Genomic DNA, 54,463 nt, shown 5'->3' on the forward strand with positions numbered 1-54,463 from the left:
GCGCGGGCCGCTATCCGATCGCCGCGCCCGTGCTACCGGATCACTACAACCGCGCTACCCGAAGCCCCGGCTAAACAGCTTTCGACTCGAGAAATGTCCACGAGCTGCAGCGTCATCGTTGCGCGAAGATGTCCACTTCCCCCTAGGGCGAGCGCCCGCAAGCGGATCCGCTTGCGGGTGCAGAGATTCCCATTGATGCTGAAGACGACGACACACAGCATCTGGGATCAACGACAGGCAGGCAGCCGATGACCAGCACGGAACCTCTACTGGCCACCGCTGAACCGCGATCGACGAGAACGGTGGCGGCGGTAACCGTGCTTTACGTCATCGTCACCATGACATCACTGGTGGTGGCCTCCCTGACTTCGTTCACCGATATCCGTCTCCTCGGGACGGTGCTCGCACTTCTCGGTCAGCTTGTCTTCCTCGTTCCATACCTGCGCCGACACCTCCAGGCTGTCGCCGTCTGGATCACGTCCGGTCTGTGCATGGCCGCGAGCGGACTGTTCTTCGCCTACCTCGGTTCGTACTTCCTTGCGGGGCTCGTCTCGCAGCAGATCACGAGCGACACAGAGAACCTGTGGGCGATCGCGGCGTTCATCGCGACATGCTCCGCCCTCCTCGCGCTGAGCGTGGGAACGATCGTGGTCGGCCTGGCGGCGTCCACCTCCGCGCGCTGGACGACTTTGGCTGTCATGGGCATCGTGGTGACCGCTATCGTGGCCGTTTCCGAACCCGTCGCGTACTTGCTCGCGCCCTAAGCCGAAATTCCGCACGCGCCCAGGGGGACGACCGTAGAAGGATGGGTCCACAGAATTGTCGACGATGGTCTCGCTGAGGGCACCTCAGTAGCGGATCTCCGCACGATGTCGGGCGCCCACTGATCAGAGCGTCCTACCTGAGATGACGCGGGCTTGGAGATTTACAAGGGTCCGCTCGCCACGGCCAGCCGATCTCGCTCGAGCGGGATCGTGGGGGTCCCCGCGACAACTATGCATGCCCGTTCCCACGGCCTCTGCTCCGATAAGAACAGCAGTTCCTCATCCATCCATTCGTGCCAGAAAGCGACGGTCTCTTCGGCGCTTCCATTCACGCCCTGAGCAATGTCTCGGGCAATACCTCGTGTTTCCGCTGCAGCGAAGTCGGACTGTACCCAGACGGTGGCATCAACGAGGTCGCTCAATTCGCGCTGGCTGGCCCCAACGCCCTCGATGATCACGAGATCCAAACCAGCGCGAACCTCGATGGCCCCGTCCCTCCCATGCTTAGCCCAGGCGGGCGGTGAGAACATCACGCTCTCACCGCGGCGCAACGGACTCAGGATGTGATCGCCGAGGAGATGGCCCCACGTGAAGAAGGGTTCATTCCAAGCGATGTCATCGGTATGGACGATGGCTGAGCGATCCACCTGTCGAGCCAACCGTTCGGCGAGAGTTGTCTTCCCGGATGCACCGCGACCGTCTACCGCCACGATTAAGGGCTTGCGGGGCGAAACGCTGCCCGCATTGAACAGCACCCGGACGAGGTCCTCTTCTCGAATCGCCCGCCAAGGGCCGGCAGCCGGCTCGCCGGGCGGCAAGGTCATCGGAGCAACGAGGCCGGGCATTCCGCGATCGTACCGAGACACGATGCGGGGGTCGCCCCGCAGCCACCGGGGTCGCCGCCATTCCGTTGCCCCTCCAAGACCGCCGCGTCGAAATTGACAGGAGCATTGACCCATGACCGTGGTTGCTTTGACTGATCAGAGTTTCGTAAGCGTGGTTGCGACGACCGAACTCGTCGTCGTCGACTTCTGGGCGAGCTGGTGCTCTCCCTGCCGTGCCTTCGGTGCGATCTACGAGAGGTCATCCGTCGAACAGTCACACGTCCTGCACGCACGCGTCGACATCACCAGCGAGCTCCAGGCTGCGCACGTCGCACGCGTGGCCGCCGTCCCGGCCCTACTGGGGTACCGAGACGGCGCACGAGTCTTCAGCCATACCGGCACGCTTTCTGAACCAGCGCTTGCTCGCATCGTCCAGGCACTCAACGAGAGTCGTCGCTCGGGTGCCGGCGTCGAGGCCGTGTCGGACGCCACCGAGATGGAAGTCGATCCTCTGGAGCAAGAGCACACTCATCCGGTGATACCCCCCCGGTGGTGAATGACCGTCACAACGATCGGGTCCGACAGCAGCACGTAGTCAGCCGTACGCGGGTGGCGACGTTGACGACGCCGGGAACCTTCGCGGCGCCCGAAAGCCGACCGCTACCGAGGCTCGCCTCGCGAGCCCGACAAGCCTGATCTTGGACGGAAAATCCGGCGATCGCGTGTAGCGACGTGTCGACTCGCATCTCCGCCCCGCTGCTGACGGTTATCGCTACGCCGCCAACAGGTAGCCGCGACCTTGCGCAGTCCCGCGCGACCGAGGACTATGTAACAGGACCACGAAGTCCAATAAGGTTGTTCACGAGAGGACCAGAGATGGCGACGATAGAGGTAACAGACGAGAACTTTCAGGAGGTCACGGGCCGCGATGGGATCGTGATCCTCGACTTCTGGGCGACCTGGTGTGGTGCGTGCCGAGCGTTTGCCCCGGTGTATGAGGCCGCCTCCGAAGAGCACCCGGACATTGTGTTCGGCAAGGTCGATACAGAGGCTGCGGCTCAGCTGTCGTCGGAGATCGGCATCCGTGCATTGCCTACCGTGGCGGTCTACCGCGACTCGATCAGGGTGTTCATCCAGGCTGGCGCACTGCCGAAGCCGGCGTTGGAGGACCTCATCGCTCAGGTGCGAGGGCTGGACATGGAGCAGGTCCGTGCCGAGCTCGACAACCACCAGCACGAGCCGGGTCACGTTCACGCCTAGCCGCCGCGGCGCGAAGCGAATTGGTGACGGGCGGTCCTCCTCGCCCGTCGCCGAGGGGCAGTGGCACACGAAGGCGCAACTATCTCGACGGGAGCCTCAACGTTGGACGTAGATGGGCACGCAAGCCTGTGCGGCATGCCCCCGATCAGTTGGCGCGATGTCTGACATACGTTCGCCAGTCCGTATTGGCGACGACGCGGCCGTTCTGGATCTCGTCCCGCTGGCCTCCGATATGCCCACGGTCGAGGACCTGCGGATGGTGCTGGCCGCATATCGGATCAGAGGAATGCTCGGTTTCCGCTCAAGGAGAGCAGAAGTGGCGCGCATACGCCGGGAGGTCACTGGCGCGGTGCACGCTGTGCAGCCGCGGACGGTGGTGATGGTGTTCGAGGGTGCTGACGGCGCCTCACGGCGACGTGTGGACCGCATCGCACGGCACGTCACCCGCGACATCAGAGTGGCAGCGACCAACGCGGTCGGGTCCGACACCACGGTGATCGGGCTCGTTGTCATGACGGGACAAGAGCGAGATCTCGCCGCGACTTGCGTGCGGCATGTCGCCGTGGAACCGCCCGAGCGCGGCGACGGTCTCGTCTTTCACGCCGCCGACCTCCGGCGCGCGAACATCTACGAGCTCATCGAGGAGGCCGTTGTTTGATGGAGACCGCGTCTAGCACGAAGACGAGGGCCGAGGCTCCGTACGCTGGGAGAAGCCGATCATGAAGCATGGCGACGTCGTCCTCGCCGAAGACATTGCTTACGCGGTGACAAGAGGACCTCTCCGATACGCAGACGGGGCGACACAGACGTTCGACCCCGCCGGCGGCACTGTGTATGTCGAGTATGGGCGGTCCACTCGCGGCGAATGGTACCTCGACGCGACGGGGCGTTTCTGCTCCTTCTGGCCTCCGAGCTACCGGGCCTGCTATGACGTTCGATGGATCGTTGAAGACCATCTTGTTGCTGGGCTCAGCTTCCGGAATGGGTCCTACACCGCCGAAGGGCGATACGAGACGCCCATGCTCGACGAGCTTGTGATGAACGAGCTGCAGGTCTGGGCCGACGACGGCGGAGCTCACTAACTGCTTCCCTATCGACCGGGAGGGTGTGTTCACCCTGGTGAGCACACCCTCCTCCTTTGATCAGATCGCCGCATGCGCCGCGCGAGGCGGAAGCACCCAACCTGCACGAGGGAAGTGACACGTGTAGCCGTTCGGATACCGCTCCAGGTAGTCCTGGTGCTCAGGCTCTGCCTCCCAGAACGGGCCTGCCGGCTCGATTGTGGTCGCGACGCTGCCCGGCCACAGGCCGGAGGCGTCCACGTCTGCGATGGTGTCGCGGGCGATCTTCTCCTGCTCCGGGGTGACGGGGAAGATCGCTGAGCGGTAGCTGGAGCCGATGTCGTTGCCCTGGCGGTTGACGGTGGTCGGGTCGTGGATCTGGAAGAAGAATGCCAGGAGATCACGGTAGGTGGTCTTGGCGGGGTCGAAGACTACCTCCAGCGCCTCTGCGTGACCGGGATGACGATGGTAGGTGGCGTGGCTGTTGCGACCGCCGGTGTAGCCGACTCGTGTCTGCAGCACGCCTGGCTGGCGGCGGACCAGGTCCTCCATGCCCCAGAAGCAGCCGCCGGCGAGAACCGCCGTCTCGGTGCCGGGTGTGCGGGTGATCTGGCCGGCGTCGTGGATGCCACTGGTCATGATGCGTTCTCCTCTGTGGTGTCGGTGGTGTCGAACAGGGAGCGGTACTCGCCGTATCCCTGTGCCTCGAGCTCCGCTGCGGGGATGAAACGGAGTGCGGCCGAGTTCATGCAGTAGCGCAATCCCCCGGCATCGGCAGGTCCGTCGTCGAAGACGTGCCCGAGATGGCTGTCGGCTCCTGTGGATCGGACCTCTGTGCGCTCCATCCAGAGCTTCCGGTCGGTCTTGGTGTGGACGGCGTCCGACTGGATCGGTCGGGTGAAGCTCGGCCACCCGGTGCCGCTCTCGTACTTGTCGGTGGATGAGAACAGGGGCTGGCCCGAGACCACGTCGACGTAGATGCCGGGCTCGTGGTTGCTCCAGTACTCGTTGCAGAACGACGGCTCGGTGCCGTCCTCCTGGGTCACGCGGTACTGGATCGGGGTGAGACGGCTGAGCGCCTCGGACGTCTTGGGGTAGTTACTGCTGGGCACGATTCCTCCGTTTCTGCCGCCGCTGGCTTGCGGCGTCACTGGAGATAACGTCAGAAGTGGACCTTTTGGTCCCGCTTTCCTGAGAGAATGCTGTCCTTTTCGCGGCGTTGCGGGGCGTCCGTTCTCGACTCTAGGAGAGCTTCCCTTCAGCATCTCGCGCTCGCACGGGGTGCTCGCTGAGGATGGAGATCCTGTTGAAGATGTTGATGGTAGTGGCCACCCATTCGGCGCTGACGAAAGCTTCCTGACCGAGGGCGCTTCGGGCGGCGAGGAGGTCGGCCTTGCTGTCTTCGCTCAGCGGGAGCGTGGTCGCTGTCTCGGCGACTGCGAGCAGCGCTGCCTCCCGGTCACTGAAGAGCGTGGACTCTCGCCATGCTGGGAGCAGGTCGAGCTTCTGCTGCGGCACACCCAGCTTCCGGGCTTGCCGGGAGTGGAGGTCTAGGCAGAAGACACATCCATTGAGCTGCGAGACGCGGATCTTGATGATCTCGCCTTCGGCGAGTGACAGCCCGTGCTGAGCGGCTTCTCTAGAAATCGCGCTAGCGAAGGTTGTCGCTGCTTTCCATGCATCGGGGAGGGCTTTGTCCATGTACGGGAGCGAGTGTTCTTCGAGGTGGGTCATGGCTGCCTCTCTTGCGGCTCAGTGCCGTCGTCCGTGCCTGCGTGAGTGCGCGTTGCCAGGGAAGGTGGGGTCGACGACATCCGCGTACTCGGGATGGGAGTGGACGAATGCGGTGGCGAATGGGCACGTCAGGGTCACGGTCCGGCCCTCGGTGCGAAGCTTGTCGAGGACGCCGCCGAGGAGCTTGCCGGCAAGCCCTTTTCCGCGGAACTCAGGAAACACGGATGTCGCGAGCAGAGTCACCCGGTTGCCGGTCTCGGCGTACACAAGTCCCGCAACGGTGCGGTCCTCGACGCGGAGTTCATAGACCGATGCGCTCTCGTCGTTCGTGATGTTCGTGACTTCGGCGAGCGAGTCGGCGGTCCGGGACGAGTCCAGTTCTCCGAGCACCTGATCGGTACCTCTCAGCGTGACCATGCCGTCCTGGCTGCTGTCCATGTGTGTCCTGTTTCCGGCGCGATCGTCCGAGGTTCGCTGAGATCCGCCGTCGCTATGCCGGCGCGTCCGCCTCGGTTCGGCTCGGCAGCACCCAATCGGGGCGTTCGAAGTGACATGTGTAGCCGTTGGGGTATGTAATCAGGTAATCCTGATGCTCGGGCTCGGCTTCCCAGAAAGAGCCCGCGGGCTCGATGGTGGTGACAGGCTTCCCCGGCCACAGACCGGATGCGTCGACGTCGGCGATCGTCTCGCGGGCGATCTGCTCCTGTTGCATGGAGGTGGGGAAGATCGCGGAGCGGTAGCTCGTGCCGTAGTCGTTGCCCTGGCTGTTGAGGGTCGTGGGGTCGTGGACCTGGAAGAAATAGGCGAGGATGTCGCGGTACGTCGTCTGGGTCGGGTCAAAGACGATCTCGATCGCCTCGGCATGCCCGGGGTGGTTACGGTAAGTCGGGTGATCGTTCTCGCCTCCCGTGTAGCCGACACGGGTGTCAACCACGCCCGGCTGGCGACGGAACAGATCCTCCATGCCCCAAAAGCAGCCGCCCGCGAGGACGGCGGTCTCGGTGTCGGGGTTGCGGGTGATCTTTCCGGTGTCATCGATGCCGGCGGTCATGCGACGACTCCTGTCGAGCCGGCATCCGCGTCGAACAGCGAGCGGTACTGCCCGTATCCCTCTTCCTCGAGGGATGAGGCCGGGACGAAGCGAAGGGCGGCGGAGTTCATGCAATACCGGAGCCCCCCAGCATCCTGCGGTCCGTCGGGGAAGACGTGGCCGAGGTGGCTGTCCGCACCGGTCGAACGCACCTCGATGCGAGGCGTGACCAGCTGATGATCGGTCCTGGTGTCCAGGGCGTCGTCATCGATCGGCCTGGTAAAGCTCGGCCAACCGGTGCCGCTGTCGTACTTGTCGGTCGAGGAGAACAGCGGCTGCCCGGAGACGATGTCGACGTAGATGCCGGGCTCGTCGTTCGCCCAATACTCGTTGTCATAAGCAGGTTCGGTGCCCTCTTCCTGCGTGACGTAACGCTGGTCCTCGGTGAGGCTGCGTAGCGCCTCCTCGGTCTTCACGTAATCCTTCGCGCTCATGGTCTCCTCCTGGGTGAGATGGTCCGCTCTTCAAGATTACTGATACGGAATGACACCACACCACGGGACTTGACCCTTTGTCGACATGCCAAGAGATGTCACGGCCCCCAGTAACTGGCTCCGCCGCTCGCAGGCGGGTGGATCAGCGCGACGCCGCACTGGCGCACCCTGGAGTAGCGGCACGCCGCGCTTTACGGACTGTCTGAGTTCGCGTTTGACCCGCCCGGTTTGGATTCGCAGTTCGCTGCGTCTTACGGGACAGGGACGGTCTCAGACGGGGGTCCTCCGACGCGACGGGGAGCAGCATAGGCGCCCGGAGTCAGCGCTGAAATGTCCATATGGACATCGCGTGGACAAGTCTCCTGCGAAATGGACAACTCCAAAAAAAACCTACAACACTACCCGAAGTCTCCCGGGGCCATGTCGGTGAAGCGCGAGAAATGGCCCTGGAAGGCGACGGTGATCGTGTCGGTGGGGCCGTTGCGGTGCTTGGCGACGATCAGGTCGGCCTCGCCGGCGCGTGGGCTGTCCTTCTCGTAGGCGGCTTCGCGGTGCAGGAGCACAACCATGTCGGCATCCTGCTCGATCGATCCCGACTCACGCAGGTCGGACAGCGCCGGCTTCTTGTCGGCGCGCTGCTCGGGTCCACGGTTCAGCTGCGACAGCGCGATCACGGGCACCTGCAGCTCTTTCGCCAGCAGCTTCAGCGCACGCGAGAACTCCGACACCTCCTGCTGGCGGCTCTCGACCCGCTTGCCCGACGTCATCAGCTGCAGGTAGTCGATCACGACCATCTTCAGCCCGACCCGCTGCTTGAGCCGTCGGCACTTCGCTCGGATCTCGACCAGCGTCATGTTGGGGCTGTCGTCGATGTACAGCGGCGCGTCATTGATCCGGCCGCGCGTCGCCGCGATCGTCGTCCAGTCCCGCGAGTCGAGCGTGCCCTTGCGCATGCTCTGCAGCGGCACGGCGCCCTCGGCGCTCATCAGACGCATCGCGATCTCGCTCTTGCCCATCTCGAGCGAGAAGAAGATCGTCGGCATGTCCGCCTTGATCGCCGCGGCCCGCGCGAAATCGAGAGCCAGGGTCGACTTGCCCATCGCCGGCCGCGCCGCGATGATGATCATCTGCCCGGGGTGCAGGCCGTTGGTCAGCTGGTCCAGCCCGGAGAACCCGGTCGGGATGCCCGTCATCTGCCCGTCGCGACCGCGCGCCGCCTCGATCTCGTCGACCGCGGCATCCACCGCCACCTGCAACGGCACGTAGTCCTCGGCGCGCTCCGCGCCGGTCACCGAGTAGATCTCGGCCTGGGCGTTGTTCACCAGGTCGAGCGCCTCGCCCTGGCCGTTGTAGCCCATCTGCACGATGCGCGTCCCGGCCTCCACCAGCCGGCGCAGCAGCGCTCGCTCGTTGACGATCGACGCGTAATAGCCGGCGTTCGCTGCCGTCGGAACGATCGAGGTCAGCGTGTGCAGGTAGTCGGCGCCGCCGGCGCGCTGAAGCTCGCCGGTCTTGATGAGCTCGTCGGTCACGGCGACGACGTCGGTCGGCTCGCCGTGCGAGTACAGCGAGAGGATCGCCTCGAAGATCAGCTCGTGCTTCGGCACGTAGAAGTCGGTGCCGCGCAGCGTCTCGATGACATCGGCGACCGCGTCCTTCGACAGCAACATGCCGCCCAGGGCGCTCTGCTCGGCCAGCAGGTCGTGCGGCGGGGTGCGCTCGGCCCCCCGCTCCTCGCGGGGTCCGCCCAGACGTTCGTCGGAGATATCCGCGATCGACATGCAGCGCCCCTCTTCCCCGGCCCGGGTGCCTCGTTCTCCGGACCACACGCCACGCTAGAGACGGGTTCCGACACCCGCAAACCGGCCTGTGGATAACTCTGTGGACGGGATGCGTGAAACGCCGAGACGCCTGTGTACAGAGGCTGTGGAAACACGCCCGAGATTTGACGGATGCTGACTATTTATGACCTCTTGATCTGCGGTTTTCTCTCCCACATGCTGTGGACGGTGAATGTGGTTGAAGTGCTGCTTGAAGGTTGAACCGGCGGTGGGGGAACTGGGGACAACCATGGGGATGAATGTCGCCTTGTCAAGTCGGAATCGCACGCGCTGCGCGACGGGGGTGGTAGACAACCGCGCACTGCGGGGGTAGCGTGCGAAATCCAGGCACTCCAGAGCCGGTGGCTTCATCGGCATCCGACGATCCGTCGCGGGAGGTGAAGGTGGACGTCGCAGCTCGATCGCACAGCCGCCGTTGGCCGATGCTCGCTGTCACGGGCCTCGGCGTCGCCTTCGCCTGGTTCGACGCGACCAGCGCAGGCGCCGCCACGACGGCGCCTGTGAGCCCATCGGACGCGACGGCGGACGCCGCGACGACAGACGGCGCCGACGGCATCCTGGGCGGCACCCAGCTGGCCCTGCCGCTGACGGCACCGGTCACCGCAGGCGGAAACGCCGTCGCGATCGTCGGCGACGCCGCCACAACCGGGCCCACCACGGGCCCGGTCAGCCCGACCGACCGGACGGACCCCACCGGACCGACCGACCCCACCGATCCGGGGACGCCGGGAACGCCGGGAACCAGCGTTACTCCTGCGGGGTCGGGCGGCGGCAGCATCGTCGGCACCGCGGCATCCGTCGGCAACGTCACGGCCCTCGCCGAGACGGGCGGCGCGCTCAGCACCGTGCCACTGTGGGCCGGGCTCTTCGTCCTCGCGGCGGGGGTGATGCTCATCGCCCGCAGCACCACTCGTGCCCTGGCCCGCGGCCGCACCACCTGACCGCAGAAGCTCCACGGAAAAGCACGAACTCCGCACCGGGAAAAAGGTTTCCCGGTGCGGAGTTCGTGTGATCTTGCGGAGTTCGCGTCCGCCGACCGCCGCGCGATTACTTCGCGGCAACCACCTGAAGGGTGATCACGGCGGTGAGGTCGTCGCGCAGGCGCACGGTCGCCTCGTGCTCACCGACGGCCTTGATGGGCGCGGTGATGTGGATCTTGCGCTTGTCGAGCTCGCCGAGGCCCGCCGCCTTGACGGCGTCGGCCACGTCGGCGGTCTTGACCGAACCGAACAGGCGGCCTTCCTTGCCGGCCTTGACCGACAGCTTGACCTTGTTCGACTCGAGAGCGTCCTTGAGCGCGACGGCCTCTTCGTGGTCGTGGATCGCGCGCGACTCGCGGGCGGCGCGGATCGACGCCACCTGCTTCTCGCCACCGCGGGTCCAGGCCACAGCGAAGCCCTGGGGGATGAGGTAGTTGCGGGCGTACCCGTTCTTGACCTCGATGACGTCACCGGCGCTTCCGAGCCCGGCAACCTCGTTCGTGAGAATCAGCTTTGCCATGAGGTGCTCCTTAGCGGCCAGCGCCGGCGTAGGGCAGGAGCGCCATTTCGCGGGCGTTCTTGATCGCCTTGGCGATCAGACGCTGCTCCTGCACCGAGACACCGGTGATACGGCGGGCGCGGATCTTGCCGCGCTCCGAGATGAACTTGCGAAGCGTCGCGACGTCCTTGTAGTCGATGACGCCGACGCGGATCGCCTTCGCGGGAGCGGCGTTCTTCGCGCCCTTCCGCGGCTTGCGGCGATCGCCGGTAGCCTTTCCAGCCATTGTTTTTCCTTACGAGTGTTGTGAAATCAGAACGGCGTGTCGTCGCCGTAGGAACCGGGAGCGCTCCACGCGTCCGGTGCGGCCGAGCCGGGGGTCGCCCACGGCTCCTCCTGCTGCACCTGCGGGCGTGCCTGCTGTCCGCCGCCGAAGCCGCCGCCGGACCCGCCGGACGATGCCGCGCGCGTGACCTGAGCCGTCGCGTAGCGCAGCGAGGGGCCGATCTCGTCGACCTCCAGCTCGATCGCGGTGCGGTTGTTGCCCTCGCGGTCCTGGTAGGAACGCTGCTTCAGACGGCCGGTCGCGATGACCCGCATGCCCTTGGTGAGGGACCCCGCCACGTGCTCGGCGAACTCGCGCCACACCGACGCGCGGAGGAACAGCGCTTCGCCGTCCTTCCACTCGTTGGCCTGACGGTCGAAGTTGCGCGGCGTCGACGCGATCGTGAAGTTCGCGACGGGCAGGCCGTTCTGCGTGTAGCGCAGCTCGGGGTCTGCCGTGAGGTTGCCCACGACGGTGATGACGGTCTCGCCGGCCATCGTCCGTTACGCCTTCGCTGCCTTGCGGGCGGCCTTGGCCTCGGCGCGCTCCTTCTCGGCGGCGACCTGGGCGATCGCCTCCTCGGCGCGCAGGACCTTGGTGCGCATGATCTGCTCGTTCAGCTTCAGCTGACGGTCGAGCTCCTGCGTGGCCTCGCTCGTGGCGGTGAAGTTGACGACGGCGTAGATGCCCTCGTTCTTCTTCTGGATCTCGTACGCCAGGCGACGCTTGCCCCAGATGTCGACGTTCTCGATCGTGCCACCGTCACCGGTGATCACCTTGAGGAACCCGTCGAGCTTGGGGGCGACCTGACGCTCGTCGATCTCGGGGTCGAGGATGACCATGAGCTCGTACTGGTGTGAGTGCGTCACTAACCCACCTCCTTCGGACTAGAACGGATGCCGGGCGGTTCCCGGCACCAGGAGGGTTGATGCACGTGTCCGCATCGCACCCGGGTGGGCGCAGACGGACAACCTCCACAGTCTAGCCGATGGCTCGGCTGCGGCCGAATCCCGTACCGTGGCAGAAGACTGAGGAGGCCAGATGAGCAAGCCCCCGGCATCCGTTCCCTTCGACGCCCGCCCGCTCACCGAGCCCGCCGACCGGGCCACGGTGCGCGCGTACGTGCGCCAGTTGCGCGCGAGCGGGCGCGCCCCTGCGCGCAGTGTCGTCGGGATCGTCCTGGCGGCGGTCATCGGCGCGGTCTTCCTCGTGATGTTCGGCCCGGTGTTCTCCGGGATCGTAGGGAGCTTCCTCGCGCTGGCCACCTCGGGCGGGATGCCGGGCGGCGGCCTGTTCGCGATCGCCCCGATCGTCATGCTGGTCGTGATCGTCGGGGCGGTCGTCGCCATCATCGTGGGTGTGGTCGGCGCGGGAAGCGGGGAGCGGTGGTGGCGGCTGGACCGGTTCGCCCAGGCGAACGCCATGACGTGGTACCCGGTCGTCTCCGACCCACCCCTGCCCGGCATGATCTTCGGCCTCGGACACGGGCGCGTGGCCGCCGACGTCGTCCGCGGGGAGCGGCCGCGGTTCGTCGAGTTCGGCAACTACACCTACAAGACGGGGTCGGGGAAGAACGAGAGCACCCACCGCTGGGGCTACGTGGCCGTCAAGCTGTCCACGCCGTTGCCGAACATCGTGCTGGATGCCGTCGGCAACAACTCCTTCCTGGGGTCGAACCTGCCGGCATCCCTCGACAAGAGCCAGCGGCTGAGCCTCGAGGGCGACTTCGACCGCTACTTCACCCTCTTCTGCCCACAGGGGTATGAGGCCGACGCGCTGTATCTGTTCACGCCCGACATCATGGCGCGCTTCGTCGACCACGCCGCGGCGCTGGATGCCGAGATCGTCGACGACTGGCTTTTCCTCTACACCCCGCGCGAGGCGTCGACCCTCGATGCGGCGACGTGGGCGTGGCTGTTCTCGGTGGTCGCGGCCTGCTCGACAAGTTCGCGCAATGGGAGCGGTGGCGCGACGAGCGCCTGGCCGCCCCCGCCTCAGCGCCGGCGGCCATGGCGGCGCCGACGCCGGGAGCACCCGCCCCAGCCGGCGCGACCGCGCTGCCGTTCGCGGCACCCGCCGCGCTCCTGCGCCCACCGCCGGGCGTCGCGCCGCAGGGGCGACGGCTCAAGCGCGGCGTCCCGTGGGGCTTCATCGTGATCGTCGGGGTGATCGTGGTCGTCATGCTGCTCGGCCAGGTCGGCGTGTTCGGCGGGCTGCTGGGCGGGCTCTTCAGCGGCGTGACTCCCTGACCCCAGCATCCGGGCGAACAAAAGCTGCGCGGCCGAGAGGTCGGATGCCGCGACGTCGGCGATCGACTCCATCAGCGGCAGGATGAGCAGCGTCATCGCGATCGCCACGACCGCATCGGCGAAGGCCTTGACGCGCTCACCCGCATACGTGGGGACATCGTCACGCGGCGCGGGCGGCGGGGTCGTCATGCTCAGATGATATGACTCGACTTCCACGCCGCGCGGCGCTCCGCCTGCAGGGCGGGATCGGGCACCGGCAGCGAGGCGATGAGCTTGCGGGTATAGGCGTTCTGCGGGTCGCCCAGCACCTTCGCGGTCGGGCCGGTCTCGGCGATCCGGCCGCCCTGCAGCACGACGACGGTGTGCGCCAGCATGTCGACGACGGCGAGGTCGTGCGTGATGAACAGCGTCGCGAACCCGAACCGCTCCTGCAGCTGCCCGAACAGCTCGAGCACGCGGGCCTGCACCGAGACGTCCAGGGCGCTCGTCGGCTCGTCGGCGATCAGCAGCTTGGGGTCCAGCGCCAGCCCGCGCGCGAGCGAGGCCCGCTGCCGCTGACCCCCGGACAGCTCGTGCGGGAAGCGGTCGCCGAACGCGGCCGGCAGCTGCACCGCCTCGAGCAGCTCGTCGACCTTGGGCCGGGCGTCGGCGGCGTTGCGGGCGCCGCCGTGGACGATGAGCGGCTCGGCGACGTTCTGCGCGATCGTCAGCAGCGGGTTGAAGCTCGTCGCGGGGTCCTGGAAGACGAACCCCAGATCCTTGCGCCGCGGGCGGAATCGGCGCTCGGTGATCCCGAGCATCTCCGCGCCCAGCACCTGCAGCGACCCGCCGCTGACCGGCGTGAGCCCCGCGATCGCGCGACCGATCGTCGTCTTGCCCGATCCGCTCTCGCCGACGAGGCCCACCACCTCGCCGGGGGAGATCGTGAAGCTCACCGCGTCGACGGCGCGGAAGGTCGGCCGCCCGAGGCGTCCCGGATACTCGATGACGAGCTCGTCGGCGACGACGAGGGGCGCCGCGGATGCCGCGGACTCCGGCAGTCGGCGATCGACGATCTCCAGCCGCGGGACCGCGGCGAGCAGGCGCTGGGTGTACTCGTGGCGGGGGGCGGCGAAGAGCTCTTCCGCCGGTGCCGTCTCGACGACCTCGCCGTTCAGCATGACCGCCACGCGATCGGCGAGATCGGCCACGACGCCCATGTTGTGCGTGATGAGGACGATCGCGGTGCCGTCCTCGTCGCGCAGGCGCCGCAGCAGGTCGAGGATCTCCGCCTGCACGGTCACGTCGAGCGCGGTCGTCGGCTCGTCGGCGATGATGACGGTCGGGTTCAGCGCGAGCGCCATCGCGATGACGATGCGCTGCTTCTGGCCGCCGGAGAACTGGTGCGGGTAGTCGTCGACGCGGCGTTCCGGGTCGGGGATGCCGACGCGGCGCAGCATGTCCACGGCGCGCGCCTTCGCCTCCGCCTTCGAGTACTTCCCGTGGGCGCGCAGACCCTCGATGAGCTGCCAGCCGACGGTGAACACCGGGTTCAGCGCTGTCGAGGGCTCCTGGAAGATCATGGCGGCCTTCTCGCCGCGCACGCGCCGCAGCGCATCGCGGTCGAGGCCGACGACGTCGATGCCGTCGAGCACGACGGCTCCCTGCGTGAGCGCCGTCTCGGGCAGCAGCCCCAGGATCGTGCGCGCCGTGACCGTCTTGCCGCTGCCGGACTCGCCGACGATGGCGAGCACCTCGCCCGGGCGGACGTCGAGCGAGACGCCGCGCACGGCGTGAACGTCGCCCCCGTCGGTCGCGAACGTGACGTCGAGGTGCCGGATGTCGACAGCCAGGCGGTCGGTGGATGCCGTCGTCATCACTGCACCTCTCCCATGAACTCCTGCGCGGTCGGCTGGCGGGCCGCGACCGCATCGGCCGGCGTCTGCGCCTTCGCCCGGCGACGGGCGCGCAGGCGCGGATCGGCGAGGTCGTTCAGGCTCTCGCCGATGAGGGTGATGCCGAGGATCGTCAGGACGATCGCGATGCCGGGCGGGATGGAGGTCCACCAGATCCCGGCGGCGACGTCGCTGAGCGCCTTGTTGAGGTCGTACCCCCACTCGGCCGCCGCGGTCGGCTCGATGCCGAACCCGAGGAAGCCGAGGGCGGCGAGCGTCGCGATCGCCTCCGAGGCGTTGAGCGTGACGATCAGCGGCAGCGTGCGCGTGGAGTTGCGCAGCACGTGGCGGAACATGATGCGCGGTGTGGAGGCCCCGATCACCTTCGCCGATTCGACGAACGCCTCGGACTTCACCCGGATCACTTCGGCGCGGACCACCCGGAAGTACTGCGGGATGAACACGACGGTGATGGATGCCGCGGCCGCGATGATCCCGGACCGCAGGTCCGACTGACCGCGCGAGATCGCGATCGCCACGACGATCGCGAGCAGCAGCGTCGGGAAGGCGTAGATCGCGTCGGCGATGACGACGAGCACGCGGTCGACCCACCCGCCGAGGTAGCCCGACACGAGCCCCAGCAGGATGCCGATGAACACCGACAGCACGATCGCGACGATGACGACGTACAGCGCGGTCTGGGCACCCCAGATGACGCGGGACAGCACGTCGTACCCGCCGACCGTGGTTCCCAGAAGGTGAGCGGAGCTCGGCGGCTGCTGCGCACCGAAGTTGCCGTCGGGTCCGGAGAGCTGACTGTAGCTGTAGGGCGCGATCCACGGCGCGAGCAGCGCGCACAGCAGGAAGATCGCAGTGAGCACGAGGCCGGCCACCAGCATCCCCCGCTGCAGGCCGACGCTCTGGCGCAGCTGGTGGACGACGGGAAGGCGGTCGAGGACGCGACGCTTCGCCATGTCAGTACCTCACTCGCGGGTCGATGAACGCCGCGAGGATGTCGACGACGAAGTTGGTGAGCGCGACGATGATCGCGATCATCGCGACGATGCCCTGGACCGCGACGAAGTCGCGCGCGGACAGGTAGGCGGCCAGCTGGAAGCCGAGGCCCTTCCACTCGAAGGTCGTCTCGGTCAGCACCGCGCCACCGAGCATGAGCGCGATCTGCAGGCCGATGACGGTGATGATCGGGATGAGCGCCGGGCGGTAGGCGTGGGTGCGGACCAGGCGCCCCTCGCCGACGCCGCGGGAGCGGGCGGCGTCGATGTAGGGCATGTTGTAGGTGCCGATGACGTTCGTCCGCACGAGACGCAGGAAGATGCCGGCCGTCAGCAGGCCGAGCGTGAGCGCCGGGAGCACGGCGTGCAGCAGCACGTCCTGCACGTAGGCGGGGTTTCCCGTCGCGATCGCGTCGATGAGGTAGATGCCGGTGCCGCCGTCACGCCCGATGGCGAGCTCCGTGCGCACGTTCGCGCGCCCCGAGATGGGCAGCCAGCCGAGCCAGACCCCGAAGACGAGCTTGGCGACCATACCGGCGAAGAACACCGGGGTGGCGTAGAAGAGGATCGCGCTCACGCGCAGCAGAGCGTCGGGCCAGCGATCGCGCAGCGCCGCCGCGACCAGTCCCAGCGGGATGCCGACGATGAAGGCGACCACGAGCGCGTAGACCACGAGCTCGAGCGTCGCGGTGCCGTAGGTGGCGATCACCTGCACGACCGGCTGGTTATCGGTGAGGGTCGTGCCGAAGTTGAGGGTGAACACCTGGCCGAGGTACTCGATGTACTGGATCCAGATGGGCCGATCGTAGCCGGCCTCGTGGATGCGCTCGGCGAGCTGGTCGGCCGGGAGCCGGCCGCCGAGGGCCGCCGTGATCGGATCGCCGGTGAGGCGGATCAGGAAGAACACGAGCGTCACGAGGATCAGCACGGTGGGGAAGATCAGGAGGAACCGGATCAGGATGTAGCGGCCCAGCGTGGAGCCACCGCCTCGGGTTCGCGGCACCTGCAGCGCTGCGGGCGGGTCTGCGACGTCGGTCGTCATGGATGTCTACCTTAAACGGCGCTCAACGACCGGCGGGGGAGGTTCCCCCAGCCGGTCGTTGAGCGAGCGAAGCGAGTCGAAACGTGAAGACGAAACGCCGTGAGCCGCGATTACTTGGTGATGGGTGCGAAGCGCAGCTTGAACGACGCGTCGAGGGTGACGCCGGAGACGTCAGCGCCGGTCACCGCGACCTGGGCACCCTGCAGCAGCGGAACCGTCGACAGGTCGTGCGCGACGAGGTCCTGGATCTTCTCGATGTCCGCCGTGCGCGTGGCAGCATCCGGCTCCACCGCCTGCTTCAGGATCAGGTCGTTCACCTCGGGGTTGTCGTAGTGGTTGCCGAGGAAGTTGTCCTTCAGGAAGAACGGCGTCAGGTAGTTGTCGGCGTCGGAGTAGTCCGGGAACCAGCCGAGCTGGTAGGCCGGGTACACGTCGGCGGTGCGGTCCTTGGCGTACTGCACCCACTCGGTCGACTGCAGGTTGACCGTGAACAGGCCGTCCTTCTCGAGCTGCTGCTTGACCAGCGCGTACTCGTCACCGGAGGAGGGACCGTAGTGGTCGGGGCTGTACTGCAGGTTCAGCTCGACGGGAACGGTGACACCGGCGGCCTCGAGGGTCGCCTTGGCCTTGGCCGCGTCGGGGCCGCCGTCACCGTCGCCGTACAGGTCCTTCAGCGCCTCGGTCGCTCCCGTGAAGCCCTCGGGAACGTAGGAGTACAGCGGGGTGTAGGTGCCCTTGTAGACCTGCGTCGAGATGGTCTCGCGGTCGACGAGGTCGGCCACGGCCTGACGGACGGCGAGCGCCTTGGCGGCGTCGGCGTCGGCGGTGGTCGCGCCGTACGGCTGGGTGTTGAAGTTGAAGACGATGTAGCGGATCTCGCCGCCGGGGCCGTCGACGACCTTCACCTTGTCGTTGCCGCTGAGGTCGTCCACATCGGTGGCCGAGAGGCTGCGGTACGCCACGTCGACGTCGCCCTCCTGCACGGCGAGCTTCAGGTTCGACGATTCGGCGAAGTAGCTGAGGATGACACCGGAGTTGACCGGGGCGTCCAGCAGACCCTTGTAGTTCTTGTTGGGCGTGAACTCGACGGTCTTGTTGAAGTCCCACGAGGTGATCGAGTACGGGCCGCCGAACGCATCGGCATCCACGATCTCCTGGTCGGGCGTGACGGCGTCGGCCGAGAAGACCTCTTCGTCGACGATGGCGCCGGGGAAGGAGGTCAGGATGAAGGGGAAGACCTGGTCGTTGGCCGTCTTGAGCTTGAAGACGACGGTGGTGTCGTCGGGGGTCTCCACGCTGTCGAGGTTGTAGAGCAGGCTCGACGCGCCGTTCGGGTCGGCGATCTTGATGGTGCGGTCGAACGAGAACTTCACGTCCGAGCTGGTGAGGTCGTGGCCGTTGGACCACTTCAGGCCCTCGGGAAGGGTCACCGTGTACTCCGTCGGCGAGGTGAACTCGGCCGACTCGGCGAGGTCGGGGACGACCTCGGTGGAGTTGTAGTCGGTGTTGACCAGGTACGGGAAGACCTGGGTCTGGACCGCGAGCGAGCCGTTGTCGTACGAGCCGGCCGGGTCGAGGGTGGTGACCTTGTCGGTGGTGCCGACGACGATGGGGTCGCCCGACGCGGCGCCGTCGGTGGAGCCGCCGGTCGATCCGCCGGCGCAGCCGGCCAGGAGAAGGGCCGACGCGCCGAACGCGGCGACCGCGAGGCCGACGCGGCCCCGGGGAGTGGAATGCAGTGCCATGGAGTTACCTCTGCTGTGTGAATGCCGGCCCCGTCGGGAAGGCGGGGCCCGGTTAGCCATCTTTCACCCGGCTTCAGCGGATTGACACCTGATCCCGGTTTTTGTAACGAGAACGAAACCGGGGAGGCCCCGGTCAGATCCCCGGGCGCAGGCCGAACGCCTCCAGTTCGGCGTCATCGAGCATCCGCGACCGGATGATGAAGCGGTTGCCGGTCGGGGATTCCACACTGAACCCCGCGCCGCGCCCCGGCACGACGTCGATGGTGAGGTGGGTGTACTTCCAGTACTCGAACTGGGCCTCCGAGATCCACACGTGGATGGGGTCGTCCAGGCCCACCTCGAGTTCGCCGAGGTGCACGTCCGACGGGCCGGTGAGGAACATTCCGACGGGGAAGCACATCGGGGCGCTCCCGTCGCAGCATCCGCCGGACTGATGGAACATGAGCTTTCCGTGCTGCGCCGTCAACTGGCGCAGCAGGGCCGCCGCGGCATCCGTCACGGCGACCCTGCTGGTGGGGGAGGTCATCTCAGTCCTTCGACAAGCTCAGGAACCGTCTTCGACACGCTCAGAAGAAGCCCATCGCGCCTTCGGCGTAGGACACGAGCAGGTTCTTCGTCTGCTGGTAGTGGTCGAGCATCTTCAGGTGGTTCTCGCGACCGATTCCCGACTGCTTGTACCCGCCGAACGCGGCGTGCGCCGGGTACTGGTGGTAGGTGTTCGTCCACACGCGACCCGCCTCGATGCTGCGCCCGGCCCGGTACATCGTGTCGGCCGATCGGCTCCACACGCCTGCGCCCAGACCGTAGAGCGTGTCGTTGGCGGTGTGGATGGCGTCGTCGAAGCCGTCGAAGCTCGTCACCGAGACGACCGGACCGAAGATCTCCTCCTGGAAGATGCGCATCGAGTTCTGCCCCTCGAACACCGTCGGCGCCACGTAGTAGCCACCGCTGAGCTCGCCGCCGAGGTCCACCCGCTCCCCGCCGGCGAGCAGCTTCGCACCCTCGGCCTTGCCGATCTCGATGTAGCTGAGGATCTTCTCGAGCTGGTCGTTCGAGGCCTGGGCACCGATCATGGTGGCGGGATCGAGGGGGTTTCCCTGGATGATCTTGCCGACGCGCTCCAGCCCGTCGCCGAGGAACTGGTCGTAGATCGAGCGCTGGATGAGAGCCCGCGACGGGCAGGTGCAGACCTCGCCCTGGTTCAGCGCGAAGAAGGTGAAGCCCTCCAGGGCCTTGTCGTAATAGGCATCCTTCTGTCGCGCCACATCCTCGAAGAAGATGTTGGCGCTCTTGCCACCGAGCTCGAGCGTCACGGGGATGAGGTTCTGCGACGCGTACTGCATGATCAGCCGGCCCGTCGTCGTCTCACCCGTGAAGGCGACCTTGCGGATGCGCTTGTGCTGCGCGAGCGGCGCCCCCGCCTCGATGCCGAAGCCGTTGACGATGTTCACGACCCCCGCCGGCAGCAGGTCGCCGATGATCTCGAACAGGAACAGGATGGACGCCGGGGTCTGCTCGGCGGGCTTCAGCACGACGCAGTTGCCGGCGGCGAGCGCCGGTGCGAGCTTCCACGTGGCCATGAGGATCGGGAAGTTCCACGGGATGATCTGCCCGACGACGCCCAGCGGCTCGTGGAAGTGGTACGCGACGGTGTCCTCGTCGATCTGGCTGAGCGTGCCCTCCTGCGCACGCAGCACGCCCGCGAAGTAGCGGAAGTGGTCGATCGCGAGTGGGATGTCGGCGGCGAGTGTCTCGCGGATGGGCTTGCCGTTCTCCCACGTCTCGGCGACCGCGATCTTCTCGAGGTTCTGTTCCATGCGGTCGGCGATCTTGTTGAGGATGTTGGCGCGGTCGGCGGGGGTCGTCCGCTTCCACGACTCGAACGCCTTCCATGCGACGTCGACGGCGCGGTCGATGTCCTCACTCGTGCCGCGGCCCACCTCGCAGAACGGCTTGCCGGTGACGGGGGTGATGTTCTCGAAGTACTGCCCCTTGACGGGCTCGACGAACTCGCCGCCGATGTAGTGGCCGTAGCGGGGACGGTAGTGGGCGACCGCGCCCCGCTGGCCGGGTGCGGCGTAGACGCTCGAGACGCCCTCTTCGACGATGGTCATGTTGTCTCCTTCGACGCATGAACTCGCGGCATCCGTTGCCGCGTTCGGATGCCGCCGAAGCTACGCCCCGCCACGTTGCATTCCGTTGCACGCGGGGCGGGGGTGTGGCGGGAGCGCGGCGGGAGCGCGGTGGGGCGGGCTACACCTGGGCGTCGACGGCGGCGGTGAGGGAGCGGAACCGGGGGTTCGCGGCGAGGTCGTCGAGCAGCACGCCACGGCCGTCGGGGCCCGCGAGCGGGATCTGCCAGTTCGGGTACTCCTTATCGGTGCCCGGCTGGTTCTGCGTGCGGCGCTCGCCCACGGCGTCCACGAGGGCCACCCCGAGCAGCTGCGAGGGGGATGCCGTGATCAGCACGTTCAGCGCCTCGATGATCTCCTGCTCACCGGCGTCCTCCGACAGCAGCCCCCGCTCGCGCAGCAGCGCCAGCATGGCGGCGCGCTCGGCATCCGCCTCGGCCAGCTCCTGCTCGACGGGCCGGGTCAGCAGCCCCAGCCGCGCGCGCAGCGCGACGTGCTCGTCGGCGAGGTAGCCCGCCGTCGGCGGCAGGTCGTGGGTGTTGACGGTCGCGAGCAGCGACGCCCGGTAGTGCTCGGGCGGACGGAAGCCCTCACCCTCGCGCTCGAACCACAGCACGCTCGTGCCGAGGATGCCGCGTGCCGAGAGGTAGTCGCGCACCCACGGCTCGACGTTGCCGAGGTCCTCGCCGATGAGCACCGCCCCGGCGCGGTGCGCCTCGAGCATGAGCACGCCGATCATCGCCTCGTGGTCGTAGCGCACGTACGTGCCCGCAGCGGGACTCAGGCCCTCGGGGATCCACCACAGCCGGAACAGCCCGATGACGTGGTCGATGCGCAGCGCTCCGGCGTGGCGCAGGAGCGTCCGGATCATGTCGCGCAGGGGTGCGTATCCGGCCTCGGCGAGCGCGCGAGGCAGCCACGGCGGCTGGTTCCACGTCTGCCCCTGCTGGTTGTACATGTCCGGCGGCGCGCCGACGGCCATGCCGGGCGCGTACATGCGTCGCAGCGACCAGGCGTCGGAGCCCCTCTGGTGCACACCGACGGCGAGGTCGTGCATGATGCCGATCGCCATGCCGGAAGCCTTCGCCGCCGCCTGCGCGTCCTCGACCTGCTGGTCGGCGATCCACTGCAGCCACACGTGGAACCGGACCCGCGGCGCCAGCCGCCCACGCAGATCGGCGACGAGCGGCGAGTCGATGTCCCACGCTTCGTCCGGGCGCGGCGCGCCGGCGTAGTGCTCCTCGAGTGCGCACCACAGCGCGAAATCCTGCAGCGGCTGGCCCTCGCGCGCGGTGAACGCGGCGAGCTCGGCGGCGCGGCCGGGTGAGAGCGGCACGGCGAAGATCGTCTCCAGCGCGCGGAGCTTGGCGGCCCAGACGGCGTCACGGTCGATGTGCGCGGCATCGGTGTCGCTCGCGGCGACCGGACCGCGCGCGGCGTCGACGGCGGCGCGCCCGGTGGCGTCCAGGTACGACGCCTCGCGGATGTCCTCGGGGCGCACGTACAGCGGCGCGAGGAACCGGCGTGTAGCAGGCAGGTACGGCGAGGGCTCGATGGGAGGGGTGACCTCGGCGGCGTGGATCGGGTTGATCAGCAGGAAGTCCGCCCCGCGGGAGCCGGCGATCGCGGCGAGGTCGGCGAGGTCGGCGAAGTCGCCCATGCCCCACGAGGCCCGCGAGCGCACCGAGTACAGCTGCGCCATGAGTCCCCAGCCGCGGCTGCGGCCGGGCCGGGTCGGCGGTGCCGGCATCCGCTCCGGGGTGATCACGAGCGGCGCGGATGCCGCGCGGCCGGTCTCGCCTCCGCCGATCGACCGCTCGTACGCGTGCACGGAGTGCCAGCCGAGCGGGAGGTCGGCCGGGATCGGCACCTCGACCCGCCAGCGTCGCTGCCCGTCGACGTCGCGCGCCGTCGGCTGCTGATCGGGCACGGGGAGGGGGCGGGTCGTGCCGTCCTCGAGGACCGCCGTGACCACCACGTCGTACCCGTCCGCGACGTGCACGGGCAGGGCGCGCGCGCCGGGGCGCGACACGAACGACGGCGGCAGCAGGTCGCGCCACGGCCGGTCGTCGGCGTCGCGCAGGGCCGCCGTGACCGCGGCATCCGTCGTCGCATCGACGCCGCAGGCCTGCAGGATCGCGCGGAGAGTGGATGCCGGGACACTCACCCGATCCCCGAAGAACGACCAGTATTCCGTCGCGATGCCGTGCGACTCGGCGAGGCGGACGAGGTCCGGCGTGGGCAGGTCATCGGTCATCAGGATCCCTCCGTCACGGCCCATCCTGCCAGGTTGCCCGCGGCGAGACGGAAGATTCGCGACGAGACGGGGCGCGACGGGTGCCGTCTCGTCGCAGATGCGCCGTCTCGTCGCGGGCGCATCAGCCGGCGAGGCGCTCCAGGCGGGTGACGAGCCCGGCGCGCCGCGGCGAGCGAGCCGGAAGCATCTCGAGGGCGAGGCGCAGGACATCCGCGTCGTCCGCGCCGTCGTCGGTGTCGGCGTAGGCGAGCAGCACGTCGACGGAGGCTTCGGCCAGCAGGGCTTCGCGCAGCGCGATCCGCACCGAGTCGCGGAACTCCTCCACCCCCGGCGCCGTCGAGTCCGGGAGGACGCGGCCGCGGTACGCGGCGAGCGCGACGCGGTGGGCGCCGCGGCCCAGCAGGGAGAGCACCTGGTGCGCGTCGGTGTCGAGCGCGGCGGGCAGCCGGTAGGGCCGCGACGCCGGCACCAGCTGCGGCGCGCGGCGCTCCAGAACCTTCCGCAGCCGCACCATCTCGGGCCGGAGCGTCCCCTCGCCGGCATCCGGCCCGTAAACGAGCTCGGAGAGACGCTCGGCCGACAGGCCCTGCCGGTGCACCGCCAGCATGAGGAGGATCTCGGCGTGCCGGGCCGACAGCTCGGCGACCGCCTCGCCGCCGGCCCCGGAGACCTCGAGCATCCCCCGGTCACGACCGAGTACCCGCAGCGTCGCCGACGCGTTCGCGGGGACGGATGCCGCGGCGCGCGCCCGCGACCGCACCGGCGCCGCGGCCCGGGCCCGCAGCCGCGCGACGAGCAGCTCGCCCTCCACCGCCCGGGCCGTGGCGTCGACCAGCAGCTGCGCCTGCGGCGTCGCCGCCTCGGCACCGCCGGTCACGTCGATGACGCCCAGCACCCGGCGCGTCTCAGGATCGTGGACCGGCGCCGCCGTGCACGACCAGGGCGCGACGAGCCGGTTGAAGTGCTCCGCGCCGTGGATCTGCACCGAGCGATCGAGCGTCAGCGCCGTCCCGGGGGCGGAGGTTCCCACCGCCTGCTCCGACCAGTTCGCGCCCGCGACGAAGCCCATGTCGCTGGTGAGCCGGCGGATGCCGCGGTCGCCCTCGACCCACAGCAGGCGCCCGGCGGCGTCGCCGACCGCGACGACAACCCCGGCATCCGACTCGGGGAGCAGCAGCGCGCGGATCATGTCCATCGCGCCGGCCAGCGGGTGGGCGCTGCGGTAGGCCTCCAACTCCGCCTCGGTGAGTTCCAGCGGCGGCAGCGCCTCGGCGCCCACGAGGCTCGCGAGCGACCGGCGCCACGAATCCTGCACGAGCGGGCGGATGTGCTGCAGCCGGGGATCATCGGCGTTGCCGCCGACGAGCTCTTCGTGCGCGCGCTCGATCAGCAGGCGTGAGGTCTCCGCAGAGACCTCACGGTGCGCGGACCACGACGACGGCACGGCGACTCCGTTCGACGATGACGGGAGTGCGCTCAGTCTAGGTTCAGCCGCGGGCGCTCCACCAGGCACGCAGGCGCTGCTCGGCGGCATCCGGTCCGATGACGCCCTCGTCGAGGCGCAGATCCAGCAGGAACCGGTACGCCTCGCCGACCTCCCGGCCGGGCGCGATCCCGAGGATCTCCTGAATCCGGTTGCCGTCGATCTCCGGGCGGATGCTGTCGAGCTCCTCCTGTGCGGCCAGTTCGGCGATGCGCCGCTCGATGTCGTCGTACGCGCGCCGCAGCCGCGCCGCCTTCTTGGCGTTGCGGGTCGTGACGTCGGCGCGGGTGAGGATGTGCAGCCGCTCCAGCTGATCGCCGGCATCCCGCACGTACCGGCGCACCGCCGCGTCGGTCCACGCCCCCTCGGCGTACCCGAAGAACCGCAGGTGCTGCTCGATGAGCTGGGTGACGGCGGCGATCGTGTCGGAATCGAACCGCAGCGCCTGCAGGCGCTTGCGGGCCAGCCGCGCGCCCTTGACGTCGTGGTGGTGGAAGCTGACCCCGCCGCCGGGCTCGAGCTTGCGGGTCGCGGGCTTGCCGATGTCGTGCAGCAGCGCGGCCAGGCGCAGCGTCACATCCGGCGCGGCACCGGGGTGACGCTCGTGCTCCAGATCGATCGCCTGCTGCAGCACCGTCAGGGAGTGCTCGTACACGTCCTTGTGGTGATGGTGCTCGTCGACCTCGAGCCGCAGCGCCGGCACCTCGGGCAGGAACTCGGCCATGAGGCCGGCGTCGACGAGGATGCGGATGCCGGGCACCGGATCGTCGGTCGCGAGGAGCTTCACGAGTTCGGCCTGCACGCGCTCGGGGCTCACGATCCCGATCGTGGCGCGCAGCCGCGCGATCGCGTCGAGGGTGTCGGCGGCGACCGTGAAGCCGAGCTGGCTCGCGAAGCGGGCGGCCCGCAGCATCCGGAGCGGATCGTCGCCGAAGCTGACGTCGGGGTCCCCGGGGGTGCGCAGGATGCCGGCGACGAGGTCCTCCACGCCACCGGTGGGGTCCACGAGCGCGGGCACCGGAAGGCGCAGCGCCATCGCACCGACCGTGAAGTCGCGCCGCGTGAGGTCGTCCTCGAGGCGGTCGCCGAACGCGACGGTCGGCTTGCGGGTGACGCCGTCGTAGCTGTCGGCCCGGTACGTCGTGATCTCGACCTGCTCGGAGGTGCCGGCGGGACCGGGGATCTTGGCCCCGATCGTGCCGAAGGCGCGGCCGATGTCCCACGTCGCGGTCGCGAGCGGCTTCACGATCCGCAGGATGTCGTCGGGCCGCGCGTTCGTCGTCAGGTCGAGGTCGTTCGTGGTCCGACCGAGCAGCGCATCGCGCACCGGGCCCCCGACGACGGCGAGCTCGAAACCGGCCTCGGCGAACGCCGCACCGAGGCGCGCCATGATGGGCGAGGTCGCGAGCGCCCCCAGGCGGTCCAGTCCCTCGGCCATGTTGAGCATGGCCTCCAGCCTACCGAGGCGATGTCGTCAGGCGAGGCGCAGGAACCCGGTGAACACGAGCTCCCGCACGCGCGGCAGCAGGTCGGCGCGGAGGGCCGCGGCATCCACCTCGAGCAGGTCCGCGATCGCGTCGATCAGCTGACCCGCAGTCAGTTCGCCGTCCGATGCGCCCACGAGCGCGGCGAGCGCCGGGTCGACCTCGAGCGTGCGGGCGAGCCCGCCGCCCTGCCGCAGCTCGATGACGCTCGGGGCTTCGGCACCCGGCAGGTGGTGCCGGGCCTCGGTGACGTCGGCGGCGACCACGGGGCGGGTCGCGGCGAGCGCGTCGTCGTCGAGGGCCGCGAGCGCATCGAAGGCCGCGAGGGCGTCGCCCAGGTGCACCCCGAGCCCGTCGCCGAGCGGCTGCGTGATGCGCTCGTACCGCGCCAGGCGCGGGGCGCCGGATGCCGGGCGGCGCAGCAGCAGGTACCCGAATCCGATCCCGGTGACGCCGCGCGCGGCGAAGTCGGCGAGCCACGCACCGACGAGGTCGGCGTAGCCGGATGTGCCCGGTGTCCCTCGTGTGCCCGGTGTCCCTCGTGTGCCCGGCGCGGTGCCGCCGTCGCGCACCCACAGTTCCGCGTAGGCGAGCGGGTCGAGCTGCTCGCGCTCGATGACCCACGCCTCCAGCGGCACCTGAGACGCCGCGACCCACTCCCGCACCCGGTCCAGGCCGTCGGCCCCCGCGCGGTACTCCCAGTTGCCGAGCAGCTGGGCGGTGCCGCCGGGAGCGAGGACGGCACCGACGCCCGACACGAACGCCGCGACGAGATCGTCGCCGGCGAACCCGGCGTCGCGGTACTCGTATTCCGGCACGCCCGCGACGCGCGGCGTGATGACGAACGGCGGGTTGGAGACGACGCGGTCGAACCTCTCGCCGGCGACGGGCTCGAACAGGCTCCCGTGCCGGGTCTGGATGCCGTCGACGCCGTTCAGCACGGCGTTCAGTCGGGTGAAGGCGAGCGCCCGCTCGGAGACGTCGGTCGCGACGACGGATGCCGCGGCGCGCCGCGCCCGCAGCGCCTGGATGCCGCACCCGGTGCCGACGTCCAGCACGCGCTCCACCGGTGTCGTCAGCTGCAGCCCCGCGAGGGTGAGGGAGGCGCCGCCGACCCCCAGCACGTGACCGGTGGGAAGAGGTCCGCCGAGGGCCGCCTCGTCGAGGTCACTCGCGATCCACCACTCACCGGTATCGCCGGTGTCGCCGGCGTCGCCGGTTCCCCCGTAGTCCTGCGGGCGAAGGAGGGCCTGCGGCACCACCTCGTCGCCGTCGATGCGCGCGAGCGCCAGGCGCTCGAGGCCCGCGGCACCCACCCGCGGCAGCGCCGCATCGACGGCGTCGCGCGCGGTGCCGACCCCGAGGAAGAGCAGCCGCGCGAGCGTCGCCGCGGCGTCGGTGCGTCCGGCGAGGGCGGTCAGCGCCGGGCCGTGCAGACCGTGGCCCACCGCGGTGTCGGCCAGCGGCCCCCACGCGTCCCGCACGGCGTCGGCGGTGTAGCCGGCGTCGCCGAGATCGGCACTCAGGTCGGCGATGAGCGCGGCGTCGGGGCCTCGGTCGAAGGCGAAATCGGCATCCACGGCATCCCATCTTCCTGCAGTCTTCGGCCATTCACCGGGCCCGCACAGGGCGCTCACCCTAGAATCGCACCTGATCGTGCGGTCAGGGATCGCACAGGAGCCGATTCCCGTCATGACCTTGATCTCGCCTGCCGCCGCGCCCCGTGGGTTGCGAGGCCCCCGTCGCCGCGCGGTGCGTCGACCGCTCCCGCGTCTGCGGGCGGGCCTCGCCGCGCTCGTGACCGCGGCGGCGCTGGTGTTCGCGGCGGTGCCGGCGGCCGTCCCGGCGGCGGCCGTCGTCCCGGCGGCGTCGGAGGCATCCTCCGACGCGCTGCAGATCGCCGTCGCGGCAGGCGGGAACGGCGTCGTCACGGCCGAGCCGCTGACGGTGACGGTGACCGTCACGAACTCCGCGGATTCGGCCGCCACGGCGGCGGACGTCGTCGTCGCGGTGTCCCGCACCGCGCTGACCACCGACGCGGCCGTGAAGAGCTGGCTCGCCGATCCGTCGAGTGAGGGTGCCCTGGGCGCCCCGGCGGCGGATGTCGAGATCGCGCGCGAGGCCGTCCCCGGCATCGCCGCGCACGCGAGCCGGACCCTGACGGTGACGGTCGACCCCGCCGCCGCGGGTCTGACCGGACTGGCTCCGGGCGTGTACCCGCTCGCCGCGACGTACGCCACCGGATCGGATCCCGCCGTCGCGGCCGGCGTCATCGTGGTGCCGGATGCCGCGGCGGACCCCTCCGGTCCGATCGGCGTCATCGTCCCCATCACCGCCCCCGCCCTGACGGCGGGACTGCTCACCGCCGACCAGCTCGCCGAGCTGACGGCACCCGGCGGTGCGCTGCGGGACCAGCTGGATGCGGTGACCGGGGCCGCGGCGATCCTCGCGGTCGATCCCGCGATCCTTGCCGCCATCCGCGTGCTCGGCAGCTCGGCGCCCGCCGCTGCACAGCAGTGGCTCGCCGACCTGCTCGCGCTGCCGAACTCGCGGTTCGCGCTGCAGTTCGGCGACGCCGACCTCGCCACCCAGATCGCCGCCGGCGTCGGCGCGCCGCTGACGGTGCCCACGCTCGCGCCGTACATGTCGGCGGACGATTTCACCGCGCTGGCCACGCCCACCCCGGCCACACCGCCGGCGGCGACGCCCACCCCGGCGCCCGAGCCCGGGACCCTGCCGACGCTGGCCGCGCTGCTCGACATCGGCGAGGCCCGCTCCGCGGTGTACTGGCCGGCCACCGGCACTGCCGGCTCCGGCGTGGTCGCGGCGCTGCGCGATCGCGGCGTCGACGAGGTCGCCGCCGTCACCCTGGTCCCCTCCGACGAGGTCTCCGGCGCCGCGGGCGCCGGCAGCGCCACCGCGGCGTGGGCGCAGAGCGACGGCGCGGGCGTGCTGGTGTACGACGCGGAGATCTCCGCGGCCCTGCACGAGGCCTCGGCGGCGCCGGGGTCGGTGACGCAGGCGGCGGCACTGGCCGCGGCATCCGCCTACGCCCACCTCGCCACGTCCGGAACGGACCGCACCGCACCGCTCCTCGTCACCGTCGATCGCGCCGCGACGCGCACGGGCGACGCGCTGCGCACCGCGCTGACGGCGGCATCCTCCCTCGCCGGGCGCACCGCGGTCGACCTCGACACACTCATGTCGGGCACCCCCGCCGCCGTGACGCTCGCGGCGGACGCCGAGCCCGACGCCGACCGTGTCGCCGCGCTGACCGACTTCCTGCAGGGCGAGGGCGACCTGGCGTCGTTCGCGACGATCCTCGCCGATCCGACCGTGCTGACGGCGCCGGAGCGCGCCACCGTGCTGCAGCTGCTCGGCAACGCGTGGCGCGAGGCGCCGGTCGCGTTCGCCGACGCCGTGACGCAGCACCAGGCCGCGACGGCGACGACGCTCGACGCCGTGGGCATCGTGCCGGTCAGCGACATCACGCTGCTCGCGACCGCCGCACCGCTGACGTTCACGGTGCGCAACGACCTGGCCTGGCCGGTGTCGCTCGTGCTCATCACGACGCCGGGCGACCCGCGACTGCGCGTTCAGAACTCGACGCCCATCGAGGCCGGCGCCGCGCAGAACACGCGCGTGAAGGTGCCGGTCGAGGCGCGGGTTGGCAGCGGCGAGTCCACGCTCACGCTGCAGCTGCGCAGTCCCACGATGATCGCGATCGGTCCGTCGGTGCCCGTCGCCGTCGCCGTCCGCGCCGAGTGGGAGTCGGTCGGGATCGTCGTCATGGTGACGCTCATCGCGGCGATGCTCGTCGCCGGCGTCGTGCGCACCGTGCTGCGCCTCCGGCGTCGGGCCGCGGCCGAGCGGACGCCGGAGCCCGAGCGGACGCAGGAGCCAGAGGGGACGGATGCCGATGGCTAGCCACGCCCGCGCGAGCGCCATCATCGGGGCGGGCACGCTCGTGTCCCGCCTCACCGGACTCGTCCGCTCGATGGTGCTGATCTCCGTCGTCGGCCTCACCGGCAGCAAGGTGGCGGACGCATTCGCGACCGCCAACGCGCTGCCGACGAACATCTACGAACTGGTCGCGGCGGGCGTCATCACCGGCATCATCGTGCCGCAGATCGTCGGCGCCGCGCGACACCGTGACGGCGGCAGCGGCTACGTCTCCAAGCTCCTCACGCTCGGCACGGTGCTCATGGTCGCCGTGACCGTCATCGTCCTTGCGCTCGCGCCCGCCCTCATCTGGATCTACACGCCCGGATACACCCCGCAACAGCGGGCGCTCACCCTCGCCCTCGCGTACTGGTGTCTGCCGCAGCTGCTGTTCTACGGGCTCTACGCGCTCGTCGGCGAGGTGCTGAACGCCCGTCGCGTGTTCGGGCCCTACAGCTGGGCGCCGACCGTCAACAACCTCGTGTCGATCGTCGGGTTCCTCGTGTTCCTCGCGATGTTCGGCGGCCCGCTGAAGGACGTCGATCAGTGGGATGCCGCGAGGATCGCCGTCCTCGGCGGCACGGCGACCCTGGGCATCGCGCTGCAGGCGTTCGTGCTCGCCTTCTTCTGGCGGCGGACGGGCCTCAGCGTCCGCGCCGACTTCGCGTGGCGCGGCATGGGCCTGCGTCATCTCGGCAAGCTGGGGTTCTGGACCTTCCTCACCGTCGTCGTCGGTCAGGGCGCCGGCCTCGTGCAGCAGAGGACCATCTCGTTCGCGACCGAGAGCGGCTTCGCGGTCTTCCTCACGGCGTGGCTCATCTTCATGCTCCCCCACTCGATCGTCGCCATGTCGATCTCGACGACCTACTTCACGCAGCTGGCCGAGCAGGTCGCGGAGGGACGCAGCGACCTCGTGCAGGGCAACCTCGACGAGTCCATCCGGGCGTTGAGCGTCTTCGCCTTCGGCTTCACCGCGGCGCTGGCGGCGGCATCCGTCCCGGTGTCGGTGTTCTTCACGGGCGAGCGCGACGGCGCGTCGCTGCTCGCGCTCAACGTGTGCGCGTTCCTCGTCGCGCTCGTCCCGTTCGGCATCCTCGTGATCATCCGCCGCGCGTTCTTCGCCTTCCACGACACACGCACCCCGTTCCAGTTCAGCGTGGTCCAGTGCGTGCTCGCGGCCGGCGGGGCGGGCCTGGCCTTCGTCGCCGCACAGGCGGAGCTTCTGCCGCTGGCGTTCCTGTCGGCATCCGTCGCCCTGGCGCAGTCGCTGTCGATGTTCGTGCAGCTGCCGGTCGCGCTGCGGCTGCTGCGCCGCCACACCGGCCCGATCAGCTTCGCGCCGACCTGGCGCGCGCTCGCCCGGTTCGCGGTCGCCGCCGTGCCGGCCTTCATCGCGGGATTCGGGGTGTTCCTTCTCACCGGCGCCGCCTCGGGATGGACCTCGGACGGCCGCATCGGCGGGTTCGTCGGCGCCGTGCTCGTCGGCGGGACATCTCTCGTCGTGTACGTCGGCGCGCTGGCGCTGCTGCGCGCTCACGAGGTGAAGATCGCCACGGGCGCGGTGCGCCGCATCCTGCGTCGCTGACACCCCCTCGCGCCGCCCGGTCGCGGAATGCGCCGCGGCTATCATGGGTTGAACGCGCTGAGGCGCCGCTCGATCCATCGCGGCGCCCCGCAGACGAAGGGAACCCACGTGCGCAAGCTCATCATCATCGGCTCCGGCCCCGCCGGTTTCACGGCGGCGATCTACGCCGCGCGCGCGAACCTCGAGCCCCTGCTGATCGCCAGCTCCGTCGAAGCCGGCGGCGAGCTCATGAACACGACAGAGGTCGAGAACTTCCCGGGGTTCCCCGAGGGGATCATGGGCCCCGACCTCATGGCCAAGATGCAGGAGCAGGCGGAGAAGTTCGGCACCGAGGTGCTCTACGACGACGTGACCGCGCTCGACGTCGCCGGTGACATCAAGAAGGTGACGCTCGGCAGCGGCGTGACGCACGAGGCGGAGGCCATCGTGTTCGCGACCGGCTCGGCGCCCCGCAAGATCGGCATCGCCGGCGAGCAGCGGCTCTCCGGACACGGGGTCTCGTACTGCGCGACGTGCGACGGCTTCTTCTTCCGCGAGCAGGAGATCGCCGTCGTCGGCGGCGGCGACTCGGCGATGGAGGAGGCGACGTTCCTCACGAAGTTCGCGTCGAAGGTCTACGTCATCCACCGTCGCGACGAGCTGCGCGCCTCGAAGATCATGCAGGACCGCGCCTTCGCGAACGAGAAGATCGAGTTCGTGTGGAACAGTGAGGTCGCCGACGTGCTCGGCGACGACGCCGTCAGCGGCCTGCTGCTGCGCGACACCGTCGACGGATCGACCCGAGAACTGCCTGTGACCGGGGTTTTCGTCGCGATCGGCAACGACCCGCGCACGCACCTCGTCCACGGATCGCTCGACCTCACCGAGCACGGCACGGTCTGGGTCGACGGGCGCTCGTCGCGCACGTCGGTGCCCGGTGTCTTCGCCGCCGGCGACGTCATCGACCCGACCTACCGCCAGGCGGTCACCGCCGCCGGCAGCGGAACCGTCGCGGCCCTCGACGTCGAGCACTACCTCGCCGCGCGGGGCGATGCCGGCGCACCGGCGCAGGATGCCGCCGAGATCGACGGTCTGACCGACGCAGCCTGACGAGGATCATCAGCCCCGCCCGGACGCTCGCCGACCCGAACGGAACAATCCCGGCATCCGCCGTGTTAAACCGAGAAGATCCGCGTATCGAGCGGGTCGCACACGAAGGAGAGAACATGACCGCCAAGGCCACGAGCGAGAGCACCTGGCAGCAGGATGTCATCGACGCCGAGGGACCCGTGCTGGTCGACTTCTGGGCCGCGTGGTGCGGGCCGTGCCGCATGGTCGGACCCATCCTCGATGAGATCCAGACCGAGAACGGCGACAAGATCACCGTCCTGAAGCTCAACGTCGACGAGAACCCCAACCTCGCGATGCAGTACCAGATCACCTCGATCCCCGCGATGAAGGTCTTCAACAAGGGTCAGGTCGAGAAGACGATCATCGGCGCGAAGCCGAAGTTCGCGCTCGAGCAGGATCTGGCCGCCTACCTCGCGTAAGCCGCGCGCCGCGTCACGCTACGACGCTTCGATCCGCACCGTCGCATCCCAGCGGCGGTGCGGTTCGCTTCCCAGCAGTCGCCACACCGCCCGGGTGAGCGGCGGGTAGTCGAAGGCGATCTGCCGCAGCACACGGTAGTTGCGCGCCTGCGTCGGACGGTTGCCGCCGTCGGCGGCGATGTTCTCCGCCCGGAGCGTCAAGACCACGAGCTCGTCGACGGAGGGGAGATCCTCCATGAAATCCCACGGGTCCTCGCCGTCACGCAGACGCTCCTCGATGAGCACCGACAGCTCGTCGCCCGCCTCGGCGCGCAGCAGCTCGAGGCTGGCGCGGCGCGGGAGCGAGGGGCGATCGGTCACCCATCCAGCCTACGTGCGCGACGGCCGGTGCGGCTCCGGCGGCGCCGGGTCATTGACCGCTCAGCGCGCGCCGAACTCCGTCTCGCCGATCTCCGCGAGAATGCGATTGAGGTCCTGAATCGTCGCGAAATCTACGATGATCTGGCCTTTCTTCGCCGCCAGGGTGATACGGACCTTGGTGTTGAGACGGTCACCGAGGCGCTCCGCGACGTCGTCGAGGTGGGCGCGGCGGGCGCCCGCCTTCGGCGCCGCCGTCTTGGTGCCAGCGGCGGCGACGTTCTTCGCGGCGGCCTCCGCCGCGCGCACCGAGAGGTCCTCGTTGACGATCTTGTCGGCGAGCCGCTGCATCGCCTCCGCGTCGTCGAGCGACAGCACGGCCCGGGCATGGCCGGCGCTCAGCACACCGGCGGCCACGCGCTGCTGCACCGGAACGGGCAGCTTCAGCAACCGGATCGTGTTGCTGATCTGGGGGCGCGAGCGGCCGATGCGGGTCGCGAGCTCCTCCTGGGTGATGCCGAAGTCCTCCAGCAGCTGCTGGTAGGCGGAGGCCTCTTCCAGGGGGTTCAGCTGCGAGCGGTGCAGGTTCTCGAGCAGCGCGTCGCGCAGCAGGTTCTCGTCCGAAGTGTCGCGCACGATCGCGGGGATCGATGTCAGTCCCACCTCGCGCGAGGCGCGCGTGCGGCGCTCGCCCATGATGAGCTCGTACTTGCCGTCCTCGTTGGTGCGCACGACGACGGGCTGCAGCACACCGAACTCGCGGACGCTGTGTACGAGCTCGGCCAGGTCGTCGGGGTCGAAGTTCGTCCGCGGCTGGCGCGGGTTCGGCACGATCTCGTTCGGGTCGACCTGGATGAGGCGAGTGCCCGGGATGGCGAGAAGCTGCTCCGTGCTCTCGTCGGTGGAGGAGACCGGACTGCTCGTCTCGTCGGCAGCGGATGCCGCGGCATCCTGCCCTGCCGACGGCGTGGCGCCCGGGAAGAACACGTCCACCGGTCGCGCTTCGGCACTCTCGGCCGTGGGGATGAGCGCGCCGATGCCTCGGCCCAGTCCAGTTCGCTTCGCCATCAGGATGTCCCCTCGTCGGATGTCTTCAGTCGCTCTCGCTGCACGAGCTCCACGGCCGCCTCGCGGTACGAGACCGCGCCGGCGGACTGACCGTCGTAGGCGATGACGGTCTGCCCGAAGCTCGGCGCCTCGGAGACGCGCACGGAGCGCGGGATGATCGTGCGCAGCACCTCGTCGGGGAAGTGCGTGCGGACCTCTTCGGCCACCTGCTGTGCGAGTCGGGTTCGACCGTCGTACATCGTGAGCAGGATCGTCGACAGGTGCAGTTTGGGATTGAGGTGCTTCTGGATCATCCGCACGCTGCCGAGCAGCTGGCTGAGCCCCTCGAGGGCGTAGTACTCGCACTGGATCGGGATCAGCAGCTCCCCCGCCGCGGTGAACGCGTTGATCGTCAGCAGGCCGAGCGACGGTGGGCAGTCGATGAGGACGAAGTCGAGCTGCACGTCGGGGCGGGCGAGATAGTCGTCGAGGGCGGTCCGCAGGCGATGCTCCCGGGCGACCTGGGAGACGAGTTCGATCTCGGCGCCGGCGAGGTGGATCGTGCTGGGGGCGCAGAGGAGGTTCGGCGACTCGGGGCTCGTCTGCACGATGTCGGCGAGCGGGAACTCGTCGATGAGCACGTCGTAGACGCTGGGAGTGTCGGCGGTGTGCGGAACACCGAGGGCCGTCGAGGCGTTCCCCTGAGGGTCGAGGTCGATGACCAGGACGCGTGCGCCCACCGAAGCCAGCGCCGCGGCGATGTTCACCGTCGTCGTGGTCTTGCCGACGCCGCCCTTCTGGTTCGAGACCGTCAGAATGCGGGTCTGCCCGCTGAACTCGATCTCCACGGCATCCAGCGCCTTGCGGCGCGATGTGAGGTCCGCGAGTTCGCGGCCGATTGGACTGTCGTCGATGGAGAAGGGTGCGGGAGAGGTCGCGTTCTCCGATTCCGGCACCATCAACTCCTGTCATTCCGGGACCTCTCTACTGTAGTCGAGCCCGCACCCCCCGCCGTTTCACGTGAAACGGGAACCTCCCGCCACCCGCCGAGCGAGCACCCGCGAGGAACGAGCGGCGTACCGAGATCACCCTGCCCGATGTTTCACGTGAAACGAAGACCTCGTTCGCACAGACATACTCGATGCAGCGACGGCAGCTACGACGTCGGGAGCTGCCGCAACCTCGATCAACGCCTCTGGCTCCACGATCTAGGTGAGGGCGCCGAATACACCAAACGACGCCGGCCGCTGAAGCTCGTCTCCTGCGAGGAGTTCTCGAATGTCGGCGACGCCTTCGCTCGCGAGAAGCAGGTGCAGGGCTGGGGTCGCGCGAAGAAGGCGTTCGGCGGCGATGTTTCACGTGAAACGCTGTGGTTTCGATACGCCGCTCGTCCCTTGCGGCTACTCAACCACCGGGAGGCACGCTCGTCCCTCGCGCCTACTCGGCCACCGGGGGAGAGATTAGCGGCGGGTGGCGCGGAGGACGCGGGTGGGCTCGGCGATGACGCCCTCGCCGACGATCTCGACGCGCACGTCGCTGAGTTTGTACTTGCGGATGGCCTTCTCCGCCGCCGCGATCTCGTTCTCGGCGTTGGCTCCCTTGAGGAGCATCAGCTCGCCGCCCGAGCGCAGCAACGGTGCGGTCACGGGGATGAGCGTGCGCAACGCGCTCACGGCGCGGGCGGTGACGGCATCGAGCACCGGACCCTGCTTCCACTCTTCGCCCCGGCCGCGGATCACCTCGACATTGTCGAGACCCAACTCGCGCTGCTGCTCGTTCAGCCACGCCACGCGTCGTTCCATCGGTTCGATCAGGACCCACTCGACATCCGGACGAGCGATCGCGAGCACCAGGCCCGGAAGACCGGCACCCGACCCCACGTCGGCAACGCGACCACCGGTCGGGAACAGGGGAGCGGCGATCGCCGAGTTGAGGATGTGCCGGTTCCACAGCCGAGGCGGTTCGAGTGGACCGATCAGCCCGCGCTCCTCGCCGTGCGCCCCCAGCGCGGCGGTGAAACGGCGCGCCAGATCCAACCGGTCACCGAACACAACGGCAGCGGATGCCGGCTCGGGCTCGACCTCGCCCGATGTTTCACGTGAAACGTCGCTCATGACGCGTCAGGAGCGACGGATGACCGTGTGACGATCCGCGCCCTCACCGTAGGACTCAGAAACCAGTCCGCGCGCGGCCACGATGTCGTGGACGAGCTTGCGCTCGTAGCTGGACATCGCCGGGAGGGATGCCTGCGAGGCACCCTCGTCCAGGCGGGCGATCGCACGGTCGACGAGCTTCTCGAGCTGCTGCTGTCGAGCGTCCCGAGAACCGCCGACATCGAGGATCAAACGCGAGAAGCGCCCGGTCTTCGTCTGCACGGCGATGCGGGTGAGCTCCTGCAGCGCCTGGACGGTGTCGGGGTTCGACAGCACGCGCAACGCCTCGGCATCGTCGTTCTCGACGGAGACGTATGCCCGTCCGCTCCGCACATCGAGCGCCAGGTCACCGTCGATGTCGGCGATGTCCAGCAACCCCTCGAGGTAGTCCGCGGCGATATCGCCTTCCTGCTCGAGCTGTGCGACAGTCGCGGTGACACGCTCGGCGCCGTCGTGCTCGGTCGACGCCTGCTCCGGGGTGATGCTCATGGGGTCCTCACTGTGATCTCGTGCGCTCAGGCGTCCGACTGGGGCTTGTTCTTCTGCTGCTGCTTCTTCGCGCGCTGCTTGCTCACCGGCTGCTGCCGCTTGGGCGCCGCGGCCTTGGCCTTCTGCGCCTCCTCGAACAGACGCTGCTGCTCAGCCTGGTACTTCTCCAGCGGAACGATCTTTCCCTGCGCGTCGATCGCCTTGCCCTTGCGCGCCAGTCGCTCCTCGCGCGCCTTGGCGGCCTCGGAGCCGGGGGTGGGAAGGTTCCGGATGACGAGGAACTGCTGGACCATCGTCCAGATGTTGGAGGTGAACCAGTAGAGCACCACGCCCAGCGGGAAGAACACACCCGAGAAGATGAATGCGAGCGGGAGGACGTACAGCATGATGCGCTGCATCTGGTACGCCTGGCCGGTCTTGGCCTCGGGGGAGAGGTTCTTCGAGATGATCTGCAGCTGCGTGATGAACTGCGACGCGATCATGAGGATCACGAGGATGACCAGGATCACCACGGTCGCGGTCTGGTTGTCGTTGATCGCTTCGATCATGTTGACGTGCAGGGGAGCGACGCCGAACAGCTTGGCCTCGTAGAACTGCCACGTGAGGTCCTTGTTCAGCAGACCCACGCCGCCCAGGCCCCACTCGGCGTGCTTCTTCACATCGCTGAGCGTGTGGAACATGCCGAGCAGAATCGGCATCTGCACGAGCAGCGGCAGACAGCTCGACACCGGCGTCGTGCCGTGCTTCTTGTACAGCGCCATGGTCTCTCGACTCATAGCCTCGCGAGAGAGCTGATCCTTCTTGCCGCGGTACTTCTCCTGAACTTTTCGCAGTTCAGGAGCGATTTCCATCATCTTGCGCTGACTCTTGATCTGGCGCACGAACAGCGGGATCAGTGCGGAGCGCACCACGATCACAAGGCCGATGATGGACAGCACCCATGTCAGGCCGGCATCCGCCTCGAGCCCGAGGGACGTGAACAGCCAGTGCCAGAACACCAGGATCGCCTCGACGATCCACTTGAACGGCCACATGATGATCTGGAAGAAGTCCAGCTGCGTCCCCGGATAGGGGGTGGTCGGCGTCGGGACGACCGGGCTCGGTGTCGCGGCGGCGAACAGAAGATCCAGCACGGATCAGTCCTTTCTCGTCGACACGGATGCCGCGGTGCCGCCGTGCGATGAACCATCGCGCGGCGGGACGACGAACCCGTGTCGGGTCAACTCGTGTCGGAAGTTCTTGTGTGCGGGCACGTCGTCGATGCCGCCGCGCGCCCAGGGATGGCACCGCGCCAGGCGGGCCGCCGTCAGCGCCGAGCCCTTGAGGAGCCCGTGCTGCTGCACCGCACCGACCCCATACGCGGAGCAGGAGGGGTAGTACTTGCAGACGTCGCCGTAGAGATGGGAGACCGTCGCACGATAGCTGTGCAGCAGGGCCAGTCCCGCGTTGCGCGGGATCAGGGGGAGGGCACGCAGGGCGGTGGATGCCGAGAGGCTGCCCGCTCCGAGTGCGTACGAGGGCAGAGTGGTGGCGGTCACGCCGCGGCCCGCCGAGCCAGGCACCGCGTCACCTCGGCGCGCAGCTGCGCGAAGTCGGCGGATGCGGCCGTGGGCAGCGCGCGGATCACGACATCCGCACCGCTGCGGACCTGCGGCAGCGCCTCGGCGCACACGGCCTTGAGCCGGCGGCGGACGGTGTTGCGGGTCACAGCGGTTCCCACCTGCTTGCTCACGATGAATCCGAACCGCGGTGGGCGGTCTTCGGATGTGGCGACCACGTAGGTCACCGTGTGCACAGCGGCGCACCGGCTACCCCCACGGACGACGGCCTTGTATTCCGCCCCGCGGGTGATGCGATGATCCCGCGCCAGCACCGTGTCAGGTCAGGCGGACAGCTCGGTACGACCCTTGGCGCGGCGCGCCGACAGGATCGAGCGGCCGGCACGCGTGCGCATGCGGGCGCGGAAGCCGTGCTTCTTGGCGCGGCGGCGGTTGTTGGGCTGGAACGTGCGCTTGCTCATGAGGATCACTCCGGATCGGCGGTCACCGGAACGCTCTAGACCGGGGACACGGGTACAGGGGACTGCCCGCGAGGGCATAAGTCAACCGACTAAGGCTACGTCGCGAACCACAAGAACTCAAACCAGCGATCACTCAGGAAGGGCCGAGGGGACATTATCCACCGACTGTGGATAGCGTCTGGTGAAGACACGCGGGCCGGATCTACAGTGGATTTTGCTCTCGACGGGGTCGCTGGATACCGTGACTCGGGTAGTTATCCACAGGTGAAGGTTCCAGGGGGGACATGTCTCAGCACGAAGTTCCGGATGTCCCGGTCTGGACCGCCGTGCTGGACGAACTCAGCGGCGATGAGCGGGTGACCCCGCAGCTCCAGGGCTTCCTGAACCTCGCCGTCGCCCAGGGTGTCATGAGCGGCACCCTCTATCTCGACGTGCCGAACGACCTCACCGCAGCGCAGCTGAACAAGCGGCTGCGCGCGCCGATCATGGAGGCGCTGGCGCGCGTGGACGCCGAGCCGGCCGCATCCGCGTTCCGTGTCGTGGTCAATCCAGAACTCGCCGACGCGCACCTGACCGCGCCCATCCCGGTGCAGTCCGCCGCCGCGCCGATGCCGATCGCGCGGCCGGCAGCCGAGGAGTTCAGCGAGCCGGCGTCGCTGCCGGCGCACGGCAACAGCCGCAGCGACACCCGGCTGAACCCCAAGTACAGCTTCGACAACTTCGTCATCGGCCAGTCCAACCGATTCGCGCACGCGGCGGCCGTCGCCGTGGCCGAGGCGCCGGCGAAGGCCTACAACCCGCTGTTCATCTACGGCGACTCGGGACTGGGCAAGACCCACCTCCTCCACGCGATCGGCGACTACGCCCTGAGCCTCTACACCGGCATCCGCGTCCGGTACGTCTCCAGCGAAGAGTTCACCAACGACTTCATCAACTCCATCGCCAACAACCGCGGCTCCGCCTTCCAGGCCCGCTACCGCGACGTCGACATCCTCCTCATCGACGACATCCAGTTCCTGCAGGGGAAGGCCGAGACGCAGGAGGCCTTCTTCCACACCTTCAACACGCTGCACGACCACGACAAGCAGGTCGTGATCACCAGCGACGTCCCGCCGCGTCACCTCACCGGGTTCGAGGACCGCATGCGCAGCCGATTCGAATGGGGCCTCATCACGGACGTGCAGGCGCCCGACCTCGAGACCCGCATCGCGATCCTCCGCAAGAAGGCCCAGTCCGAGCGGCTGCTGGTCCCGGACGACGTGCTGGAATACATCGCGACGAAGGTCTCCAGCAACATCCGCGAGCTCGAGGGCGCACTCATCCGGGTCTCGGCGTTCGCGAGCCTCAACCGGTCGAACCTCGACATCTCGCTGGCCCAGACCGTCCTGCGCGACATCGTCGACACCGACGACGCCAACGTCATCTCCCCGACGGACATCATCACCGCGACGGCGCAGTACTTCCGGCTCTCCGTCGACGACCTGTACGGCTCCAGCCGCTCGCAGTCGATCGCCACGGCCCGCCAGATCGCGATGTACCTCTGCCGCGAGCGCACGAGCCTGTCGCTGCCGAAGATCGGTCAGCTCTTCGGCAACCGCGACCACACGACCGTGATGTACGCGTACAAGAAGATCAGCGAGCTCATGAAGGAGCGGCGCTCGATCTACAACCAGGTGTCGGAGATCACGACACAGCTCGGCCGCGTCGGCCGCTGACGGCAACACGCCGATATATTCCGCGTCCGGATCTTGACAGCCTTTACAGCTGTCGCCAATATTCGCGTTCTGCACAGTGTGGACAGCCTGTGGATAACTACATGTCGAGACGGGACTGCTGTGAGCCGATCGACGGATGCTGTGGATGACGGCGCTTCGCGAGCGTGCGCTCGGATGCCGCTTTCCCCGCGGCATCCGCAGTTCGCCCACAACTTACACGCGTGTGGTTTCCCGCTCTCGACAGCGATCCACCGAGTTGTCCACAGTTTCCACAGCTGTTAACACCATGACAGAGACCTCCTTTGATGAAACCGGTTCGATCACCTCTGCGAGGCGAACGCCGGCCGGCGCCGTGGGCGGGAGATCGCTCGACAATCCGGACGGAGGAGGGCACTAGCATGAAGTGGCTTGTCCTTTGTCTAAGCCCGAGTAGGGAGCGCCAGTGAAGTTCCACGTGAATCGCGACGTGTTCAGCGAGGCCGTGTCGTTCGTCGTCAAGCTCCTGCCGCAGCGCAACCCGCAGCCGATCCTGGCCGGTGTGCTCATCGAGGCGACGGAGGACGGACTCTCGCTCGCCGCGTTCGACTACGAGGCGTCGGCACGCACGACGATCGAAGCGACCGTCGACGAGCCGGGCACAATCCTCGTCCACGGCCGGCTGCTGTCCGAGATCGCGAGCCGTCTCCCGAGCGCTCCCATCCAGATCGAGGTCGGCGCCGACGACGGCATCGTCCTCACCTGCGGATCGGCGCGGTTCACCCTCGCGTCGATGCCGGTGCAGGAATACCCCGCCATCCCCGAGGTCTCCGGCGAATCCGGGCTCGTCCCGGCCGAGGAGTTCGCGACGGCCATCTCGCAAGTCGCGTTCGCCGCCTCCCGCGACGATGTCACGCCCGTGCTCACCGGTGTGCAGCTGGAGGTCGCCGGTACCGAGCTCAGCCTCGTCGCGACCGACCGCTATCGCGTCGCGCTGCGCGACGTCGCCTGGGACGGCGGCACCGTCGCGGGTGAGGAGTCGACGACGGCGCTCGTGCCGGCGCGCACCCTCACCGAGGTGGGGAAGACCTTCGCACACTCCGGCGACATCCAGATCTCGTTCTCCGGATCCGGCGATCGCGAGATCATCGCGTTCACGGCGGGCAACAAGACCGTCACCTCGCTGCTGATCAAGGGCAACTTCCCGCCGGTGCGCCGGCTGTTCCCCGAGCAGACCGACCACTACGCCGTCGTCAACACCGCCGACCTCGCCGAGGCCGTCCGCCGCGTCTCGCTCGTGCTCGACCGCTCGGCTCCGCTGCGGTTCACGTTCGGTGAGGACGGCGTGTCGATGGACGCCTCCGGCACCGAGCAGGCGCGCGCGACCGAGTCGGTCGACGCGACGCTCGCGGGCGAAGAGGTCACGCTGGGCCTGAACCCGCAGTACCTGCTCGAGGCGCTCGGCGCCGTCAAGAGCGAGTTCGCGCGCATCACGTTCACCTCGAGCGACAACGCGAACAAGCTCAGCCCGGTGCTCATCACCCCGCAGACCTCGGGCGGTCCCGAGAGCTTCAAGTACCTGCTGCAGCCGAACCTGCTGCTGCGCTGATCGCCGCACGGTCGGCGACCAGCGCGTCGGTGCCGCGGCCTAGGCTTGACCGGTGATCGTGGAGCAGCTGAATCTCGTGGACTTCCGCAATTACGCGGCAGCCGACGTGACGCTCGCGCCCGGTCCGAACGTCTTCGTCGGTCGCAACGGCCAAGGCAAGACCAACCTCGCCGAGGCCATCGGCTACTTCGCCACTCTCGGTTCGCATCGCGTCTCGCAGGACGCGCCGATGGTCCGCGACGGTGAGGATGCCGCGATCGTGCGCATGCGGCTGGCTTATGGCGAGCGGCGGGTGCTGCTCGAAGCGCAGCTGAACCGCACCGGGAGCAACAAGGCGCGCGTCAACGGGTCCGCGGTGAAGACCGCGGAACTGCCCCGGTACGCCCAGGTGGTCCTGTTCGCGCCGGAAGATCTGCAGATCGTCCGATCCGATCCCTCCGCCCGGCGCCGGTTCGCCGATCAGCTGCTCATCCAGCGCGCACCGCGCATGGCGGGCGTCCTCGCCGACTACGACCGGGTGCTCAAGCAGCGGACGGCGCTGCTGAAATCGGCGCGAGCCCGCGGCATCCGAGGCGAGAACCTGTCGACCCTCGAGGTCTGGGATGACAAGCTGATCCAGCTCGGCACCGACGTCATCCGCGCCCGCCTCGTCCTCGCGGCGGATCTCGCCGGTCCTGTCGCCGAGGCGTACACGGCGATCGCCGGCGCGGACCACCGCCCCGAGCTGGAGTGGCTGCTGTCGATCGGCGGCACCGATCCCGATGACGACGAGGAGCGTGCCGATGCCGCGGCATCCGACACGCCTTCTGCCCACGCCGCGCTTTCGGCGGCGGACATCGCCGGCGCGTTCCGCTCCGCGCTGACGAGCAAGCGCGCCGCGGAACTCGAACGCGGTCTCACCCTCGTGGGTCCGCACCGCGACGATCTTCTGCTGCGGGTGCGCGGACTTCCCGTCAAGGGCTACGCGTCGCACGGTGAATCGTGGTCGGTCGCCCTCTCGCTGCGGCTCGCCTCAGCCCACCTGCTGCGTGCGCAGTCCCAGTTGGGAGACCCGGTGCTGATCCTCGACGACGTGTTCGCCGAGCTCGACACCGATCGGCGGGCGCGTCTGGCCGGCATGGTGGAGGGCTTCGAGCAGGTCATCGTGACGGCCGCCGTCGAGGAGGACGTCCCGCCGGCCCTGCGCGCCCGCACGGTGCGGGTCGTCGCCGGCACGATCGAGGTGGCGCATGAGTGACGAGACGCCCGCGGTGCCCGAGACGATCGGCACCTACCTGCGCCTGCGCGGACTCGAGCCCTCGCCCCGTGCCGCGCGCCGACGCCGCAAGCGCGGCAGCGACGACGAGGACAAGCAGCCGTTCGCCCCCGGCCGCGACCCGAAGGGGGTCGGCGACGTGCTCGCCGACCTCACCAAGCAGTCGGGATGGGACTCGCAGCTGGCGCGCGAGGACCTCGTGCTGCAGTGGACCGACGTGGCGGGCGAGGAGACCGCCCGCCACGCGCACCCCGTCGCCCTCGCCGACGGACTGCTGACGGTGCAGTGCGACTCGACGGCATGGGCCAAGAACCTCCAGCTCATGCGCGGCGAGATCGTCACGCAGCTGATGCGCCGGTTCCCGGATGCCGGGGTGACCAACGTCCGTTTCGTGGGGCCGGACGTCCCCTCCTGGAAATGGGGCCCCAGAGCCGTTCCAGGGCGCGGTCCTCGCGATACCTACGGCTGAGCCACGTCCTGCGGCATCCTGGCGATTTTCCGGGCGCCACAGGGCCGTTCTCGCGTCGTCGGCGAGGAAAAAACGATAGACTCGATCGTTGGAGGACCGCGCCTGCGGTCGGACCCAGGAGCACGCGAGCATATGACGTCTGATACCCCCGACAGCGTTCCTCAGGAACTTCCGCCCACGCCGTCTGAGAGGGCGGGGCAGCCGCAGAAGGTCGAGAACGAGTACGGGGCCGACGCCATCCAGGTGCTCGAGGGCCTCGAAGCCGTGCGCAAGCGGCCGGGCATGTACATCGGCTCCACGGGTGAGCGGGGCCTGCACCACCTCGTCTACGAGATCGTCGACAACTCCGTCGACGAGGCGCTCGCCGGATACTGCGACACGATCGCCGTGACGATCCTCGCCGACGGCGCGATCCGTGTCGTGGACAACGGCCGCGGCATCCCGGTCGACCCCCACGCGTCCGATCCGACGAAGTCCACCGTCGAGGTCGTGCTCACCGTGCTCCACGCCGGCGGCAAGTTCGGCGGCGGCGGATACGCCGTCTCCGGTGGTCTCCACGGCGTCGGCTCGTCGGTGGTGAACGCGCTCTCGACGCGGTTCGAGGTGGAGATCCGCCGTCAGGGCTACGTCTGGCGGCAGACCTTCAGCGGCGGGGGCAAGCCGGAGGGACCGCTCGCGCGGGGCGAGGAGACGGAGGAGACCGGGACGATGATCACGTTCTGGCCCGACGCCACGATCTTCGAGAGCGTCGACTTCGACTACGACACGCTGCGCACCCGCTTCCAGCAGACCGCGTTCCTCAACAAGGGCCTGCGGATCACACTGAGCGATCACCGCCCGGCATCCGCCTATGTCGTCGACGGCGACGACGGCCAGGCCGTGGAGATGCAGCCGCACGACGACTTCCACTACGAGCGCGGCCTCGTCGACTACGTCGAGTACCTCAACAAGGTGCGCAAGGCCGAGGTCGTGAACGACGAGATCATCGAGGTCGAGTCGGAGGACACCGAGCGCCACATCTCGCTCGAGCTCGCGATGCAGTGGACGACGAGCTACACCGAGAACGTCTTCACCTTCGCCAACACGATCAACACGCACGAGGGCGGCACCCACGAAGAGGGATTCCGTGCGGCGCTGACCACCCTCATCAACAAGTACGCCCGTGCGAACAACCTCCTGAAGGAGAAGGACGACAACCTCACCGGCGAGGACATCCGCGAGGGCCTCACCGCCGTTATCTCGGTGAAGCTGTCCGAGCCGCAGTTCGAGGGGCAGACCAAGACCAAGCTCGGCAACACCGAGGCCAAGGCGTTCGTGCAGAAGATCGTGGGCGACCAGCTCACGGACTGGCTCGACCGCAACCCGCAGCAGGCCAAGCGCATCATCACGAAGGCGATCGACGCGGCGACCGCGCGCCTGGCGGCGCGCAAGGCGCGGGAGACCGCCCGTCGCAAGAGCGTGTTCGAGTCGGCATCCATGCCCGACAAGCTCAAGGACTGCACGAGCAAGGATCCCTCGATCAGCGAGATCTTCCTCGTCGAGGGCGACTCCGCCGGCGGTTCGGCCGTGCGCGGCCGCGACCCGGAGACGCAGGCCATCCTGTCGCTGCGCGGCAAGGTACTGAACGTCGAGAAGGCGCGCCTGGACCGTGCCCTCGGCAACAACGAGATCCAGGCGATCATCTCCGCGTTCGGCTGCGGCATCGGCGAGGACTTCGACGTCGAGAAGGCGCGGTATCACAAGATCGTCCTGATGGCGGATGCCGATGTGGACGGGCAGCACATCACGACGCTGCTGCTGACCCTGCTGTTCCGCTACATGCGCGGCCTCATCGAGGCCGGCTTCGTGTATCTCGCGATGCCGCCGCTGTACCGGCTCAAGTGGTCCAACGCCGAGCACGAGTACGTGTTCAGCGACAAGGAGCGCGACGCACTGCTCGCGGACGGACTGGCCAACGGCAAGCGGATCCCCAAGGAATCCGGCATCCAGCGCTACAAGGGTCTCGGTGAGATGAACCCGAAGGAGCTGTGGGAGACCACGATGGACCACAACACCCGCACCCTGCGGCAGGTGACCATCGACGATGCCGCCGCGGCGGACGAGATCTTCTCGGTGCTGATGGGTGAGGATGTCGAGTCGCGACGCGGGTTCATCCAGCGCAACGCCAAAGACGTCCGCTTCCTGGACATCTGACCCTTCGACGAGCTCAGGAACGATGACGAATGACTGACGACGTACGCCCCGACCCCAACGCGGGCCACAACCACGGCAACATCGACCAGGTCGACCTCCAGGTCGAGATGCAGCGCAGCTACCTCGACTACGCGATGAGCGTCATCGTCGGGCGCGCGTTGCCCGACGTGCGCGACGGGCTCAAGCCCGTGCACCGCCGCGTGATCTACGGGATGTACGACGGCGGGTACCGGCCGGACAAGAGCTTCAACAAGTGCGCGCGCATCGTCGGCGAGGTGATGGGTCAGTACCACCCGCACGGCGACAGCGCGATCTACGACGCCCTCGTCCGGCTCGTGCAGCCGTGGTCGCTGCGGTATCCGCTCGCGGAGGGCCAGGGCAACTTCGGCTCGCCGGGCAACCAGGGCGCGGCCGCCCCGCGGTACACCGAGACGAAGATGTCGCAGCTGGCCATGGAGATGGTCCGCGACATCGACGAGGAGACCGTCGACTTCGAGGCGAACTACGACGGCAAGACGCAGGAGCCGACGGTCCTGCCCTCCCGGTTCCCGAACCTCCTCGTCAACGGGTCGGTCGGCATCGCGGTCGGCATGGCGACGAACATTCCGCCGCACAACCTGCGCGAGGTCGCCGAGGGCGCGCTGTGGGCGCTGGAGAACCCCGACGCTCCGCGCGAGGAGCTGCTCGAGGCGCTGATGAGCCGGGTGCACGGCCCCGACTTCCCGACCGGCGCGCAGATCCTCGGCACGAAGGGCATCCGCGACGCGCAGCGCACCGGGCGCGGCTCGATCACGATGCGCGCCGTCGTGAACGTGGAGGAGATCCAGGGCCGCACCTGCCTGGTGATCACGGAGCTGCCGTACCAGGTCAACCCCGACAACGTCGCGCTGAAGATCCGCGACCTCGCCCGCGACGGCCGCATCACCGGCATCGCCGACATCCGCGACGAGACCAGCGACCGCACCGGGCAGCGCCTGGTGATCGTGTTGAAGCGGGATGCCGTGGCGAAGGTCGTCCTGAACAACCTGTACAAGCACACGCAGCTGCAGGAGAACTTCGGCGCCAACATGCTGGCGATCGTCGACGGCGTGCCGCGCACGCTCGCGCTCGACGGGTTCATCACCTACTGGATCGACCACCAGATCGAGGTGATCGTCCGGCGCACGCAGTACCGGCTCAACGAGGCCGAGAAGCGCATGCACATCCTGCGCGGCTACCTCAAGGCGCTCGACGCGCTCGACGAGGTCATCGCCCTCATCCGTCGCTCGCCGACCGCGGACGACGCCCGCGAGGGTCTGAAGACGCTGCTGGAGATCGACGACGATCAGGCGAACGCCATCCTGTCGATGCAGCTGCGTCGCCTCGCGGCGCTGGAGCGCCAGAAGATCATCGACGAGGCCACCGAGCTCGAGCTGAAGATCGCCGACCTGACCGACATCCTCGCCTCGCCGGTGCGTCAGCGCACGATCATCAGCGAGGAGCTGACCGGGATCGTCGAGCGGTTCGGCGACGACCGCCGCACCCACATCCTGCACGGCTTCGACGGCGACATGTCGATGGAGGACCTGATCCCCGAAGAGGAGATGGTCATCACCGTCACCCGCGACGGGTACATCAAGCGCACCCGCAGCGACAATTACCGGTCGCAGCACCGCGGCGGCAAGGGCGTGAAGGGTGCGCAGCTGCGCGCCGACGATGTCGTCGAACACTTCTTCGTCACCACGACGCACCATTGGCTGCTGTTCTTCACGACCAAGGGCCGGGTCTACCGCTGCAAGGCGTACGAGGTGCCCGAGGCCGGGCGCGACGCGAAGGGCCAGCACGTCGCGAACCTGCTCGAGCTGCAGCCGGGTGAGGAGATCGCGCAGATCCTCGACATCCGCGACTACAAGGTGGCGCAGTACCTCGTGCTCGCGACGCGCGACGGCAAGATCAAGAAGACCGCGCTCAGCGAGTACGACACCAACCGCCAGGGCGGGATCATCGCGATCCGTCTGCGCGGGCAGGAGGATGCCGAGGGCGGCGACGAGCTGGTCAGCGCGCTGCTGGTCGACGACACCGACGACATCCTGCTCATCTCGCGCCAGGGCATGTCGCTGCGGTTCACGGCGACCGACGACTCGCTGCGTCCGATGGGCCGCTCCACCGAGGGCGTGAAGGGCATGTCCTTCCGCGAGGGCGACACGCTGCTGTCGGCCTCGGTCGCGAAGGATGAGGGCTACGTGTTCGTCGTGACCGAAGGCGGCTACGCCAAGCGGACCGCCGTCGACCAATACCGGTTGCAGGGACGCGGGGGCCTGGGCATCAAGGTGGCCAAGCTCAACGACGATCGGGGCAGTCTGGCGGGCGGTCTCATCGCCGCGGAGGACGACGAGGTCTTGGTGGTTCTTGCCAGCGGCAAGGTGGTACGCTCTGCCGTGGCCGAGGTGCCCGCCAAGGGCCGCGACACCATGGGCGTCGTGTTCGCCCGTCCCGATGACGATGACCGCATCCTCGCGATCGCCCGCAACGGCGAACGAGCCCTGCGCCACGAGCAGGAGCCGGCCGAGAACGCAGACGCCGCAGACGACCCCTCCACTGCGAGCCCCGAAGGAAGTGACACTGACGCATGAGCACGGTAGCCGACAAGCTCGCCAAGAAGTCCTCGAGCAAGACCAGCGCCAAGCAGGTGCGCCTGCGCCTGGTGTACGTGGACTTCTGGTCCGCCGTCAAGCTGTCCTTCCTCGCGGCGGTGGCCCTGGCGATCGTGACGATCGTCTCGGTGTTCCTCGTCTTCATGGTCATCAAGACGACGGGCCTGATCGGCAAGCTCGATGAGCTGTTCACGGCGTTCGACGACAACTTCACGTTGAGCACCTACATCGACCTGCCGCAGGTGATGGCGTTCGCCGCGATCGTGGCGATCCTCAACCTCATCGTCATCACGGTGCTCGGCGCCGTGGTCGCGGGGATCTACAACCTCATGGTGAAGGTGACCGGCGGACTGCTGGTCGGCTTCACGTCCAATTAGGGCTGAGCCCGAGAATCGGGTAAAGTCTACGAGGTTGCGGGGCTATAGCTCAGGCGGTTAGAGCGCTTCACTGATAATGAAGAGGTCCCAGGTTCAAGTCCTGGTAGCCCCACCAATTCCTCCCCTACAACCACATCCGGGGCCTTAGCTCAGTTGGTAGAGCGCCTGCTTTGCAAGCAGGATGTCAGGAGTTCGAATCTCCTAGGCTCCACATCACATCGATCCCCGGCCTCGGGAGGTAGCGGGATCAACCGGGCACGTCGATCGACCAGCCGATCTCGGGCGCCGCGCCGTGGATGAGGATCCACTCGACCACGGAGAGCGCGTCCGGGAGCGCGAGTGTGTCACGGTCCGCGTACTCGTCCTCCTGTCCGTTCTCGAGCAGATACCCGCCGCTCGTCCCCTGCGCGCCGTCGTCGATCGCATGCCCGGCGCTCCCGTCGGCCCCCATGAGCATGACCATGACCCGTCGGCGGTTCGTGACGAGGTGCAGCATCAGCCCGGTGTCCGACTGCAGCACCGTCGTGAGACTCCCGGCGGCCGCCCGGTCGGCCAGGAGCGTGCGGATCTCTGAGACCACGAGCGGTGAGCCGTCGACACCTGCCAGCGACCAGCTCGACGCGTGGTGCTTCTCGTCCATGTCCCCCATCCTGCCTGACCGCCGCGGACCAGCGGCCTCGGTAGGGTGGCGGGATGGACCTCCGCGTCGCGGCCTATGCCGTCATCGTCGACGACGAGGGGCGTGTGCTGCTGGCCCACTGGAACGAGGGGCGCCGCGCCGCGTGGACGCTGCCGGGCGGCGGACTCGAGCCCGGTGAGGATCCCGCCGATGCCGCGCGCCGCGAGGTCCTGGAAGAAACCGGGTTTCACGTGGAACTAGGGGATCTCCTCGGCATCCATTCCCGCGTGATCCCCGCGCGACAGCGCATCACGCCCGGCGCCGATGCTCCCCTGCACACCCTGCGCATTCTCTACCGCGCCCGCATCACCGGCGGTCGACTGCGCAACGAGGTGGGCGGCTCCACCGACCGCGCGGGCTGGTTCCCCGTCGCCGAGATCGCCGACCTGCAGCACGTGCAGCTCGTCGACATCGGGCTGGAGATGGCGGGGCTCTGATCTCGGTACGCCGCTCGTTCCTCGCGGCTACTCGATCACCGGGGTGAGGGCCGTCAGGGCGCGGCGGGCTGTGAGATGTCGGCGACGACGGCCTGGTAGGCCGTGATCAGGTCGTCGGCATCGACGAACAGGCTGTAGCCGTGCGCTCCGGCGCCCATCGCGATGCGCCGGCCGGCGATCGAGGCGTCCGCATACACGGGCCAGTCCTGCGCGCTGCCGATCGGGACGATCGTGCCCCGCTCGTATCCGGTCGCCGCGAGCGCAAGCTCCGGCTCGGGCAGTCGCAGCTTGTTCACCCCCACCAGCGCGCGCAGCTTCGGCCACGAGATCGCCCGGTCCCCCGGGATGAGCGCGAACAGGTAGCTGTCGTCGGACCGCTTGACCACGAGCGTCTTGACGATGTCGGCCGGCGTGAAACCCAGCAGTGCGGCTGCCTCGTGCAGAGAGGATGCGGCGGGCCGCTCGCGCAGCTCAATCTCGAGGCCGCGCGCGGCAGCGGCGTCGCGCACGCGCGCGAGGGCGTCAGGGATGGTCATGGCGTTTCGTCTCGCTCGTTCCTCGCTCGCTCGCTCAACGACCGGGGGTGCAACGACCGGGGGTGCAACGACCGGGCGGCGGGTCAGGCGTCGGGGGCGCGCAGCGGGTCGTCCGCGACCCAGAGCTCGTCGTCGGCGCGGAGCGTCTGCCACGCGGCGTAGAGCACACCGGCCGCAGCGGCGACACCGAGGATGATGGCGATCACGCCACCGGCGCCGATCCCCTTCTTCGCCGGGGCGGGCGCGGACACGACGAGCTTCTTCGCAGCATCCTTCCCGTACTTTTCGGCCGCCTTCTGCAGCTTCGCGATGTCGATCGAGCCGAACCCGCGGCCGGCGGCGAGAGCCTCGCGCTTCTCGTTGGCGGCATCCCACACCGACAGCGCCGAGCCGATGAGAGCGCCGGCGGCGGGCGCGACGCGCTGGTTGTAGACACGCGCGGAGGTCTGCAGACCCTGGTTCACGTACGGGGCGGCGTACTTCTCGTACGTGTGCTGCACGGTGGGAACGACCTGCTCGCGGTTGTAGTTGCCGAGCTGGCGACCGGCTTCGCGGGCGACGTGCCCGGCCTGGCCGAGCAGCACCTGCTGCGACTCCCACAGCGTCGATGCCTGCTCCTGGAGCTTGCGGAGTTCCTTCTTGCGCTTACGGCTGAGGCTCACGGTGCCCTCCCTGGGGTTCCGGCTGATGTCCGTCATCACGGCGGTACGAATATCCCCATCTTGCCAGACGGGCCCGACGGCGCGAGGGGTTGACAGGTGAGAGAATGCTAAGCATGCCGATCCATACCGCTGTTGCGACGATCCACACCAACCACGGCGACATCGTCGTGAACCTCTTCGGGGACCACGCGCCCCGCACGGTGCAGAACTTCACCGGCCTCGCCGACGGCTCGCAGGCCTGGACGCACCCCGCGACGGGCAAGCCCGGTGAGGGACCGCTCTACACCGACGTCATCTTCCACCGCATCATCCCGAACTTCATGATCCAGGGCGGCGACCCGCTCGGGCAGGGCGTGGGTGGACCGGGCTACAACTTCGACGACGAGATCCACCCGGAGCTGAACTTCAACAGCCCGTACATCCTCGCGATGGCCAACGCGGGTCTTCGCCGCAATGCCATCACCGGCAAGGCCGAGGGCACTAACGGCTCGCAGTTCTTCATCACGACCGACCCGACGCCGTGGCTGCAGGGCAAGCACACGATCTTCGGCGAGGTCGCCGATGACGCCTCGCGCGCCGTCGTGGACGAGATCGCCGCCGTGCCGACCGCGGCCGGTGACCGCCCGATCGACCCCGTCGTCATCCGTTCGATCGACGTCGTGGCGGTCTGACACCGCGTGACCGACTCCGACCTCCGCAGCAATCCGGACAACTTCTGTTACCGGCATCCGCAGCGGCAGAGTTTCGTGCTCTGCCAGCGATGCCTGCGCACGATCTGCCCGGAGTGTCAGACGCCGCTGCCGGTCGGGGTGATCTGTCCGGAGTGCCTGGCCGAGCAGCAGAAGGCCCACAAGGCGACGGTCACGCGGATGCCGCGGGGTCGCGCCGCGGGCCTCGACGGCCGGCCGGTGGTCACGTACACGCTGGTCGTCGTGACGAGCGTGTTCTCCCTCATCGGGCTGATCCCCGGAATGGGCGACGTCGTCACGTCGTGGCTGTTCTACTATCCCCCGCTCGCGTACGCGCAGCCGTGGCGACTGCTGACCGTCACCCTCGTGCACGCGAGCATCTGGCATGTCGCGCTGAACATGCTCGCGCTCTGGGCGCTGGGCCGCAGCCTTGAGCCCCTGCTCGGCCGGTGGCGGTTCCTCAGTCTGTACCTGCTGAGCGCGCTGGGCGGATCGGTGCTGGGCGCGCTGCTGGCGCCGACGACTCCGGTGGTCGGCGCGTCGGGAGCGGTGTGGGGTCTGCTGGGCGCGATGTTCGTGATCGGCCGGCACCTCGGAGCGAACGTCACCGCGATCGCGATCATCCTGGGACTGAACCTCGTGATCACATTCCTGCCGAACTCCAACATCGCTTGGCAGGCGCACATCGGCGGCGGTCTCGTCGGCGCGCTGGTCGGCCTCATCTTCGCCAAGACGCGCAAGATCCGCCAGCGCCGCACGCAGATCTGGCTGCTGGTCGCGGTGGCGGTGGGCCTGCTGGCACTGCTCGCGGTGCCGCTGGCGATCTACCGGTGAGCGTCACGCCTGACCACACGAGTTATCCACAGATTCATCCACACATGGGGATGAATCACACCGGTGTAATTCCTGTCAGAGCGGGGTCCGCCCGGGGGTGAACCGGCTCAGCGCCAGCGGGTCGTCATGAGGAAGCCGACGAAGGCGATGGCGAACCCGATGACGAGGTTCCAGCCGCCGATGCCGGGGACCGGGAGCGCCTGGTTGCTCAGGTAGAACACGATCACCCACAGCAGGCCGAGGATCATGAGGCCCAGCATGATGGGCTTGAACCACACCGGGTTGGGGGCGGACTCGCTCTCGCCGTACTCCGCGAGCTGCTCATCATCCTTGCCTGAACGTGCCATGGCGAAGATTCTACCTGGCAGCAGCGTCACAGCCGTGCTGTGGAAGAATCGCACCATGGGGGAAGTTCACCAGCGGCGCCGTGTCTCGGTGATCGGCGTCCTCGGCGAGATCCTCATCACCATCGGTGTCGTCGCCCTCCTCTACGTCGCCTGGCAGATGTGGATCGGCGACTGGATCATCGGCTCGCAGAAGCACCACGAGGCCAGCGCCCTCTCGCAGAGCTGGACGCAGCAGACCACCGCGCCGACCGAGTCCGCGACACCCACCCCGGCGCCGACGCCCACCGACACCGCCGATCCGATCGTCCCGGTGCTCGCTCAGCCCGAGCACGGCCAGCAGTTCGGCGTCATGTTCGTGCCGCGGTTCGGACCCGACTGGCAGTTCACGATCGCCGGTGGCACGACGCGCAAGGACATCCTCGACCAGGGCGAGATCGGCCACTACGTCGACACCGCCATGCCGGGCGACATCGGCAACACCGTCTACGCCGCGCACCGCTGGACCTCCGGTGCGCCCTTCGACCCGATCGACAAGCTCGTGATCGGCGACGCGATCGTCGTGCAGACCCCCGACGGCTGGTACACCTACCGGTTCCGCACCCTCGAGTACGTGCAGGACACGCAGGTCGAGGTGCTGCTGCCGGTGCCCCAGCAGGTCGGTGTCGCCGCCAACGGCCGCTACCTCACGCTGACCAGCTGCGCACCGAAGCTCAACATGCTGGAGCGCATCATCGCGTACGCCGTCTTCGACAGCTTCACACCGACCGCCGACGGGCCGCCGGCCTCGCTCACCGAAGGGGTGACCGCCTGATGTACGCCGCCCTCTGGCGCATTCTGCC

The 54,463-nt window shown here is 68.6% G+C and carries 58 protein-coding genes, 2 tRNA genes and 1 pseudogene (1 of these 61 cut by a window edge); 26 read left to right on the top strand and 35 right to left on the bottom strand.

The genetic code is table 11. The features are described 5' to 3' along the window. Positions 1 to 353 precede the first annotated feature (353 nt). The gene (locus tag ACPYN4_RS13705) at positions 354 to 764 is read left to right on the top strand and encodes a hypothetical protein (protein WP_376127403.1); all 411 of its coding nucleotides are present in this window, start codon (positions 354 to 356) and stop codon (positions 762 to 764) included. Positions 765 to 925: 161 nt separating this feature from the next. Here ACPYN4_RS13705 and ACPYN4_RS13710 read toward each other — a convergent pair whose 3' ends face one another. Further along, positions 926 to 1,609 (bottom strand): uridine kinase family protein, encoded by a 684-nt coding sequence (locus ACPYN4_RS13710; protein WP_279071142.1) that lies wholly within the window; start codon positions 1,607 to 1,609, stop codon positions 926 to 928. A gap of 112 nt (positions 1,610 to 1,721) precedes the next feature. On the opposite strand from ACPYN4_RS13710, the gene ACPYN4_RS13715 reads away from it, so the two are divergent. The 4 genes from ACPYN4_RS13715 (at position 1,722) to ACPYN4_RS13730 (ending at position 3,930) form a co-directional block, all read left to right on the top strand. Continuing rightward, on the top strand, positions 1,722 to 2,144 hold the full coding sequence (locus tag ACPYN4_RS13715) for a thioredoxin family protein (protein ID WP_101966232.1): 423 nt from the start codon (positions 1,722 to 1,724) through the stop codon (positions 2,142 to 2,144). Positions 2,145 to 2,464: 320 nt separating this feature from the next. Continuing rightward, entirely contained in the window at positions 2,465 to 2,848 is a 384-nt protein-coding gene (locus ACPYN4_RS13720) for a thioredoxin family protein (protein WP_101966233.1), read from the top strand. Between the two features lie 256 nt (positions 2,849 to 3,104). Next, positions 3,105 to 3,506, top strand: a complete 402-nt coding sequence (locus ACPYN4_RS13725) for a hypothetical protein (RefSeq protein WP_424446675.1) — start codon at positions 3,105 to 3,107, stop codon at positions 3,504 to 3,506. Positions 3,507 to 3,567: 61 nt separating this feature from the next. Further along, positions 3,568 to 3,930, top strand: coding sequence for a hypothetical protein (locus tag ACPYN4_RS13730; RefSeq protein WP_180951267.1), 363 nt, complete (start codon positions 3,568 to 3,570; stop codon positions 3,928 to 3,930). Positions 3,931 to 3,990: 60 nt separating this feature from the next. Here ACPYN4_RS13730 and msrA (ACPYN4_RS13735) read toward each other — a convergent pair whose 3' ends face one another. The 7 genes from msrA (ACPYN4_RS13735) to dnaB all read right to left on the bottom strand — a co-directional run bounded on the left by msrA (ACPYN4_RS13735) (position 3,991) and on the right by dnaB (position 8,948). After that, the gene (gene msrA / locus ACPYN4_RS13735) at positions 3,991 to 4,548 is read right to left on the bottom strand and encodes a peptide-methionine (S)-S-oxide reductase MsrA (RefSeq protein ID WP_101966235.1); all 558 of its coding nucleotides are present in this window, start codon (positions 4,546 to 4,548) and stop codon (positions 3,991 to 3,993) included. Beyond that, a complete protein-coding gene (gene msrB, locus ACPYN4_RS13740) occupies positions 4,545 to 5,021 on the bottom strand; it encodes a peptide-methionine (R)-S-oxide reductase MsrB (protein WP_251393508.1) in 477 nt (158 codons plus the stop codon). The genes msrA (ACPYN4_RS13735) and msrB (ACPYN4_RS13740) overlap by 4 nt, the downstream gene beginning before the upstream one ends. 130 nt (positions 5,022 to 5,151) lie before the next feature. Then, positions 5,152 to 5,643 (bottom strand): carboxymuconolactone decarboxylase family protein, encoded by a 492-nt coding sequence (locus ACPYN4_RS13745; protein WP_219721920.1) that lies wholly within the window; start codon positions 5,641 to 5,643, stop codon positions 5,152 to 5,154. 18 nt (positions 5,644 to 5,661) lie between these two features. After that, a complete protein-coding gene (locus ACPYN4_RS13750; RefSeq protein ID WP_101966237.1) occupies positions 5,662 to 6,081 on the bottom strand; it encodes a GNAT family N-acetyltransferase in 420 nt (139 codons plus the stop codon). A 52-nt stretch (positions 6,082 to 6,133) separates the two neighbouring features. Beyond that, the gene (gene msrA / locus ACPYN4_RS13755; RefSeq protein WP_101966238.1) at positions 6,134 to 6,694 is read right to left on the bottom strand and encodes a peptide-methionine (S)-S-oxide reductase MsrA; all 561 of its coding nucleotides are present in this window, start codon (positions 6,692 to 6,694) and stop codon (positions 6,134 to 6,136) included. Further along, entirely contained in the window at positions 6,691 to 7,167 is a 477-nt protein-coding gene (gene msrB / locus ACPYN4_RS13760; protein WP_101966239.1) for a peptide-methionine (R)-S-oxide reductase MsrB, read from the bottom strand. The genes msrA (ACPYN4_RS13755) and msrB (ACPYN4_RS13760) overlap by 4 nt, the downstream gene beginning before the upstream one ends. 398 nt (positions 7,168 to 7,565) lie before the next feature. After that, entirely contained in the window at positions 7,566 to 8,948 is a 1,383-nt protein-coding gene (dnaB, locus tag ACPYN4_RS13765) for a replicative DNA helicase (RefSeq protein ID WP_076688260.1), read from the bottom strand. 482 nt (positions 8,949 to 9,430) lie between these two features. On the opposite strand from dnaB, the gene ACPYN4_RS13770 reads away from it, so the two are divergent. Beyond that, complete coding sequence (locus ACPYN4_RS13770; protein ID WP_424446676.1) at positions 9,431 to 9,949, top strand: hypothetical protein; 519 nt, start codon at positions 9,431 to 9,433, stop codon at positions 9,947 to 9,949. 106 nt (positions 9,950 to 10,055) lie between these two features. On the opposite strand, the gene rplI is transcribed toward ACPYN4_RS13770, so the two are convergent. From rplI to rpsF, 4 genes are read right to left on the bottom strand one after another with little or no spacing between them, the layout of a single operon-like run. Then, positions 10,056 to 10,508, bottom strand: a complete 453-nt coding sequence (gene rplI / locus ACPYN4_RS13775) for a 50S ribosomal protein L9 (protein WP_076688258.1) — start codon at positions 10,506 to 10,508, stop codon at positions 10,056 to 10,058. Between the two features lie 10 nt (positions 10,509 to 10,518). Then, positions 10,519 to 10,773: a 30S ribosomal protein S18 gene (gene rpsR, locus ACPYN4_RS13780; RefSeq protein ID WP_005054609.1), complete on the bottom strand. Its 255-nt coding sequence runs from the start codon at positions 10,771 to 10,773 to the stop codon at positions 10,519 to 10,521. Positions 10,774 to 10,799: 26 nt separating this feature from the next. After that, a complete protein-coding gene (locus ACPYN4_RS13785; RefSeq protein WP_076688257.1) occupies positions 10,800 to 11,309 on the bottom strand; it encodes a single-stranded DNA-binding protein in 510 nt (169 codons plus the stop codon). Positions 11,310 to 11,315: 6 nt separating this feature from the next. Next, positions 11,316 to 11,654 (bottom strand): 30S ribosomal protein S6, encoded by a 339-nt coding sequence (gene rpsF / locus ACPYN4_RS13790; protein ID WP_060960846.1) that lies wholly within the window; start codon positions 11,652 to 11,654, stop codon positions 11,316 to 11,318. Positions 11,655 to 11,853: 199 nt separating this feature from the next. Between rpsF and ACPYN4_RS13795 the strand changes: the two genes are divergently transcribed. Next, a complete protein-coding gene (locus ACPYN4_RS13795; RefSeq protein WP_353807058.1) occupies positions 11,854 to 12,969 on the top strand; it encodes a hypothetical protein in 1,116 nt (371 codons plus the stop codon). 283 nt (positions 12,970 to 13,252) lie between these two features. Here the strand turns inward: ACPYN4_RS13795 and ACPYN4_RS13800 are convergent, their stop codons facing one another. From ACPYN4_RS13800 to ACPYN4_RS13845, 10 genes are all read right to left on the bottom strand, one after another. After that, positions 13,253 to 14,917 (bottom strand): ABC transporter ATP-binding protein, encoded by a 1,665-nt coding sequence (locus ACPYN4_RS13800; RefSeq protein ID WP_287271718.1) that lies wholly within the window; start codon positions 14,915 to 14,917, stop codon positions 13,253 to 13,255. Beyond that, a complete protein-coding gene (locus ACPYN4_RS13805; protein WP_076688254.1) occupies positions 14,917 to 15,909 on the bottom strand; it encodes an ABC transporter permease in 993 nt (330 codons plus the stop codon). The genes ACPYN4_RS13800 and ACPYN4_RS13805 overlap by 1 nt, the downstream gene beginning before the upstream one ends. 1 nt (position 15,910) lies before the next feature. After that, on the bottom strand, positions 15,911 to 16,990 hold the full coding sequence (locus ACPYN4_RS13810) for an ABC transporter permease (RefSeq protein WP_076688253.1): 1,080 nt from the start codon (positions 16,988 to 16,990) through the stop codon (positions 15,911 to 15,913). A gap of 110 nt (positions 16,991 to 17,100) precedes the next feature. Beyond that, positions 17,101 to 18,735 carry an ABC transporter substrate-binding protein gene (locus ACPYN4_RS13815; RefSeq protein WP_424446677.1) on the bottom strand — a complete coding sequence of 545 codons (1,635 nt, stop codon included), beginning with the start codon at positions 18,733 to 18,735 and terminating at the stop codon, positions 17,101 to 17,103. 133 nt (positions 18,736 to 18,868) lie between these two features. Next, on the bottom strand, positions 18,869 to 19,261 hold the full coding sequence (locus ACPYN4_RS13820) for a DUF779 domain-containing protein (RefSeq protein ID WP_239279656.1): 393 nt from the start codon (positions 19,259 to 19,261) through the stop codon (positions 18,869 to 18,871). 40 nt (positions 19,262 to 19,301) lie between these two features. Beyond that, on the bottom strand, positions 19,302 to 20,849 hold the full coding sequence (gene exaC / locus ACPYN4_RS13825; RefSeq protein ID WP_424446678.1) for an acetaldehyde dehydrogenase ExaC: 1,548 nt from the start codon (positions 20,847 to 20,849) through the stop codon (positions 19,302 to 19,304). A 139-nt stretch (positions 20,850 to 20,988) separates the two neighbouring features. Next, entirely contained in the window at positions 20,989 to 23,124 is a 2,136-nt protein-coding gene (malQ, locus tag ACPYN4_RS13830) for a 4-alpha-glucanotransferase (protein ID WP_424446680.1), read from the bottom strand. A 121-nt stretch (positions 23,125 to 23,245) separates the two neighbouring features. Beyond that, on the bottom strand, positions 23,246 to 24,568 hold the full coding sequence (locus tag ACPYN4_RS13835) for a GAF domain-containing protein (RefSeq protein ID WP_424446681.1): 1,323 nt from the start codon (positions 24,566 to 24,568) through the stop codon (positions 23,246 to 23,248). Between the two features lie 43 nt (positions 24,569 to 24,611). Continuing rightward, positions 24,612 to 26,054, bottom strand: a complete 1,443-nt coding sequence (locus tag ACPYN4_RS13840; RefSeq protein ID WP_424446682.1) for a CCA tRNA nucleotidyltransferase — start codon at positions 26,052 to 26,054, stop codon at positions 24,612 to 24,614. Positions 26,055 to 26,081: 27 nt separating this feature from the next. Then, positions 26,082 to 27,671, bottom strand: coding sequence for a DUF7059 domain-containing protein (locus tag ACPYN4_RS13845; protein ID WP_424446707.1), 1,590 nt, complete (start codon positions 27,669 to 27,671; stop codon positions 26,082 to 26,084). A 112-nt stretch (positions 27,672 to 27,783) separates the two neighbouring features. Here ACPYN4_RS13845 and ACPYN4_RS13850 point away from each other — a divergent pair, with 112 nt between their 5' ends. The 4 genes from ACPYN4_RS13850 to trxA all read left to right on the top strand — a co-directional run bounded on the left by ACPYN4_RS13850 (position 27,784) and on the right by trxA (position 33,147). Beyond that, a complete protein-coding gene (locus ACPYN4_RS13850; RefSeq protein WP_424446683.1) occupies positions 27,784 to 30,018 on the top strand; it encodes a DUF6049 family protein in 2,235 nt (744 codons plus the stop codon). After that, complete coding sequence (gene murJ, locus ACPYN4_RS13855; RefSeq protein ID WP_424446684.1) at positions 30,011 to 31,618, top strand: murein biosynthesis integral membrane protein MurJ; 1,608 nt, start codon at positions 30,011 to 30,013, stop codon at positions 31,616 to 31,618. Before ACPYN4_RS13850 ends, murJ begins: the two co-directional genes overlap by 8 nt. Before the next feature lie 108 nt (positions 31,619 to 31,726). Continuing rightward, the gene (trxB, locus tag ACPYN4_RS13860; RefSeq protein ID WP_424446685.1) at positions 31,727 to 32,707 is read left to right on the top strand and encodes a thioredoxin-disulfide reductase; all 981 of its coding nucleotides are present in this window, start codon (positions 31,727 to 31,729) and stop codon (positions 32,705 to 32,707) included. 116 nt (positions 32,708 to 32,823) lie between these two features. Continuing rightward, complete coding sequence (gene trxA, locus ACPYN4_RS13865; protein WP_239279665.1) at positions 32,824 to 33,147, top strand: thioredoxin; 324 nt, start codon at positions 32,824 to 32,826, stop codon at positions 33,145 to 33,147. 18 nt (positions 33,148 to 33,165) lie between these two features. Here the strand turns inward: trxA and ACPYN4_RS13870 are convergent, their stop codons facing one another. The 3 genes from ACPYN4_RS13870 to ACPYN4_RS13880 are packed head-to-tail and all read right to left on the bottom strand — an operon-like array spanning position 33,166 to position 35,507. After that, on the bottom strand, positions 33,166 to 33,507 hold the full coding sequence (locus tag ACPYN4_RS13870; protein WP_076688246.1) for a tryptophan synthase subunit alpha: 342 nt from the start codon (positions 33,505 to 33,507) through the stop codon (positions 33,166 to 33,168). Between the two features lie 60 nt (positions 33,508 to 33,567). Next, entirely contained in the window at positions 33,568 to 34,572 is a 1,005-nt protein-coding gene (locus ACPYN4_RS13875; RefSeq protein ID WP_424446686.1) for a ParB/RepB/Spo0J family partition protein, read from the bottom strand. After that, positions 34,572 to 35,507 carry a ParA family protein gene (locus ACPYN4_RS13880; protein ID WP_424446687.1) on the bottom strand — a complete coding sequence of 312 codons (936 nt, stop codon included), beginning with the start codon at positions 35,505 to 35,507 and terminating at the stop codon, positions 34,572 to 34,574. Before ACPYN4_RS13880 ends, ACPYN4_RS13875 begins: the two co-directional genes overlap by 1 nt. Before the next feature lie 141 nt (positions 35,508 to 35,648). Here ACPYN4_RS13880 and ACPYN4_RS13885 point away from each other — a divergent pair. Then, a pseudogene (locus ACPYN4_RS13885) lies at positions 35,649 to 35,873 on the top strand (GIY-YIG nuclease family protein); the annotation flags it as partial. A 138-nt stretch (positions 35,874 to 36,011) separates the two neighbouring features. On the opposite strand, the gene rsmG reads toward ACPYN4_RS13885, so the two are convergent. Genes rsmG through rpmH form a run of 6 tightly spaced genes read right to left on the bottom strand, consistent with a single transcriptional unit; the run spans position 36,012 to position 39,213 of the window. After that, complete coding sequence (rsmG, locus tag ACPYN4_RS13890) at positions 36,012 to 36,665, bottom strand: 16S rRNA (guanine(527)-N(7))-methyltransferase RsmG (RefSeq protein ID WP_424446688.1); 654 nt, start codon at positions 36,663 to 36,665, stop codon at positions 36,012 to 36,014. Between the two features lie 6 nt (positions 36,666 to 36,671). After that, on the bottom strand, positions 36,672 to 37,193 hold the full coding sequence (locus tag ACPYN4_RS13895) for a protein jag (protein ID WP_076688242.1): 522 nt from the start codon (positions 37,191 to 37,193) through the stop codon (positions 36,672 to 36,674). A 26-nt stretch (positions 37,194 to 37,219) separates the two neighbouring features. Next, on the bottom strand, positions 37,220 to 38,326 hold the full coding sequence (yidC, locus tag ACPYN4_RS13900) for a membrane protein insertase YidC (RefSeq protein WP_424446689.1): 1,107 nt from the start codon (positions 38,324 to 38,326) through the stop codon (positions 37,220 to 37,222). A 3-nt stretch (positions 38,327 to 38,329) separates the two neighbouring features. Further along, positions 38,330 to 38,731, bottom strand: a complete 402-nt coding sequence (gene yidD / locus ACPYN4_RS13905) for a membrane protein insertion efficiency factor YidD (RefSeq protein ID WP_424446690.1) — start codon at positions 38,729 to 38,731, stop codon at positions 38,330 to 38,332. Next, positions 38,728 to 39,066 carry a ribonuclease P protein component gene (gene rnpA, locus ACPYN4_RS13910; RefSeq protein ID WP_076688240.1) on the bottom strand — a complete coding sequence of 113 codons (339 nt, stop codon included), beginning with the start codon at positions 39,064 to 39,066 and terminating at the stop codon, positions 38,728 to 38,730. The genes yidD and rnpA overlap by 4 nt, the downstream gene beginning before the upstream one ends. 9 nt (positions 39,067 to 39,075) lie before the next feature. Further along, complete coding sequence (rpmH, locus tag ACPYN4_RS13915; RefSeq protein ID WP_005054680.1) at positions 39,076 to 39,213, bottom strand: 50S ribosomal protein L34; 138 nt, start codon at positions 39,211 to 39,213, stop codon at positions 39,076 to 39,078. A 284-nt stretch (positions 39,214 to 39,497) separates the two neighbouring features. On the opposite strand from rpmH, the gene dnaA reads away from it, so the two are divergent. The 9 genes from dnaA (at position 39,498) to ACPYN4_RS13960 (ending at position 49,651) form a co-directional block, all read left to right on the top strand. Continuing rightward, on the top strand, positions 39,498 to 40,928 hold the full coding sequence (gene dnaA, locus ACPYN4_RS13920) for a chromosomal replication initiator protein DnaA (RefSeq protein ID WP_076688239.1): 1,431 nt from the start codon (positions 39,498 to 39,500) through the stop codon (positions 40,926 to 40,928). Between the two features lie 442 nt (positions 40,929 to 41,370). Further along, complete coding sequence (gene dnaN / locus ACPYN4_RS13925) at positions 41,371 to 42,513, top strand: DNA polymerase III subunit beta (protein ID WP_239279671.1); 1,143 nt, start codon at positions 41,371 to 41,373, stop codon at positions 42,511 to 42,513. Between the two features lie 52 nt (positions 42,514 to 42,565). Continuing rightward, positions 42,566 to 43,750, top strand: coding sequence for a DNA replication/repair protein RecF (gene recF / locus ACPYN4_RS13930; protein ID WP_424446691.1), 1,185 nt, complete (start codon positions 42,566 to 42,568; stop codon positions 43,748 to 43,750). Beyond that, positions 43,743 to 44,237: a DUF721 domain-containing protein gene (locus ACPYN4_RS13935; protein ID WP_076692007.1), complete on the top strand. Its 495-nt coding sequence runs from the start codon at positions 43,743 to 43,745 to the stop codon at positions 44,235 to 44,237. The genes recF and ACPYN4_RS13935 overlap by 8 nt, the downstream gene beginning before the upstream one ends. Positions 44,238 to 44,369: 132 nt before the next feature. After that, a complete protein-coding gene (gene gyrB / locus ACPYN4_RS13940) occupies positions 44,370 to 46,430 on the top strand; it encodes a DNA topoisomerase (ATP-hydrolyzing) subunit B (protein ID WP_424446692.1) in 2,061 nt (686 codons plus the stop codon). Positions 46,431 to 46,459: 29 nt separating this feature from the next. After that, positions 46,460 to 49,042 carry a DNA gyrase subunit A gene (gene gyrA / locus ACPYN4_RS13945; protein WP_424446693.1) on the top strand — a complete coding sequence of 861 codons (2,583 nt, stop codon included), beginning with the start codon at positions 46,460 to 46,462 and terminating at the stop codon, positions 49,040 to 49,042. Further along, positions 49,039 to 49,440 (top strand): DUF3566 domain-containing protein, encoded by a 402-nt coding sequence (locus tag ACPYN4_RS13950; protein ID WP_076692004.1) that lies wholly within the window; start codon positions 49,039 to 49,041, stop codon positions 49,438 to 49,440. Before gyrA ends, ACPYN4_RS13950 begins: the two co-directional genes overlap by 4 nt. 38 nt (positions 49,441 to 49,478) lie before the next feature. Next, positions 49,479 to 49,555: transfer RNA gene (locus ACPYN4_RS13955), tRNA-Ile, on the top strand. 23 nt (positions 49,556 to 49,578) lie between these two features. Beyond that, a tRNA-Ala gene (locus ACPYN4_RS13960) sits at positions 49,579 to 49,651 on the top strand. Positions 49,652 to 49,687: 36 nt separating this feature from the next. Here the strand turns inward: ACPYN4_RS13960 and ACPYN4_RS13965 are convergent. Further along, positions 49,688 to 50,080: a hypothetical protein gene (locus ACPYN4_RS13965; protein ID WP_424446694.1), complete on the bottom strand. Its 393-nt coding sequence runs from the start codon at positions 50,078 to 50,080 to the stop codon at positions 49,688 to 49,690. A 53-nt stretch (positions 50,081 to 50,133) separates the two neighbouring features. Between ACPYN4_RS13965 and ACPYN4_RS13970 the strand changes: the two genes are divergently transcribed. Next, positions 50,134 to 50,556: an NUDIX hydrolase gene (locus ACPYN4_RS13970; RefSeq protein ID WP_076692002.1), complete on the top strand. Its 423-nt coding sequence runs from the start codon at positions 50,134 to 50,136 to the stop codon at positions 50,554 to 50,556. Positions 50,557 to 50,609: 53 nt separating this feature from the next. Here the strand turns inward: ACPYN4_RS13970 and ACPYN4_RS13975 are convergent, their stop codons facing one another. Both ACPYN4_RS13975 and ACPYN4_RS13980 read right to left on the bottom strand, forming a co-directional pair. Then, a complete protein-coding gene (locus tag ACPYN4_RS13975) occupies positions 50,610 to 51,092 on the bottom strand; it encodes an aminoacyl-tRNA deacylase (RefSeq protein WP_424446695.1) in 483 nt (160 codons plus the stop codon). An 83-nt stretch (positions 51,093 to 51,175) separates the two neighbouring features. Beyond that, complete coding sequence (locus tag ACPYN4_RS13980; protein ID WP_287270358.1) at positions 51,176 to 51,754, bottom strand: DNA helicase; 579 nt, start codon at positions 51,752 to 51,754, stop codon at positions 51,176 to 51,178. 113 nt (positions 51,755 to 51,867) lie between these two features. Here ACPYN4_RS13980 and ACPYN4_RS13985 point away from each other — a divergent pair, with 113 nt between their 5' ends. Both ACPYN4_RS13985 and ACPYN4_RS13990 read left to right on the top strand, forming a co-directional pair. Beyond that, complete coding sequence (locus ACPYN4_RS13985; RefSeq protein WP_076692000.1) at positions 51,868 to 52,425, top strand: peptidylprolyl isomerase; 558 nt, start codon at positions 51,868 to 51,870, stop codon at positions 52,423 to 52,425. Positions 52,426 to 52,431: 6 nt separating this feature from the next. Then, complete coding sequence (locus ACPYN4_RS13990) at positions 52,432 to 53,277, top strand: rhomboid family intramembrane serine protease (protein ID WP_424446696.1); 846 nt, start codon at positions 52,432 to 52,434, stop codon at positions 53,275 to 53,277. 107 nt (positions 53,278 to 53,384) lie between these two features. Here ACPYN4_RS13990 and ACPYN4_RS13995 read toward each other — a convergent pair whose 3' ends face one another. Continuing rightward, complete coding sequence (locus tag ACPYN4_RS13995) at positions 53,385 to 53,624, bottom strand: cell division protein CrgA (protein WP_281652850.1); 240 nt, start codon at positions 53,622 to 53,624, stop codon at positions 53,385 to 53,387. 55 nt (positions 53,625 to 53,679) lie between these two features. Between ACPYN4_RS13995 and ACPYN4_RS14000 the strand changes: the two genes are divergently transcribed. Both ACPYN4_RS14000 and ACPYN4_RS14005 read left to right on the top strand, forming a co-directional pair. Further along, on the top strand, positions 53,680 to 54,435 hold the full coding sequence (locus ACPYN4_RS14000; RefSeq protein WP_424446697.1) for a class E sortase: 756 nt from the start codon (positions 53,680 to 53,682) through the stop codon (positions 54,433 to 54,435). Continuing rightward, positions 54,435 to 54,463: the 5' portion of a hypothetical protein gene (locus ACPYN4_RS14005; protein WP_198159096.1), read on the top strand. Its footprint extends 130 nt past the window's final position; 29 of the gene's 159 nt are visible here — the first part of the coding sequence; it begins with the start codon at positions 54,435 to 54,437; the stop codon falls past the right edge of the window. The genes ACPYN4_RS14000 and ACPYN4_RS14005 overlap by 1 nt, the downstream gene beginning before the upstream one ends.

This window comes from Microbacterium sp. CH-015 (assembly GCF_049707015.1).
GTDB classification, from domain to species: Bacteria; Actinomycetota; Actinomycetes; order Actinomycetales; family Microbacteriaceae; genus Microbacterium; species Microbacterium aurum.

What these genes read in the sequence shown, in the direction of transcription:
- ACPYN4_RS13710 (WP_279071142.1), bottom strand. Translation starts at nt 1,609, where the DNA reads ATGCCCGGCCTCGTTGCTCCGATGACCTTGCCGCCCGGCGAGCCGGCT.
- ACPYN4_RS13715 (WP_101966232.1), top strand. Translation starts at nt 1,722, where the DNA reads ATGACCGTGGTTGCTTTGACTGATCAGAGTTTCGTAAGCGTGGTTGCG.
- ACPYN4_RS13720 (WP_101966233.1), top strand. Translation starts at nt 2,465, where the DNA reads ATGGCGACGATAGAGGTAACAGACGAGAACTTTCAGGAGGTCACGGGC.
- ACPYN4_RS13725 (WP_424446675.1), top strand. Translation starts at nt 3,105, where the DNA reads ATGGTGCTGGCCGCATATCGGATCAGAGGAATGCTCGGTTTCCGCTCA.
- ACPYN4_RS13730 (WP_180951267.1), top strand. Translation starts at nt 3,568, where the DNA reads ATGAAGCATGGCGACGTCGTCCTCGCCGAAGACATTGCTTACGCGGTG.
- msrA (WP_101966235.1), bottom strand. Translation starts at nt 4,548, where the DNA reads ATGACCAGTGGCATCCACGACGCCGGCCAGATCACCCGCACACCCGGC.
- ACPYN4_RS13745 (WP_219721920.1), bottom strand. Translation starts at nt 5,643, where the DNA reads ATGACCCACCTCGAAGAACACTCGCTCCCGTACATGGACAAAGCCCTC.
- ACPYN4_RS13750 (WP_101966237.1), bottom strand. Translation starts at nt 6,081, where the DNA reads ATGGACAGCAGCCAGGACGGCATGGTCACGCTGAGAGGTACCGATCAG.
- msrA (WP_101966238.1), bottom strand. Translation starts at nt 6,694, where the DNA reads ATGACCGCCGGCATCGATGACACCGGAAAGATCACCCGCAACCCCGAC.
- msrB (WP_101966239.1), bottom strand. Translation starts at nt 7,167, where the DNA reads ATGAGCGCGAAGGATTACGTGAAGACCGAGGAGGCGCTACGCAGCCTC.
- dnaB (WP_076688260.1), bottom strand. Translation starts at nt 8,948, where the DNA reads ATGTCGATCGCGGATATCTCCGACGAACGTCTGGGCGGACCCCGCGAG.
- ACPYN4_RS13770 (WP_424446676.1), top strand. Translation starts at nt 9,431, where the DNA reads ATGCTCGCTGTCACGGGCCTCGGCGTCGCCTTCGCCTGGTTCGACGCG.
- rplI (WP_076688258.1), bottom strand. Translation starts at nt 10,508, where the DNA reads ATGGCAAAGCTGATTCTCACGAACGAGGTTGCCGGGCTCGGAAGCGCC.
- rpsR (WP_005054609.1), bottom strand. Translation starts at nt 10,773, where the DNA reads ATGGCTGGAAAGGCTACCGGCGATCGCCGCAAGCCGCGGAAGGGCGCG.
- ACPYN4_RS13785 (WP_076688257.1), bottom strand. Translation starts at nt 11,309, where the DNA reads ATGGCCGGCGAGACCGTCATCACCGTCGTGGGCAACCTCACGGCAGAC.
- rpsF (WP_060960846.1), bottom strand. Translation starts at nt 11,654, where the DNA reads ATGGTCATCCTCGACCCCGAGATCGACGAGCGTCAGGTCGCCCCCAAG.
- ACPYN4_RS13795 (WP_353807058.1), top strand. Translation starts at nt 11,854, where the DNA reads ATGAGCAAGCCCCCGGCATCCGTTCCCTTCGACGCCCGCCCGCTCACC.
- ACPYN4_RS13800 (WP_287271718.1), bottom strand. Translation starts at nt 14,917, where the DNA reads ATGACGACGGCATCCACCGACCGCCTGGCTGTCGACATCCGGCACCTC.
- ACPYN4_RS13805 (WP_076688254.1), bottom strand. Translation starts at nt 15,909, where the DNA reads ATGGCGAAGCGTCGCGTCCTCGACCGCCTTCCCGTCGTCCACCAGCTG.
- ACPYN4_RS13810 (WP_076688253.1), bottom strand. Translation starts at nt 16,990, where the DNA reads ATGACGACCGACGTCGCAGACCCGCCCGCAGCGCTGCAGGTGCCGCGA.
- ACPYN4_RS13815 (WP_424446677.1), bottom strand. Translation starts at nt 18,735, where the DNA reads ATGGCACTGCATTCCACTCCCCGGGGCCGCGTCGGCCTCGCGGTCGCC.
- ACPYN4_RS13820 (WP_239279656.1), bottom strand. Translation starts at nt 19,261, where the DNA reads ATGACCTCCCCCACCAGCAGGGTCGCCGTGACGGATGCCGCGGCGGCC.
- exaC (WP_424446678.1), bottom strand. Translation starts at nt 20,849, where the DNA reads ATGACCATCGTCGAAGAGGGCGTCTCGAGCGTCTACGCCGCACCCGGC.
- malQ (WP_424446680.1), bottom strand. Translation starts at nt 23,124, where the DNA reads ATGACCGATGACCTGCCCACGCCGGACCTCGTCCGCCTCGCCGAGTCG.
- ACPYN4_RS13840 (WP_424446682.1), bottom strand. Translation starts at nt 26,054, where the DNA reads ATGCTCAACATGGCCGAGGGACTGGACCGCCTGGGGGCGCTCGCGACC.
- ACPYN4_RS13850 (WP_424446683.1), top strand. Translation starts at nt 27,784, where the DNA reads ATGACCTTGATCTCGCCTGCCGCCGCGCCCCGTGGGTTGCGAGGCCCC.
- murJ (WP_424446684.1), top strand. Translation starts at nt 30,011, where the DNA reads ATGGCTAGCCACGCCCGCGCGAGCGCCATCATCGGGGCGGGCACGCTC.
- trxA (WP_239279665.1), top strand. Translation starts at nt 32,824, where the DNA reads ATGACCGCCAAGGCCACGAGCGAGAGCACCTGGCAGCAGGATGTCATC.
- ACPYN4_RS13875 (WP_424446686.1), bottom strand. Translation starts at nt 34,572, where the DNA reads ATGGCGAAGCGAACTGGACTGGGCCGAGGCATCGGCGCGCTCATCCCC.
- rsmG (WP_424446688.1), bottom strand. Translation starts at nt 36,665, where the DNA reads ATGAGCGACGTTTCACGTGAAACATCGGGCGAGGTCGAGCCCGAGCCG.
- ACPYN4_RS13895 (WP_076688242.1), bottom strand. Translation starts at nt 37,193, where the DNA reads ATGAGCATCACCCCGGAGCAGGCGTCGACCGAGCACGACGGCGCCGAG.
- rpmH (WP_005054680.1), bottom strand. Translation starts at nt 39,213, where the DNA reads ATGAGCAAGCGCACGTTCCAGCCCAACAACCGCCGCCGCGCCAAGAAG.
- dnaA (WP_076688239.1), top strand. Translation starts at nt 39,498, where the DNA reads ATGTCTCAGCACGAAGTTCCGGATGTCCCGGTCTGGACCGCCGTGCTG.
- ACPYN4_RS13935 (WP_076692007.1), top strand. Translation starts at nt 43,743, where the DNA reads ATGAGTGACGAGACGCCCGCGGTGCCCGAGACGATCGGCACCTACCTG.
- gyrB (WP_424446692.1), top strand. Translation starts at nt 44,370, where the DNA reads ATGACGTCTGATACCCCCGACAGCGTTCCTCAGGAACTTCCGCCCACG.
- gyrA (WP_424446693.1), top strand. Translation starts at nt 46,460, where the DNA reads ATGACTGACGACGTACGCCCCGACCCCAACGCGGGCCACAACCACGGC.
- ACPYN4_RS13950 (WP_076692004.1), top strand. Translation starts at nt 49,039, where the DNA reads ATGAGCACGGTAGCCGACAAGCTCGCCAAGAAGTCCTCGAGCAAGACC.
- ACPYN4_RS13965 (WP_424446694.1), bottom strand. Translation starts at nt 50,080, where the DNA reads ATGGACGAGAAGCACCACGCGTCGAGCTGGTCGCTGGCAGGTGTCGAC.
- ACPYN4_RS13970 (WP_076692002.1), top strand. Translation starts at nt 50,134, where the DNA reads ATGGACCTCCGCGTCGCGGCCTATGCCGTCATCGTCGACGACGAGGGG.
- ACPYN4_RS13975 (WP_424446695.1), bottom strand. Translation starts at nt 51,092, where the DNA reads ATGACCATCCCTGACGCCCTCGCGCGCGTGCGCGACGCCGCTGCCGCG.
- ACPYN4_RS13985 (WP_076692000.1), top strand. Translation starts at nt 51,868, where the DNA reads ATGCCGATCCATACCGCTGTTGCGACGATCCACACCAACCACGGCGAC.
- ACPYN4_RS13995 (WP_281652850.1), bottom strand. Translation starts at nt 53,624, where the DNA reads ATGGCACGTTCAGGCAAGGATGATGAGCAGCTCGCGGAGTACGGCGAG.
- ACPYN4_RS14000 (WP_424446697.1), top strand. Translation starts at nt 53,680, where the DNA reads ATGGGGGAAGTTCACCAGCGGCGCCGTGTCTCGGTGATCGGCGTCCTC.